The sequence below is a fragment of the Flavobacterium sp. T12S277 genome (assembly GCF_048514875.1).
In the GTDB taxonomy this organism is placed as follows: Bacteria; Bacteroidota; Bacteroidia; order Flavobacteriales; family Flavobacteriaceae; genus Flavobacterium.
Window position 1 is genome coordinate 1 of the sequence record NZ_JBLYEG010000018.1, and the last position, 57671, is coordinate 57671.

General features: G+C 36.8%; 31 protein-coding genes (1 of these 31 running past the window's edge). All 31 read right to left on the reverse strand.

The genetic code is table 11. From position 1 onward, the window contains the following. Positions 1 to 96: 96 nt before the first annotated feature. Positions 97 to 2250 carry a hypothetical protein gene (locus tag ACN1CN_RS20300; RefSeq protein ID WP_419137192.1) on the reverse strand — a complete coding sequence of 718 codons (2154 nt, stop codon included), beginning with the start codon at positions 2248 to 2250 and terminating at the stop codon, positions 97 to 99. A gap of 352 nt (positions 2251 to 2602) precedes the next feature. Then, positions 2603 to 3259: a GNAT family N-acetyltransferase gene (locus tag ACN1CN_RS20305; RefSeq protein ID WP_419137193.1), complete on the reverse strand. Its 657-nt coding sequence runs from the start codon at positions 3257 to 3259 to the stop codon at positions 2603 to 2605. A 315-nt stretch (positions 3260 to 3574) separates the two neighbouring features. Continuing rightward, a complete protein-coding gene (locus tag ACN1CN_RS20310; protein ID WP_419137195.1) occupies positions 3575 to 3721 on the reverse strand; it encodes a hypothetical protein in 147 nt (48 codons plus the stop codon). A 391-nt stretch (positions 3722 to 4112) separates the two neighbouring features. Then, a complete protein-coding gene (locus ACN1CN_RS20315) occupies positions 4113 to 4403 on the reverse strand; it encodes a hypothetical protein (protein WP_419137197.1) in 291 nt (96 codons plus the stop codon). Positions 4404 to 4440: 37 nt separating this feature from the next. Then, positions 4441 to 5796, reverse strand: a complete 1356-nt coding sequence (locus ACN1CN_RS20320) for a S41 family peptidase (protein WP_419137198.1) — start codon at positions 5794 to 5796, stop codon at positions 4441 to 4443. Positions 5797 to 5851: 55 nt separating this feature from the next. Continuing rightward, positions 5852 to 6640, reverse strand: coding sequence for a hypothetical protein (locus ACN1CN_RS20325; protein ID WP_419137200.1), 789 nt, complete (start codon positions 6638 to 6640; stop codon positions 5852 to 5854). 58 nt (positions 6641 to 6698) lie between these two features. Next, positions 6699 to 7562: a T9SS type A sorting domain-containing protein gene (locus ACN1CN_RS20330; protein ID WP_419137202.1), complete on the reverse strand. Its 864-nt coding sequence runs from the start codon at positions 7560 to 7562 to the stop codon at positions 6699 to 6701. Positions 7563 to 7627: 65 nt separating this feature from the next. Further along, positions 7628 to 8935 (reverse strand): hypothetical protein, encoded by a 1308-nt coding sequence (locus tag ACN1CN_RS20335; RefSeq protein ID WP_291286641.1) that lies wholly within the window; start codon positions 8933 to 8935, stop codon positions 7628 to 7630. A gap of 441 nt (positions 8936 to 9376) precedes the next feature. After that, entirely contained in the window at positions 9377 to 12610 is a 3234-nt protein-coding gene (locus ACN1CN_RS20340) for a TonB-dependent receptor domain-containing protein (RefSeq protein WP_419137204.1), read from the reverse strand. A 147-nt stretch (positions 12611 to 12757) separates the two neighbouring features. Beyond that, positions 12758 to 13606 (reverse strand): FecR family protein, encoded by an 849-nt coding sequence (locus ACN1CN_RS20345; protein ID WP_419137206.1) that lies wholly within the window; start codon positions 13604 to 13606, stop codon positions 12758 to 12760. Positions 13607 to 13788: 182 nt separating this feature from the next. Then, positions 13789 to 14367: an RNA polymerase sigma factor gene (locus ACN1CN_RS20350; RefSeq protein WP_291286637.1), complete on the reverse strand. Its 579-nt coding sequence runs from the start codon at positions 14365 to 14367 to the stop codon at positions 13789 to 13791. A 294-nt stretch (positions 14368 to 14661) separates the two neighbouring features. Next, positions 14662 to 15714 (reverse strand): serine hydrolase domain-containing protein, encoded by a 1053-nt coding sequence (locus ACN1CN_RS20355; RefSeq protein ID WP_419137209.1) that lies wholly within the window; start codon positions 15712 to 15714, stop codon positions 14662 to 14664. A 209-nt stretch (positions 15715 to 15923) separates the two neighbouring features. Next, on the reverse strand, positions 15924 to 17057 hold the full coding sequence (locus tag ACN1CN_RS20360; protein WP_419137211.1) for a nuclear transport factor 2 family protein: 1134 nt from the start codon (positions 17055 to 17057) through the stop codon (positions 15924 to 15926). Between the two features lie 26 nt (positions 17058 to 17083). After that, positions 17084 to 17551: a nuclear transport factor 2 family protein gene (locus tag ACN1CN_RS20365; RefSeq protein WP_419137212.1), complete on the reverse strand. Its 468-nt coding sequence runs from the start codon at positions 17549 to 17551 to the stop codon at positions 17084 to 17086. 104 nt (positions 17552 to 17655) lie between these two features. Further along, on the reverse strand, positions 17656 to 18687 hold the full coding sequence (locus ACN1CN_RS20370) for a helix-turn-helix domain-containing protein (RefSeq protein WP_419137214.1): 1032 nt from the start codon (positions 18685 to 18687) through the stop codon (positions 17656 to 17658). 307 nt (positions 18688 to 18994) lie between these two features. Next, positions 18995 to 20245 carry a crotonyl-CoA carboxylase/reductase gene (ccrA, locus tag ACN1CN_RS20375; RefSeq protein WP_419137216.1) on the reverse strand — a complete coding sequence of 417 codons (1251 nt, stop codon included), beginning with the start codon at positions 20243 to 20245 and terminating at the stop codon, positions 18995 to 18997. A 132-nt stretch (positions 20246 to 20377) separates the two neighbouring features. Beyond that, entirely contained in the window at positions 20378 to 21076 is a 699-nt protein-coding gene (locus ACN1CN_RS20380; RefSeq protein ID WP_264523085.1) for a 4'-phosphopantetheinyl transferase family protein, read from the reverse strand. Between the two features lie 306 nt (positions 21077 to 21382). Beyond that, positions 21383 to 21541: a hypothetical protein gene (locus ACN1CN_RS20385; RefSeq protein ID WP_264523084.1), complete on the reverse strand. Its 159-nt coding sequence runs from the start codon at positions 21539 to 21541 to the stop codon at positions 21383 to 21385. A 234-nt stretch (positions 21542 to 21775) separates the two neighbouring features. Further along, the gene (locus tag ACN1CN_RS20390; protein WP_419137218.1) at positions 21776 to 22147 is read right to left on the reverse strand and encodes a hypothetical protein; all 372 of its coding nucleotides are present in this window, start codon (positions 22145 to 22147) and stop codon (positions 21776 to 21778) included. Next, the gene (locus ACN1CN_RS20395; protein WP_419137220.1) at positions 22147 to 24522 is read right to left on the reverse strand and encodes a penicillin acylase family protein; all 2376 of its coding nucleotides are present in this window, start codon (positions 24520 to 24522) and stop codon (positions 22147 to 22149) included. The genes ACN1CN_RS20390 and ACN1CN_RS20395 overlap by 1 nt, the downstream gene beginning before the upstream one ends. Positions 24523 to 24691: 169 nt before the next feature. Then, entirely contained in the window at positions 24692 to 26344 is a 1653-nt protein-coding gene (locus ACN1CN_RS20400; RefSeq protein ID WP_291286630.1) for a cyclic peptide export ABC transporter, read from the reverse strand. Positions 26345 to 26517: 173 nt separating this feature from the next. Beyond that, complete coding sequence (locus ACN1CN_RS20405; RefSeq protein WP_291286629.1) at positions 26518 to 27240, reverse strand: thioesterase II family protein; 723 nt, start codon at positions 27238 to 27240, stop codon at positions 26518 to 26520. Between the two features lie 27 nt (positions 27241 to 27267). Next, complete coding sequence (locus ACN1CN_RS20410; RefSeq protein WP_419137222.1) at positions 27268 to 29637, reverse strand: TonB-dependent receptor domain-containing protein; 2370 nt, start codon at positions 29635 to 29637, stop codon at positions 27268 to 27270. Positions 29638 to 29705: 68 nt separating this feature from the next. Next, positions 29706 to 31331 carry an MBL fold metallo-hydrolase gene (locus tag ACN1CN_RS20415; RefSeq protein ID WP_291286627.1) on the reverse strand — a complete coding sequence of 542 codons (1626 nt, stop codon included), beginning with the start codon at positions 31329 to 31331 and terminating at the stop codon, positions 29706 to 29708. Positions 31332 to 31497: 166 nt separating this feature from the next. After that, on the reverse strand, positions 31498 to 37443 hold the full coding sequence (locus ACN1CN_RS20420) for an amino acid adenylation domain-containing protein (protein ID WP_419137225.1): 5946 nt from the start codon (positions 37441 to 37443) through the stop codon (positions 31498 to 31500). 102 nt (positions 37444 to 37545) lie between these two features. Continuing rightward, complete coding sequence (locus ACN1CN_RS20425; RefSeq protein ID WP_419137227.1) at positions 37546 to 40611, reverse strand: beta-ketoacyl synthase N-terminal-like domain-containing protein; 3066 nt, start codon at positions 40609 to 40611, stop codon at positions 37546 to 37548. Positions 40612 to 40631: 20 nt separating this feature from the next. Then, positions 40632 to 46922 carry an amino acid adenylation domain-containing protein gene (locus ACN1CN_RS20430; RefSeq protein ID WP_419137229.1) on the reverse strand — a complete coding sequence of 2097 codons (6291 nt, stop codon included), beginning with the start codon at positions 46920 to 46922 and terminating at the stop codon, positions 40632 to 40634. An 86-nt stretch (positions 46923 to 47008) separates the two neighbouring features. Next, positions 47009 to 48001: a TauD/TfdA family dioxygenase gene (locus ACN1CN_RS20435; RefSeq protein ID WP_419137231.1), complete on the reverse strand. Its 993-nt coding sequence runs from the start codon at positions 47999 to 48001 to the stop codon at positions 47009 to 47011. 79 nt (positions 48002 to 48080) lie between these two features. Beyond that, positions 48081 to 52865: an amino acid adenylation domain-containing protein gene (locus ACN1CN_RS20440; protein ID WP_419137233.1), complete on the reverse strand. Its 4785-nt coding sequence runs from the start codon at positions 52863 to 52865 to the stop codon at positions 48081 to 48083. Positions 52866 to 52921: 56 nt separating this feature from the next. Continuing rightward, a complete protein-coding gene (locus ACN1CN_RS20445) occupies positions 52922 to 54187 on the reverse strand; it encodes a condensation domain-containing protein (RefSeq protein ID WP_419137235.1) in 1266 nt (421 codons plus the stop codon). 52 nt (positions 54188 to 54239) lie between these two features. After that, on the reverse strand, positions 54240 to 57671 hold the end of the coding sequence (locus ACN1CN_RS20450) for an amino acid adenylation domain-containing protein (protein WP_419137237.1). The gene runs 7686 nt beyond the window's last position; only the last 3432 of its 11118 coding nucleotides appear in the window; its start codon lies beyond the right edge, outside the window — the gene reads right to left on this strand; the stop codon is at positions 54240 to 54242.

A 57671-nucleotide genomic window follows, 5' to 3' on the forward strand; every position in this document is an offset into this window, starting at 1 on the left:
TTTTAATCGTTAATTAACCACAAAACCTGGTGGTCAATTTGCTCCGGAATCAGGTGGTCAGTTTGCTCCGGAACGGGTGGTCAATTTACTCCGGAATTAGGTGGTCAAATTGACCGGTTTTTCCAGTTTACCCCTATTCCAATCGTAATCTGGATTTTGTGGAAAAGGAAAATTATTTGGAAATAAATGATTCTGAACATAATAGGATTTTAATTTTTCATAGAAAGGAATATTGCCATCACCAGCTTTAAAAGGAAGACCCAACCATCTTATAGCAGTTGGTTTGTAAAGACCATATTCAACATCCTCATTATCTTCAATCATTCCTGGTGCACTATATTCATAAACAGTTTTTCCAAGACCACTTACATATTCTGTCACTCTTTTGTATCCTACATGACTCCCATTAGTTGTCCCTAGCTTAGATTGGCTAATACTGGATAAATGTTTAAATACACCTTGCGCTAAAATATTATTAAAAACTGGCATCGCAGTTACCACTCCGCTTGACTTTCCATCTGAACCTAAATAACTGTAATTCTTAGATGTGAGAGGAGTTGTAGAATTTCCCTTTTCAAACGTTTTAATATTATTTACTCGTAATCCACCACCCGTTTGTAAGCACCCACCGTATAAAAACTCATTAGATTCATACGTATATTCTGCTCGCCCACCTGTGGGGTATATTACACTTGTTAGTATAGCTGCCTGGGCAAAAACAGGGTTTGCATTTCTATTTGCTCCCGGCTCTATATAATGATCAGTAAAAGCATATGTATAGCATAGAGGGTTTAATTGATATTTATAATTCCCAATTAATGAAGGATAAACATAAATTTGTGGTATCATTCTTGTCGGAGAGCCTGCTCCAACGTTACTATACTCTGGTTCTTGATTGTTATTAAAATACCCCAAAAAATCTTGTCGTGGTGACCTCTTATTTGGTAATGCTATATTATTATATCCAAAAGAATATGTTTTATTTTTTGAAGTTGTATAATATTCTTTTACATAATTTAACTTTAATCGATAAAAATCTGATGGATCAGGTGTTATTACCCCTGCCTGAGGACTTACAAAATAACCAAATCCTAGCTCATATTTTTTTATTAATTGAGAAAATTTATTATTAACAACTATAGAAGATATCGCTTTTTGTGGATTGGTCAAACCGGTTAGCGTTGATACATCTGACCTTGTGACTGCGTTAAATTCTATTATTTCATTGTTTGTTGTTATTTTACTTATTCGTTTAACGGAACTAGATTCCGTTACAGAATAACTCCAGGAAGGGTTCATAACAAATTCCTTTGGGGAATCGAAATCTCGTGGAGGAGATGACCTAATTTTTGTATTTGCCTGACCAGTTTGTTGCCAGAGATAGAACTGCTCATTCACATACTCAAAATTTACTTCCTGTTTATTTCTAGTCTTTATTTTAGATAGATACCAACTAGAATTATATTCTGAAGATGTCATCTGCAATCCATACATTTCATCTTCACTATACTGCCCTTCCTTAATTCTTTCAACATCTTCAAAAAAATACTGAGTTCCATCCTCATCAGTAATAGTAAAAGCAATTATTTCACCATTAATATCTAATGTATGTGAAACTCGTATATCTTCATAAGGAATTAATTCGACACTTTGATTATTTCCATTTATATCAAAGACAAATTTTCCTGACTTGTTTCCAAAACTGTAATAAAAAACATCTGGCTCTGAATCATTATCCCCCGCAAACGAATATGACATAGCAGGATGGTTTCTTATAATTTGACCAAATTGATTTTCAACATAAGTATCATCCGGGCTTTCTAAGTTAATATTTTTTAGAACATCATATTTTCCAGTCCAAAATCTTCCTATTTTTGGATACTCACTATTTTCGTCATGAAATTTCCCACTTTTCCCATAATCATCAGGGCATTTTCCTTTTACCGCTCTTGTTATCACACCTCCTGCATTTAGAGCCCAACCTAACCCTACATTAGATACTGTTTCTTGTACTTTTATCCCTCCAGAATGGTATTTCAATTCGACAGGTAATGTAAAATCATTTAGTTTTATTTCCCATATAGGAATCTGAATACTCGGAATGCCCGTATAAGGGCTAACAGGTTGGTCTACAAATTTTGCTAACGCTGATGGACTTGGACTTGGAGACATTACTTGTGGTAGTACCGCACTTTGTTGAGAAAAAATTAGTGATACATTAAGCAATAATAAAAAGTAACTATACTTCATATCTAGTTTGAGGTAAAAGGTTGTTGTTGTTGTTTTGATTTATCAGAAAATAAAGAAGATTTTATACTATTATTTAAATCCTACTTTATCAATCTTTATAATAAAAACAAAATAAATAATTATGATTGAAATCTTTTTTCTTGATTAAAAAGCACTTATATCTGCTATTTTAACGAGGTTTTTAAGATTCAATATTAATCTATTTTATTGTTGTTACCAAAAAATTAAACAACCATTTTTAAACTATTCATAATTAATCTAATTAAAAACAAAATCAACTGATTGATTTAAAAATAATTAAACAACATATTTCAACAATAAAAAAAATGCAAATAACATTATTCTTTTCTAATCAAATAACCCCTCCATTTTTCTTTGGATCATATAACATAGCCGTGCACAAACAGTTTTTCCTGTCCTTATTTATCAAAATCGGGCAGTTTACACATGATTTACAATTTTCCCAGAATGTCTCGTCTGAAGTCAGTTCGGAGTAAGTGACGGGTTTAAAACCGAGTTCATGGTTCATTTTCATTACAGCAAGACCAGTGGTTAGGCTGAATATACGAGCATCGGGATATTTCTGTCGGCTGAGCTCAAAAATTTTTCTTTTAATTCTTTTGGCAAGTCCGGTATGTCGGAATTCTGGAGCTACAATTAATCCGGAATTAGAGACATAGCTACCATTTTCCCAGGAAGAGATAAAAGAAAAACCTGCCCATCTCCCATCTGATGCAAAAGCGATGACAGCTTCTCCTTTTTTCATTTTTGTTTCCAGCAGCTCAGGAGAGCGTCCGGAAATTCCAGTTCCGCGAGCTATGGCTGATGCAAGTGTTACTTCACAAATTTGTTTTATCCAAAAGGTATGAATAGGTCGGGCTTTTTCAATAATAAAATCACCAGATCCCTCAGCCTCTTTTAGCGGTAAAAATACTGTTTGGGTTGGTAAGGGGTTCGAAAGCATAAAGTTTCTCTCCGTTGGGCCTATTTTACATGCTATGGTTCTCATATGATTCAGGGTAGATCCAATTTTATTAATGTGTTTATCGTCTAAGCAATGGAAATACGATCTAGTTTATTCAAATTACATACCAATAGATTTTTACTATATCTAAACCGCAACAATACCAATAACAATCAATGCATTACACTTAAAACAGCAATCTTAACTGTAAAAAAAACGTCTCAAAATGATATGATTTTATCATTTTGAGACTGCCTTTCGAAGAGTATGATCCTCGCCATTTTTATGTAAAAACAAAAGAAGTAAAACTCATCGTTGCCGAGAGTTTTACTTCTTTTAATATCTTAATTTAAATATGTTTTATACGATTTGCGAAATCATCAAAAGTGCAATAAAGAATACTATAGAAAACACCATTACGTTGATGACTCTGTCTTTTTGTTTGATGCCTTTGTTTGATATCCCCAGTTTTTCGATGTTCTTCTTTCTTATTTTATCTGCTTTCATCTCTTTTATTTTACAGTGTTTTACATTTGTCTATACTATTCTGAGCAAATCCGGAAAACTCTTTTCGTTTTCCAACTTAATCTTATGGTGATGATTTATACCTTAAAATTATAGTCTCGATTTCCCCTTTAGATGCAATTGGTGTGCCAAAACAACTCAACACAAAACAAAACACTAAAAACCAATAAGTTAAAATTTACATTTAATTTTCAACTTGCTAATCCCTATCAAAATGATAAGATCAGCCATGCAAAATGAAAGGGATAATTGCTTTTAGATCAAAGCCAATAGAAGTTTAAAAAAAATCAAAAGCCTTTAAACATCAGAGTTTAAAGACTTTTTTTATATCCTTTTACTTGCGTCCCATTTCTATCTTCAATACAATTATGATTTAACGGGGCAAATCCTTATTGTTTTGTGCGATTGGAATTAATTTCCGAACGCTTCTGTTTAGGAGGCTTCTTGTCGATTTTTTCTTGATCTCATAAGCTTTGGTGCATTTTTCAAGCTCAGTATATAATAATCGAAATTTATCATATAGAGCATCCAGTTCTTCCATAGCTTTTCGCGTTCTGGCATCTTCGGCCTCTTCAATCTTATTTTTATAAACAGTAGAAAGATGTTCGAATTTATGAAAAGCGGTCAGCAAGATCCGATGCTCTTTAGAATTTATTCCTTGCATAATAACATTACTATTTGACTAAAATTTAAAAAAAATATTAAGGGTTAAAACGTAATAATGGGTCCGAATCGGTATAGATTTTAGGCAGCGTCAGTAATCGTAATTCTGTGGCTTTCATTTTACCGGTGTTTCCTGAGATGTTTGTCAATGCTGCACTTAACAGAATTTCTGAACGATTGCCTAAAGGAAAAACTTCTAATCCCTGGAGTTCATCTGTATAAATATTGGGATCTATTCCTTTAGAATAGCCTCCTTCATGTCTGGAATTAAATAATTTATAAATAGACGGATACAATACCCAGCCTTTACTTCCGGGAATCCGATCATCTTCTATTGGAAATCCAGCCACATCTTTTCCAAAGGTTTTCCCGCCTAAAGCAATTACATTCATGTACGGTTTCAGATTATTAATTATAAGCTCTGATGCAGATGCGGTGCGGCTTCCACACAATATGTATACTCTGTTTATTGACGGATGAGCACTGCGCAAAGCATCAAAAGTTATTTTTGCTTCATTACTTTTTAAGGCTTGCTCAAATGATTGATCGACATTGCCCCCGTTAGCATTTCCTTCAAATTTTATAAAAAGGTCCGTTGCTTTAATATTTGGAGCCAGAATAATGCTCAGCGCAGTCGCAGAGGCAATATCTCCTCCTCCATTGTATCTTAAATCCAAGACAAGTTCAGTAATCGATTTGTTTTTTAGTTCCTGAAAGATTTGTAAAAATTGCTGCGCCTGACCGACATCAAAATGTGGAATTTCAACATAACCAATCTTGGTATTTTTATCCGAAATAACTTGATATGGAATGGGCTGAGAAAAACTAAATCCCTGCAATACTGAAATTTCTTTTGGATTCGAAAAACCGGATTTCGCAGAAAATGAAGTGGTCTCTAAATTTAATTTTGCTGCACCTACCATATTTTTATACAATTGCTCATAGTTTCCTGAGTTCACAACTGTTCCATCGATTTTAGTGATCAACTGACCTCTTTGCAAACCACTGTTTTTGGCCGGAGAACCTGCCAATGTATATAGTATTACACCATAATATTTTCCTTCAAATTCGACAAAAGACACATCAAACCCAAAGCTCCGTCTGAGACTTTGTGGCGCAGTTTCAGGCAATGCAGGATGAATCGCATATGAATAGACATCTTCTTTTTGCAATAGATTTTTAAAATACTCCTTAGGATTTAAGGATAAATTGCCCTGAGCCGGCATTGATGCATTCCAACGGTAATACTTTTTCATTTGATCGTACATCCATTCATTTACATATTCGTTAGAATCTTTATTGTAAATTATTGGTGCATCATCACTTTCACAGGAAAGGATTAAAAAAGAAAGCAAAAGAAAAATAAATATTCGACTGTAATATGAGTATTTCATTTTTTAATTTTTAATTCCAAAAAATATTGACTCTTCCATCCGGCCCGTTCGCTCCTTAAAAAGTAAAGTAATCGGCTAAATTGATGACGCCTCCCACACCGGAGAATTTACCATTTACATCTTGTTCTTCTTCAAGAATAATTAGTTTTGATTTATTGTTTGTCATGGTCATCGCCACAATAACTTTTTGACCTGTAATATAAGATTCCTTTGTGTCGTGTTTTACAAGTTCCATTTTTATGGCCGCCGGCGTACTGAATGGAAATTCGATAAAATCACTTGGAGTATCTTTGCTGATATTTTTTACAATCCCTAAAACCTGACCATTGCTTTTGGTAATAATACCATCCAAGGCGCCTTTATAGGTACTGCCTGAATATTTATTGAGTGATGGAAATATAAACTTAAAACCCGCATAACCGGTTTGACTTAATGTACCTGGTTTTAAAAAGGAAACATCATCTATCCATAAATTTTCTTTAGCGTAGAAATATAGAGAACTAACAGGAGTCCGGTTTGTAAAAAGGTAAGTTCCCAAGATCTGACTCGTTTTTTTATTGGTGATTACCAACGTTTTTACCTCATCATTAAAAAAAACAAAATCATGCTCTTTTTCTATTTTTTTTACGAAAGCTGTATTGTTTTTTTCGTTTCCTATTTCAATCAATTTGCCATTTACGGTCATTTGAATGGAATCGCTTAAAGCGTTATAACCGTGTATAACGATTTTACCAATTTCTCTTTTTCTCTGATCGTAATAAGGCGTTAGCTCATCATTAGCACAGGCACCCAAAAGTGCGAGTACAACAGAAAGGAAAAATGCTTTTGCAATCTTATTTTTCATATGCTAATTTTTAGTAAGGCAGCAATTTTAATACAGGAATAAAACCTACTGCCCTTTTTTACTTTTTAATAAATTTTATTGTTTGTGAATTTGTATCGTTGGTTACTAACAAAAAATAGAAGCCCTGAGGTAAATCGGCTACAGAAATATTTTGGTTATTGTAATTTACTTCCTTAACCAGATTACCTGCTGCATTATAAATTTTCAATGCGGTTTTATGGTCTTTAAATTGATCTGCCAATTGCAATTCTAAATTTTCTCTAACAGGGTTTTCTGCAAGAAATGAACGGTTTTTATCCAATATATGGTCCCCTATTCCTAAATTTCCTCCTGCTACAATTGAAACTTTATCGATTTCAAAACCTATGAAATTCAGATTTTCGTCTGCTACATTGGATACGGCTAAGTATACCACCGATTCGCCGGCGTATTGAGAAATATCCACACTGTAGTCCTTAAATTCTGCTTCAAGTTCTGTTTGTCTTTGTAATTTAAGGGTACTCAAAAGTGTAAATGTATCAGGGTCTTTTGAAGTAGATCCGTATACTAATAGATCCTGATTAGTATCATAAATACTGGTTTGTGCATTTAGAACCACCTGTATTTTTTTGCCGGAATGTTGTGCTAAACTTATTGCTGGTGTAATAGCCCAGTTCTCCACTAAACGAACTACGGTGCTTAAATCATCCAGATTCATTAGGTAATTTCCTAAAATACTGTGTTCTCCATCTACTATCGCGCTTCCGCTTTCATCAAGGTTTATATTTTTTCTGGCAATCCAGTTTATTCCATCTTCATCCCTGTCCAGTAATGTCCAGCCAGCTAAATCTGCATCATCAAAATTATCTTCCCAAACCGTAACCTGAGCTGATGAAACTACAGAAACAAAAGCAAGCACAAATAAAAGTATAGTTTTTTTCATTTTTTTATGTATTAAAAACATGGGCAGAAATATTCTGCCCATGTAAAATTTTAATTAACCTCTTATTAAAAATTTGTAAACTTAGTCCATGTGTTAGTCCACGCAGCTTCTGTTTTAAATGCTCCTGTAGCTCCACTAAGGTTTAACGCACCATCATTAAAGAATGGTTGTGTTAAAGCCCATTTTGTAGCTGGGTTCACCGTAGAAGTTGCAGTACCAATTCCTGTAAAAGTTGTTCCTACAGGCAATGCTACATTGTCAAAACCGTGAATAGAAACTTTAGAGTAAGTTGAACCACCTGGCAATGAAGGAGACTCAAAATTAACTCCTCTGTTGTATCCTGTAACAGTAACATCAGTAAGGCTTATGTTACCTGCTCTGCGCACGTGAATAGCATTTTCGTATAAATCAGCTACTACAGTTGAGCTTACACCAATAATTGATAATTGGTTGATTACCGGACGTGTGATCAATGCTGTAACTGTTCCTGTAGCATTGTTGTCTAACTCAATACCATTAGAATCCGGATTTCCTCCGCTTAAACTATGTGTAGAATTACTGTCAGCAATTGCAATAGCTTTTGTGATTGTTCCTGTATAACCAAGATCAAAATCAAAGTTATCATCGTCTGGTGCAAAAGAAACTAAATGTCCTGCATTTACAGTTCCTCCAAAAAATTCAAATGAATCGTCTCTTCCGTAAGATACCTGAACGTGATCGATCACAGTACCAGAACCTACACCTCCTAAAGTTAATCCGTTGATTTCAACTCCTGTTGCAGCATCTAAAATACGTCCGGCAAATTCGATACGAACATAGTTTAAGATTCCACCGTTATGAGCATTGTTTGAACCTCCATAATAAAAATCAGAAACCGTTGGCTGATCTCCTAATCCTTCGATTATGTTAGTAACTGAACCGTTATTTACCTGAGCATCACCCAAAATAACTACTCCTGCAAAATCTCCCGGAGTAGCTCCTGTAGCTGCGTTGCCATCTAATAAATTGTAACTTGTAAAAATAATTGGCGCTGTTTCAGTTCCCTGAGCATCGATCTTACCTGTTTTAGTAATTACAAGAACTCCTGAGGCAACTCCAGCTGCTAATGGTTTAGCTTTAATAAATGTACCTGGCTGTATGGTTAATGTAGCCCCTGATTTTACACGTACTACTCCTTCAATTTCCCAAACTTTATCACTAGTCCAAGTAGTGTTTGTTGTAATATCACCACTTACAGTTTGTACTGTTGCCGGATATCCTGTGTAATCAGCACCAGAAGCTTTCATTGAAAAAGAAGAATCAGCAGATGAATCATCATTTTGGCAAGAGCCCAGAGCCAGAGCTATCATTGCACATAGAAAAATTTTTTTCATAATAATTTTATTAATGCTATATTTGCTGCTATTACAAATTAGGCCTTTGGAGAGAGCAGCAAAATATCTCTCCTTAGGTCTTTCTCTTTTTTTTGGTAAAGAATTTTTTCAATAAACGATCCCGCTTTACCATCGGGGTTTATACCTATTATTCCGTCTTTTTACTCATAGGTTTTTTTTAACGCAGTAAAAGGTTTACTTTCCATTCTTTTAAAACCTTATCTTATAATGAAGAACTTTGTATTTTTAAAAGAACATCTTAAAGTTCATTTTTACATCTTTGTTTAATGCACTAAACAAAAAAGAAATCTGATACTTACAACTACATACATTAGCTTTTGAAAAACCAAAATATCATGTCTTTTTTTATTGTTAACGGTTTCTTAATACATCCCGCTATATCAGTTAAACTTGAAGTAAAAGAGCCGCTAAAAACCCATTTTAGAACGAATAATTAATTGATACACTTATGGTTCTTCCGTTTTTAGCTTTAAATACTTCTCTGTCGATATCCTGATCAAATTTTGTAGTAGCACCGGCTCCCAGACTGAATCTCGCTCTTGGATTTGTTCCGTCGGGAACATTCTCAATTTTACTGTAACTGTTGGCGTTGTTATAGGTTTCGATACCGGCATCAAACATGTTTTTCATACTGCATTTTAGTTCCAGATTTCTTTCTTTGAAAAATTTGTAACTCACCTGAGCATCTGTTACCGCATAAGGTTTGCGGATTTCCTCAGCGAAATACTCAAAACCTACCAGTATATATTGATCGCCAATTGCATTGTGTCTAAGGCTAAATCCTAAACGTTCCCCTACATAATCTAAACCTAAATTGTAGGTGTAAGGCGATTGCCCGTAAAGTGGTCTGTTGGCTTCATAAAGTCCGCCTGTTCCATCTAAATTAACATAGGATGTCACTTTTGTATCGTTTACCGAAGCGTTCCCGTAAACAAATAAATCTTTTAAAATTTCGCCATCACCCAAAAAAGAAAGGCTTTTGTAAAACTCTAATTCTACCCCCCATAGTTTGGCATTATTTGAATTGATATTATAGATATCCCTAACTCCTGACGGATTCAAATAACCAACAGCTTCAATCGGATCATCGATCTTTTTGTGGTATACTCCAAAAGATAAAATCTCGCCGCCTGAAGGAAACCATTCGAATTTTAAATCATAATTATTGGCAATACTGGAAACTAATCCTCCTGTGTAGTTATAAATTTTAGCAGAACGGATTGGGTCGTAATACGGAATTGTCAAACGCTCTGCAAATTGAGGACGCAAAACCGATTTATTGTAACCGAATCTTACATTCGTTTTATTCGTAGGGCTTATAATTAAACTCGCTGATGGGAGAAATTGCCAAACTTTATCGTCTCCCTGAATCTCTGAAAATCCATCCGGCGTTTCAGACTGACTCTCGATTTGTGTATAAATATAACTTTCGGCTCTTACTCCCCAAACCAATCTTGCAAAGCGGCTTATTTTATCATCAAGCATTAAAAATGGGGAATGTATTTTTACATCTCCAACATATTTGTTGCCATAAATTCCAAAATCCTGCCAGCCAAAACCACCGTAGTAATAATTAGATCCGTCTAAAAATTTTGTCAAAGGATCGTAAATTTTTGCTCTGTCGGAAGTTTGACCTACGGTAACTAATTTTGCCGATTCCTGTTGGTTGGTTGCTTTTTTATAAGTTCCGAAATAGCCTGCCTTTATATCGTTTGTAAAAGAATCGCTAAAGTCAAAAGAGTATTTGAAATTTATAGCAGCATTGTAATCGATCTCGTCATTCGTAAAATTACTTCTGCTGAAAGGAAATCTTGCTCCGGCATTGTAAACATCATAATAAAGTAACTCATCGTCTCCTACTTTTTGTTTCATGATTTCTAAAAATGTCGCGTCTTTGGTATCTTTTGTTACGTTTCCGTAAGCGCCATACCAATTGATTTCCAGTTTGTCGAATTTGTGATTTCCTTCAATTTTATTCTGAATAAAAGTGGTGTAAACCGGATAATTAGATTCGGTTACAGATCCCAGATCGTTACCGCTTACAATATCCGAAGTGCTTTCACCAATGTCCCAGCCTGCAATTTGATTCAATTGATTGTTGTAAATGTGCATTACGGTATTACGGCTTGTAATTTTATGGTCTCCCAATTGTATTGCCGCATTGAACATTCCGCCTAAAGTGGAATTGTAATTGTAATTTGCTCCTGAATTCTTGAACCCATATTTGGTAAAAGTGGAATAAGGAGTCTTTTTCGTTTCTGCCAAAAACTCTGAATTACTTTTGTAATTCCCTCTTTCTGTATGTTCAATATCTAATTTTTCCTGTGTATTCTTAAAGATTAAGGAACCTACAAATCCCCACTTGTTATCGTCTTTCAATTTATACGTTCGTCCAATACCAAATTGAAGCGTTGTTCCTGGAGCACCATAGGTTTTATAAGTACTAAAATTATCCTGCGTAAATTGTTTGGACTGCGCCATAAAAGGACCTGATTCAGCTGCTGTCTTTGGTATTTCCAATGCCGTCAGATTTCGGGGATAATCGCGTCTTCCATCATCAAAACCCAGGTAATCATGATCCCCTTCTTTTTTGGTTAGTCTTTCTTTAAAAGTACTTTCACTATTATAAGAAGTCCCAATAGAGAAATTGGTAAAGTTTTCCTTCGGAATATCCATGGTTTTTACCTCCACATATCCTCCGGCAAAATTGGCATACATATCAGGCGTTGCAGATTTACTCACGACAATGCTTTCAACAATAGCAGTCGGAATTATATCAAAAGAAAAGTTTTGCTGATAAGCGTCTGTACTTGGCAGCGTGATTCCGTCCATAACAGCCTGATTCCATCGTTCTGCCATAGAACGCACCACCACGTATTTATCTCCCACTGTTGTTACCCCTGTTATACGTTTTAGCGCACTTCCCACATCTTTATCCGGAGTTCTTGCAATTTGTTCTGAGGAGATTCCGTCAGAGAATTGAGCTGCTTTTTTTTGCTGTAACAGCATTCCCTGAACCGATGCTGTTGCCTTTTTATAGTCTTGGATGATAATTACTTCGTTAAGCGATTGCGCATCTTCTTTTAGAGAAACTACTAAAGGTGTTTCCGCCCCTTCGTTTACTTTAACTCCTGTAATTCTTTGCGTTTGAAACGATATAATACTAATCTCAATCGTATATTCACCAGGTTCCAATTCTAAAGTATAATTACCATCTATGTCCGATTGTGTTCCTAAACCCATTCCGGTAACATTAATATTGGCACCGGGTAATGAAAGTCCGTTGACATCTACTACTTTACCTGTGATTTTTCCTTTCTTTTTTTTTTTAGCCGATTCTTTACTGTTTACGGCTATATTATTTTCATTTCTTCTGAAATTTAAGTTTGTCAGCGTTTGTAAATCACTTAAAATTTCATCTATTGAAACATTTTCTTTTTTAAGGGTAATAAGAGGTAAACTTAAATCGAGATCCTTTTGATAGACAAATTGATAAGGCGTGCGGGATTTTAAGTTATCGATAACTTTTTGAGGTGATGAATTTTTAAAATCAACCGATACTGTTCCGGTTTGTGCGTAAATTGTGTTTATTCCGAGAAAAAAACCAAAAAATAAAATCCAAAAGGCAAATTGCCTGGAAATGCAATTGTTCATAATTGATGATTGTTAGTTTGTGTAATTAATTTAATTTGTATTTTAGGGTAATGTTGCTGTAGAAATTCAGCAGGCATCCTGTCGCTAAAATGTAAGTTTGGAATACTTGTTTGAGCGACAATCGTTTTTCAATAAATTTGTGTTGGCTTATTTGCTGACTAAGTAAGTATTATTGCCCGTCGATCTGATTTTAATTTCGAGGGCAAAAGCAATGGTTTGAAGCATCTCATACAAACCTTGTCGGGTATCAAGAGTTCCTTTAATTGTCAGGTTTTTTAAATCCGCTGTGAGATAGTTTACCTCAAATTGGTGATCTGTCTTTAGTTTGGTTAAAACTTCTTCCAAGGTCAATCCATCCACATATATCAAGACCTTTTTCCATTCCGGTTCTAATACGTTCGTTTTTTGTTTCTGAAGTAACAAATTATCGGGTCTGTAAACTGCCTTATCGCCTCTTTCGAGTAAAACTGTATTTTTCAGACTTTCAACCTGTACTTTACCGGTTCTCACATTTACTTCCGGTTTGTTCTCATCGTATGCTTTTACATTAAATGATGTTCCTAAAACAGTGGTTTTTATTGTTCCTGATGTGATAATAAATGGTCGGGAAGGATCGCGTTTGACTTCAAAAAAAGCCTCTCCTTTTAAAGTTACTAACCTTTCATTTTTTGCAAATTGAACGGGATATCCAATTTCTGAATTTTCATTAAGCCATACTCTCGTTCCGTCTGACAAGCATAAAAGGCGGATATCGTCATTGAATGTTTTGGTAACGGCAACTTCAATCTTATTTTTATTGACTTGCGTGAATATCTGATAACTTGTAATAGAAAAAATAAATACAATACAGGCAACTGCTGTCCAATTATAAAAGCTTTTATATCGATCAATTGTTGCAATACGTATGTTATCCCACATACGCGATTTAGTTTCGTTTGGAAGAATTCCTCTGTTAGGTATTGCATTCCACTCTTCTCTTAATTTTCTGGATTTCATTTTACAATTAACATTTAATGTTTAAAAATCAGGTATGAATTTTATCGATTCAACTACATTAGATTTTCAATCTATTAAATATCACGGGACAACATTACTGTTAACCTTTTCTTAATCCAACAGAAGATTATCGTTGCTTTAGTTTTGAGGGAAATTAAGATCTAAAAGGGGAAAAGACAGCATTAAGAAACCAATTCTGACTGGCTTATAAAAAATAATGCAAACCAATAGAGTTCATGGTTTTTCACAGTATTTTTTCTAAGAAACTGTAATGTCTTTGAAATTTGGTTGGCAACGGCACTTTGGGACATGTCCATTTCTACAGCAATTTCCTTATAGCTGCGGTCTTCAAATTTGTGAAGGCTAAAAATTTTTCTTCTTTTTGCCGGTATTTGGTTTAAAAGATGTTCTATTTCCTCCAATTTTGAAGTAATATCATCCTCTGTTTCAGATACAATATCAAGCTCTTTGATTAACTGATCGTTTTCTACCGAAAAAATTCTGTTTTGCTTTTTGTACCATTTCGAAATCTCCTGCTTAGAACTTTTAAACAAAATGGCTTCTAAATCTACAGCAGGATCTACTTTGTTTCTGTATTTCCAAAGATGGATAAATACATTTTGCGTCACATCTTCGGCATCGGCGAGTTGTGACGTATATTTTTTTACAAAACAAAATACTTTATAGTGATACAGATCATAGATTTCTTTAAAGCTGGAATCATCACCAGCACGTAAACAAATTAGCAAATTAGAACTCATAACGTAATTTTAAACTGTTAAAGAAGACCCTTACAAAAGTATAATAAACCTTATATCGATATTTTTATCAGCGGGTCATTTAATAATTTATTAATATTGAGATGTCGTTTTAATTTTTATAATTGATTAAAAAAAGTATCCTGTATCCATTTCTATTCTAACACTTTAAGGCCTTTTATTTACTCTAATTGTTTTTTACGGAGGTGTAAGTCTGCAGTTTGGTTTAATGTTAAGGTTAAACTAAGTAAGTTTGAGATTGTAGCACTTCATGCTGTGTGTATTGTAATGATTTACTTATTCAGCTGCAATACGGGCAATATTATTTACAACTTCGTTTATTCCGTTTAATTGATTTGTGGGGATAAACATTCCATTTGCCAGAAGAATTATGGTCAGTTTTTTGTTGGTGAATTTTCTAAAAGCTGTTGATACACCGCCTGAAAAACCATACGATACTTCCCCGTTAAACTTGATCAAATCCAGCCCATAGGTAAAGTCTCGCTTTACTTCATACTGAAATGGTGTCAATAATTGCCTTTTTGTTTGCTCCGAGATAAGCTCGTTATCATCGAATTTCCTGTTCCATTCTATAAACGAATCCAATGTTAAATTGAGTGCCGCAGCGCCATATTCGTACTCAGGAAAATTCCAATTTCTTTTCAAAACGGGATTCCCATTTGTTGTATTTACATAACCATAGGTTAAGTTTTCGACTACTTTTAAATTATTGCCTTCAAAAACAACGTCCTTTTGTGCGAATGGAAACTGTATTTCCATAATATATTCGCTTAATTTTTTTCCAATTACTTTCTGAAATATTCGGTTTAAAAGCCAATAATTGGTTTGGTTGTAATCAAATTGTTTTCCCGGGCTGAACTTTATGGTATCGCAATATACTTTTTGTTTTGCATCCTCTTCTTTACTGTCCGTGTACTCGACGATATCCGGCAATCCTGATGAATGTATTAGGAGATTTTTAATTTTCACCTTCTTCCAACGATCCGGTAAATCATCCAAAAAATCTGAAATGTTATTCTCTAATGAAAGTTTGTTTTGCTCGATTAACTGATAGACCGCCACAACCGACATTACTTTTGTGGTTGAAAATAAAGGGAATAACGTTTTGTCTGTTACCGGAACTCCCATTTCAATATTAGCCAGTCCGTAATTTTTTCTGTGAATGATTTTTCCCTCCTTGATTACTACTACGGCCAGACCGGGAATATGATACTGCTTCTTAATTTCTACGATATAATCATCAATTCTTTTTTTGTGATGGTTTTGCGCTTTTGTATTTATTGCCGCTAACGCGCATAGAACGATAGCAAATATGAATTGTTTTCTCATGGAATGCGATGGTTGTTTTGATTTGTTTTTTTAAATAGAAATTTCGGATCTGCTATTTCTATTAGCACCAACAGTTAACAGCCTGGCCAAATATGCCCTTTCAACATCTTTAACTTTTAAATTTACCCCAAGTATTTAATCGAAAAAAACTAATCTTTTTCATTGTATTGGCCACCTGATCAGACTGCTGTTAGCGGATGTTTTTAAGGTTATTCTTTTTTTGGTGTGGCCAGCCAGCTGTAACTTTTATGTATTATTTTCCAGGTTCCTTCATATTTTAGCAGTATAAAATAATCTGTAAAAGTGCGCCAGTTTGGTACTTTTATTTCTGCTTTTGCGATTGCCGCATCTTTTTCGATATCGACGGCAATAATGCGTCCGATTCGATTTGATTTTTGGCCGACTTTTATATCAGCGATATATTTTTGGCCCGAACGGATCCACAAAGTATCATTGGCAACGCTGTACAAATTAAAATTGGGATGAAAGACTTTTCGCAAACGCTCCGGCTGACCGTTTGCAGTACCCTCAATATAATCCAGAAGCGTCTCCCTGATTTGATCTGAATCGCTTTTTGTAGCGGTACCATTGGGTTCTTTAAAGTTTTTACTGAGTAATGTTACTACCTCATTAGCCACTTTTGTGGCAGAACTTGGGTCCTGCCCTGTTACAAATCTTCCGTCGACACTATAAAAGCCATCTCCGCCTTTGTCTGAATAAACAAAACTGCCTTTGTTGGCTGTAATGGCTTTATCAATTGCAAAGGGGAATGTTTTGTAGTATTCCGCCTCTTTACGTTCAAATCTATCCGGATAACCTGTGATCTTTTTTCCCGCATAAAGTGATACTCCATTTTCATCCCTTAAGTAGGCGATGCCTGCTGTACCGTGGCAAATTGTCGAGATAACTCCATTTTTGCCATAGATTTCTCTTGCTATTTTTTGAATCGTTTGGTCTTCGGCGACACCAAACATTGCTGCTCCTCCACCACTATAAAATATTGCAGCATAATCGTTGGCCGTAACCTCATCCGGTTTTCTGGTGTGTGCTAATTTGCTCATAAACCAGCTGTCGTACAAATACTTTTTTTGAATACTATCCGACGCATTGATATATCCGATAGGGATTGCTCCTCCCTTTGGACTTATAAAATCAACTTTGTAACCTGCTTTTGTGAAGACATCATAAGGAACTACTATTTCTTCAAAGTGATTGGCGGTGCTAATTTTTGTAGGTCCATAATAATCCTGATTGGAGGTAACAAATAGGATATTTTTCTGTGCATAAAAACTTTGTGAATACAGGCCTGTAAAAACCAGTATTAAAACTATTAATTTGTTCATTTTTCTGGAAATTATAGGGTCTTAGTTTATGATTTCTCCTTTGGTTTTACCTCTGTTTCAACCGTTTTGTGAGGGGTACGGGTTGAAATTTTGTCTACAATAAACCAACCCTGATCGGTCTTCAGCAGATTGAAATAATCTACAAATAATAGTTTTGCAGTACTAATCTCTACTTTTGCACTGGCCGCGTTATTTGTAAAGTCAACAGAAACGACTCTCCCCGACCAATTAGCTGGTTTAGTATCGCGTTTTTTATACCCTACCAGATATTTCGATTTGGGTACTACTATAAATTCTTTTTCTCTGAAACCTTTCAGCTGCCACGAACTGTGGAATGCCCGACCTACCATAACTGAATCGCCGGTGGCCTGACCATCGATGTAGAGATTTAGCGTTTTATGAATCAGACTCCAATCGTCATCAGTGTTCTGACTCTGAGCATTTGATTTAAAAAACAATAAACTTAATCCGATAAACAAAAGCACTTTTTTCATTTTTAAAATTGTTAGGTTATTAATAATGAATGCAAATGTCCGGGATAGTCTTACTTTACAGGGTTTAGATTATAAAACTGAAGTATGATTCTATAAATTAGAACTCATTTGGAGTGCTGTTTTTGGTATTCGGTGGGGGTTAAACCGGTTTGTTTTTTAAATGCAGTAAAAAAAGTTGATTTCGAATTAAAACCGCTATCATACCCTAAACTTTCAATGGTATAGTTTTTTTCGGTTTCTAACAAACTTTTAGCTTTTTCAATTCGGTATTCTTTAATCAGGTTTGAAAAGGATTTACCCAATACTTCGTTTACATATTGCGATAAGGTATGCTTGGTTACTTTCAGTTCTTTTGCCGCTTCTTCAAGAGTGAAATTAGGATTTAAAAACAGCTCTTTTTCGACTATAATCGTCATTTTTTGACGGATCAGATCTAGTGTTTCCTGATCAATGGTTTTATTTTTATATCGCTCTTTTTCCTGAAAAAAAACAGTTTCCTGACTGTTTCTGAACACTAAAAGTAAAATGATCAGGTACAAAATAAAGGTGAAAGACAAAGCCCCGACGATATAAGAGGTATAAGCAGCAAAGGTGTAGGCAAACCATACAAAGGCGACTCCAAAATAGATGCTTAAAAACCAAACTTCCAGCTTTTTTAAACTTTCTTTCTCTCTGATTTTTTGAAGGATTGGCTGAATGTATTTGAAAGATAAAACGATGTAGAGGAACCATTGAAAATAGATGACTCTTACAATGCCTCTGCTCCAAATTGCCTGATGTTCGACATAAGGGTAAAAGGTTCCTAAAACAGTCATTATACCCAAATAAGGTACTACATGTTTGACCCAATTGGGTTTATCATTTTGGGCGTAGGATTTGAGGTATAAAAAAAGAAACGGACCAATCAGTATGCAGGCCGAAAGTCCGATTTGAATAAAGGTATTGGATAAGTGAGGATTAAAATAGAAGAATACCGATTTAATGATTCGGATACTTAAAACCAGTAACAACAAGGATAAAAAATAGTTGGTAAAAATTTTCTTTTTGGCATTGATTGCAAAATATAATGAAAGTAAAAAACCATTAAATGCCCCTAAGGCACTAAAAAAAAATAATAGTTCATTTGGTGATCGCATCTTTATCTCTCTTTTTTTGGTATATCCTTTTTACCCGCTGATTCTCCCTAGACCATGTAACGAACAGGTCTGCAGCAACAGGTTCTATTTTCACTACCAAGGTAATTTTTTTTCAGGAAGAAAAAATACAATTGTTGTAAAACCCAATAATTTGAGTAAACAAATCATGCCCAATAGTGATTATTGGGCATAAAAAAACCTCCAGAATCACAAAGATTTTGGAGGTTACGTTTTAGTATTTTTTTATTTTAGTGAATCTGATTTTTTACTGTTTTTGGTAGGTGTAAAATAATCTTATGGTGTTTTATTAGGAAGCGAGGTTGATGACCACATTTCCATATTCAATACTGTTGTCCAGCATTTTTTGGTGTGCCAATGGCAATTCGTCCCAGCTAAACTCGCCGGATATAACAGGGTGGAACTTTTTCTGTAAAATAAGCTGATTGGCCTGATGCAATTCAAAGAGTGATGAAAAGTGAGATCCCTGAATTCTTTTTTGTCGCATCCAGACAAATGAGGCGTCAAATGACATATTAAATCCTGAGGTAGCGCCACAAAAAACGACCATTCCTCCTGATTTCACCACGTAGGTACTTACCGGAAGTGTTTGTGAACCAATATGGTCGATTATAATATCCGGATTGACTCTTTTACCCAGTATGTCCCAAATGGCACTTCCAAATTTCCTAACTTCTTTTAGATATTCTTTGTATTCTTCTTTGTTGTTAATGTTGGGCAAAGTTCCCCAGCAATTGAATTTTTTTCGATTAATATAACCAACAGCTCCAAGTTCCAGACATTTTTCTCCACGCTCATCGCTTGAAGTAACAGCAACTGCATTTGCTCCTGCCAGTTTAATCAATTGAATCGCTGTCGCTCCCAAACCACCACTTCCTCCCCATACCAATACGTTGGTTCCGGGTTTCAAATCGTTTGGCGCAAATCCGTAAAGCATTCTCCATACCGTTGCATAAGTCAGCATATATCCTCCTGCTTCTGCCCATGTTAAGTGTTTTGGTTTTTGTAGTAACTGTTGTGCACGAACTTTGGTGTACTGTGCAAAGGAACCATAAGGCGTTTCGTAGCCCCATATTTTTTGTGATTCACACATCATAGGGTTACCTCCGTTGCATTCCTGACATATCCCGCAGGTTTGACCACAATGAACAATGACTTCATCACCAATTTTAAATTTAAATTCAGGATTGTTTTTTAAGCCTTCACCAACCTCCCAGATTATGCCGGATGCATCGCTTCCTGCTATGTGAAAATCTTTACCATGAAAGGCAGTTGGGGAAGCCGGTTCTCCTAATCCGGCCCAAAGCCCATTGTAATTTACTCCTGCGGCCATAACTTTGACCAACACTTCATTAAATCCTAACTTAGGGGTTGCAATAATTTCCTGCTGGAACGCCTGATCCGGAGCTCCGTGGTTTTCCGGTCGTATGACATAGGCATGCATTAGAGCCGGAGTGTGCCCTATTGGTGGACATTCATCCATTTCATATAGGTCTTTGAGAATTGTATCACTCTCAAGTTCAAGTAATAATTTTTCCATAATTTAATTTTTCGTTTTTTATTTTTAATTATTTTCTTGCTGTGGAAGTTGTTTTGGCCAGTTCTGCCTTCTGCGATACCTACAATTGTCCGCTATCATAGTTCGCAGAAGGTGAATGCTGTATGCCAATTTTTAAAAAATGACCTGTGTTTCCTGTGCTCTTATCTGATCACGCTTTGTCGTAATCGAGCAGTACTTGTTGTCAATTTTAAAGCTTTTTGTGTACCAGGTGTCACCACCATAGGTTGTATAGCCTCTGTTGATTTCGATTTCTGTAAGCGGAATAGACATTCCCTTTCCAATGGCCTTGATGACAGATTCTTTTCTGGTCCAGAATTCGTAAAATTTATCCAGTCCGTCACGATTGATTTCTGCAAATTCCCCGGAGGAAAAAACATTTTCAAACAAGGAGTAATCTATCTCATGGATTTCTTCGATGTCAACGCCTATTTCCTGCTTGCTGAAAACACATACAACTGTATTCCCGCTATGGGAAATATTAAAATTGAAGTTGCTGCCTAACAGGTATGGTTTCCCATAATGGTCTTTCACAATTTTCTCAAATTCAAACGAAGGGTTTCCCAGTATATGAGATCCCATACACACCATTAGTTTTCCAAACAAGCAATTGAATCTGTCATCCCATCTTCTGTATTTAAGTACTTCCTGCCTAAATTTTTGCGGCAAAAATTGCAGGTAATATTCCAGAATACCCTGATCGAAATTACAATCACTTGAATACTGAAATAAATAGTATTCATCTTCTTTCAAATCTATTTTCGGAATAGATTCAAAATCACTAAAGGCTAAGTAATGTGTCGAATTTTGCATAATACTATTAAGATGTATAAAAAATGTACAATGAGTTTTTTCACTATATATTTTGCATTAGACTTTACCAATATTTTATATTTTTTGATTTCAATGATACGGTAGGTATGATTGAATAATGTTCTCAGTATTCCTTGTCATCTTCTGGTTACGTTTTGTAACGATGACGTTATTTTTTTAACTGTTTCATATTCTCACAGAATATCTACGGATCTGATCTAAATCCAGCTTCCTAAAACTATAAAAGGCTAGTTGTGGCTGATTTATTTACCTTGAAAGACCTTTTTTAGAGGTTCCTATTACAGTTTAGGAAACATTACTAAACAGGGCTGCTTTTAAAGGACAAGCGATCTTGTTTTTCGCAGCAGTGTCAGCTACAGACGCTCCTTGTTTGTTTAAACTTAGTTTAAGCGCGCACACTACGCCATTTTTAGCGCAATTGCATTTCGGCTTATTATCTTTCATCTTTTTAGCGTTTTACGTTATCAATAGTTTTTTTAAAGAATAAGAGGATGGCTTTGTACGAACAGACTAAATCTGCGAGATCTGAAGACTCACCCTCCTGTATCTGGTCGTTGCTTTTAGAAAGAAACGACCAGTATCTATAGGATGGCAATCATAAATAAAAACGGTCTGGAGTTGTGGTTCTCTTCAAACCATTGTCCGGGCTGTCCAGATTGAGCAAGTTTCTTTGAAAACCTATGCCTGACTAGCTCTTGCCAGTTTTCTTTCTAAAACCAACCTACCCGTTTTATAACCGATAAAGAAGAGAATTGCCGTATTTAAAGCACTAAACAATGGAAAAAGTACGTATATAAAAAGACCCGGTAACCCGATATTAACAAGAAGGTCTTTTACATATTCTACTCGCGATTCGTAGATAAGAAATACGATGGTAAAGGCTACCAATCCTACTAAAAAGCTCTTTAAAAAGACTCTTTTGTTTTCAATTTTAAAAGCGGCAACAAAGCCTGTTAAAATGGTAAGGATCACGATAATGTTGTAGTTGTTTATAAAAAATTGCGCTAGCAATACAACTATATAAGGCAGGTAATTCAGTATATTTTTCATTAGTTAAATTTTATAGTGTTTATAATTCTTTCCAGTTTAGCAGGGTTTGAAACAAACTGGCTCTTTTTGTACTGGCCTTTACTCCAGGATTCAATCTGATCTTTGTAGTGTACCGAGTTTATTAAACCACTCTGACCTCCGGCCAAAATGGTATGTGCCTGTATGTTACCGTCTTTTACTTCATATACTGCACGGAAAACCGGATGAAACTTATCTGAATTGATGTTAATCGTATTCACGTTACCTCCAATATTATCCACTTTTTCTCCTAGTCCGGGAATGAAGAGCATGTTGTTGATGTTAAATTTAGACATCTTTTTATAAGCCACTTTTTTCCATTGTTCTCCATAAGTTTGGGTTAAGGTTTCCTGTGTTCTTTCAAAAATGGCGTCTACTATTTTTTGCTTGTTATCACCGCCCGGAAGGGTGTATTTTTTATCATTTAAGTATTTTAAGAAATTCTGTAAGGAAGGTTCTTGTTTTACCTGTAGTCGGGTCTTTGCAAATTCTTTGGCTTCTTCTAATGAGGCTTTTCGCAGCATTTCAAAAACCAATCCCTGGTTTCCTTCACCACTCATATTTCCATCCCAGTTTTTCAGTTCTTTTACAATACCGCTGTATTTCTGTTTTACCGGATAGTTATTTAGTAATGTTTTAAAATCGTTTAAGGAAATGTCAACGACATCACTTTGCATTTTCTGAATTTCAGGAACTGACCAGTCTTTCTTTCCTTCTAATACAGAATAGATGCGTTTGGCTCTGTAATCGTCTTTGGAACCGTGTGCTCCGAAGTAAACATTGTTTTGAATTGGCTGCTGATTTGCTGAAAACAAAAATCCTTTATCCGGATTATAGGCTGACCAAAAGGCATCTAAAGCTTTTACCGGAGTGTATTTTTTACTACCATCTAATACCTGACCTATATAATCGCTGTTTCTTGCCGGCAGTTCACCCGCGCATACAATTCCGATATTATTGTTTACATCACTGTAAGCAAAGTTTTGCGGAGGATAGCTATAGTCTTTTAAAGCGGTTGAAAAACCATCCCAATTTTGACTTTTCATGACTTCGTACATTGCTTTTACAGAGTTGCTTTTTTCAGCAGCATACCAGTGTTGTGCATAGTATTGTCCATTTTCTTCCTTGATCACTTTACCTTGTACGGTGCTTCTGTATTTCTCTATGTAGTCTGCTTTTCCTTTAACTTTAATGGTATAGTTTTTAATCTGAAAAGGAATCCATTTTCCTTCATAAAGATACAGGCTGTCATTCTTAACCTGAAGTTTGTATCGGTCAACCAAATCCCATTCTCCATTTGTGATTCCCCAAGAAATTTTATCATTATGACCGCTTACTACTACCGGAACTCCTGGTATTGTAAAACCATATGCTTTAAAACTTCCTGTTACAATGTGTGCTTCATAAAAAGCTTCCGGAAGGGTTAAATACAAGTGTGGATCGTTTGCCAAAATGTTGTTTTTACTCTTTGTTCTGGTATTGTTTACCACCCAGTTGTTACTTCCTACACCCTGATTGAATTTATGTTTTGTCATTAATTTAGCTCCTAAATCAAATAATGATGATTCTTCCGGACTGTTATCTACTGAAGCTGTTCCCAAAGTATGAGCGCCTATGTTAGGAAGGTTAGTACTTGAAGGTATTAAACCGGAAGGTAAGATGGTGTTTATTCCTTTTGGCTGTAGCGGATAAAAATAAGTTATCTCCTGTCCCGGTAGCTTTTCAAGAATTTCCTGTTGTTCGATATGGTGATCAAAATAAGTCAGCGTATAACTCATGTACCAAGTGAACAACAATGAATACTCTGTTTTCCATTTTCTTGGTGTTGCTCCTAAAGCTTTGTACAAAGGGTCTGTATTCTCATTATTATCTAAGTAAGCATTTACTCCATCAGAATAAGCTTGTAAGTAAGCGTAAAATTCCGGGTTTTCTTTTTTATAGCTCGCCAGTATTTCTTCTGATTTTTGTTCAAACTCATACGGTTTCCAGAATTTATCCGATTTTAAGGTTCCGGCCCATAAAAACTCTGACAGTCTTCCCTGTACAATTCTGGAAATCATTTCCATTTGGAAATACCTGTCTTTTGCGTGCATGTATCCCAGCCCGTAAGCTGCTGCACTTTTTGTACCACTGTAGATATGCGGAATTCCAACATTATCTACATAAATGTCTAATTTTTGATCACTATGGATCTTTTGAATTCCATCACTCTGCAAAGGCACTGATAACAATCCTGTTTTATAGGTCGTTAATTTACCTAAAGAACCAAATGGCCCCAGGTTAAAAGTGATGATAAATATCCAGCCCAGAGATAACAGGACGAAGAGTACTATTCGAATTGTTTTATTTCTTTTCATTTTGTTGAGATTATATCTTTAAATAATAGCATTTATAGGTTTAAGCAGGTCTGTTGCCTAATTTCTTCATTTTATAAGGCATATAGGGCCCCACTCTTTTTACCCGGGAGTAAAAAGAAATTTGCGCAGGACCAATAAAATAAAGCATTAAGGTGTTTTCTGAGCGGTTTTAAAAGATTTCGGCGAGCTCAGAAATGTTTGTTTTTTCTAATTTACCATACTCCATTTTGAGTAAGGTATCTGCGGTATTGTAATATTTGTCATCGTGCGTGATCGCAATGATTGTTTTATCCTCATCGCGAACTAAGGTTGCGATAATTTCGGTGTAAAACTTATGTCTGAAATGCGGATCCTGATCGGCAGCCCACTCATCCAATACAATAATTGGTCGGTCTTCTAAAAGGGTATTGATCAAAGCGATTCGTTTGCGCTGTCCTGTAGACAGGTGGGTGGTTGAAAAATAGCCGTCTTTGATGTGCACTTTCCCCTCCAACTCAAACAATTTCAAATATTTATTTATTTTATCATAATCAACATTGGTTATTCCGTAGAATTCATCAAACAAATAAAAGTCACTAAAAACAGGTGAGAAAAGGTTTTTTATTTTTTCCAGTTCTTTTAACGGAACTAATTCCCCGTCGATATAAGCTTCTCCGTTATCCAGATTGTAAAGGTTTAAAACGGTATTAATAAATGTGGTTTTCCCTTCTCCGTTACCGCCATAAACATAAACGATCTCATTTCTTTTAATGTCAAAATTAATCGGGCCTACTGAAAATTGATTTTCTCCAAAAGAGAACGCATAGTTGCGTATTTTTAAATCTGAAAAATCTTTGTACTGTTCTTTATTAACTACCTCTTTTATCTTTTCAAGTTCGGTAAGTTCTTTTTTAAGTTTTTCCATTTTCTTAAGCGATATTAATGCTCTGGTCATTACCGGAATAATCGACATTACGCTTACAATAGGTCCCATCAGATACAATAAAACAAAGATGAAATTTACTTTAACTGCCGGAGGAGTCTGAAATACTGATCCTGCAAACACTAAGATAAATGTAATCAGACCATAAAACAACAACTGGCTTATAAGCTCGCTATTCAGATATTTTAAAAGCGACGTTACGTATTTAGTTTCTCCGGTTGTCGCAATTTTCATGATCTTCTGATCGTAAATCTGAGTTCCTTTGTCGGCGTTGATATTAATTTCTTTGGCTCCGTTAAGGATACTGTTAAAGATTCCGACAAATACTTTTTCTAATTCTCTTACTTCTTTTATTTGTTTGTTACTGGTCTTTGATCTGACCGCATATATGATTACGCCCACCGCAATAACCGAAATACTAACCGCGAATAATTTTAAGGATAAAAAAGCCATATATCCTAAACAGGCCAGTATCAGAATAATCGAAGAAAAAAAAGTAATAATCATTAAGGAGGCATTTGAAATATGGTTTACGTCGGTAACTAATGTCGTATATACTTCCTCTTTGTACTCCTGAAGTTTTCGGTAAGGTGCCTTCAGTATCAATTTTATAACATCTTTTCTAATGTCCCAATAGATTTTTTGAGACAATCGGATGATTCCTTCTGCCAGCCATCTACGTGAAACAAAAAAGACAATAATAGTGCCTACAAACAGGTACAGATAGTTTTGCATCGGTACGGTTTCGGTAGAAGTGATGGAATTGCTTATAATTTTATTGATTATTGTTATAAATGCAAATCCCGACAATCCTGAAACTATAGCCAATAAAGAGTATCCGATTAAGGGTCTTATTGGTATAAGTTTAGAGTCGCTAATTCCTGATATATTATTTTCCATATCTTTTTAAATAAAATTGCAAATAGTACCCCAGCCCCACGACGCAGGGGTAGCTATTTACCTGATTTAGTTTCCGGTGGGGGTAATCGCTTTTGCGAAAGCCTGACAAGACGCTTGTATTTTCTAACAAAAAACTATAAGTACATCCCTCTTTTTATCACTTCTACCTGATGCTATAGGCTTACTAATGAATAGGCCGCACAGTCGTTGATAATTTTTGCCAGTTTTTTTACCTGACGGTGAATAAAGAAATGATTTCCGGGCAGTACCTTATAATCAAATTTTCCACTGGTATACAGTTGCCAGTTTTCAATGTCTTTAACCGTTTCTTCCTGATCTCCCATGACAGCAAAAATGGGGGTTTCTATGACAAGACCTACTTCTGAAAGTTTATGTTTTTCTAAAATTTCAAAATCTGCTCTTAAAATGGGACTGAAATAGTTGTACAAATCCTCATCTTCGAGGACTTCTTGGGGCACACCTCCCAGGGATTTCAATTCTTCTTTAAATTCAGAATCGCTTAAGGCGTGTCTTATTTTATCATTGTAGGAAGCACCGGGTCCCGGATTACCCGAAACAATTAATATGTTGGGCGGGTCAAGCTGCTCTTCCATTTTTTTTGTTACCGATAACCCTAAGGTTGCCCCCATACTATGACCGTAGATAATATAGGGTTGATTGTAACTTCTCAATTTTTTAATTTGAGTCACATAATCAAGTACAGCATCTGTTTTTTTATAAAGATGTGATTCCTGATTTCTTTTGCCTCTCCCCGGAAGTTCTAAGGCATGACATTCGAAATCATTGTGAATATCATTTTTTAGAAAATCAAAAGAGTAACAACTTCCTCCTGCAAAATGCAGTAAAAATATTTGTGTTTTTTGATTTGAATACATAGTTATTTTTTTTAGCTGTAGCACTAATTATTCACGGTTGCTTTGATGCTCTTTTCTATTTTTACCTTTATTGAATCTGTAGTTAAAATTAAGATTCCATCGGGCTGCATTAAAATTAGTCATCTGGTTTACAACAAAATCGTTACCAGTAGTGGTTTCTCTTGTTTTTCGGGTATTAAAAATGTTACTTACCCCAAGTGTTAAAGAGCCATTATTTTTGAACAATGATTTTCCTAAAGCCATATTCAAATAATAGAATGATTTTGTATGAGTCTGAGCATCACTCTCCGCTGCCTGGTATTCAAATTTAGTTTGAAGTGTAAAGTTTTTAGGAAACTTAGCCTGACCTAATAAAGTTGCCGTCCAGGTTTCATTAGAATAGTCCAGATTTGTTGTACCAACATTTCCTTTTTGATCAAAACTATACGCATTAATTACTGCATTTAAAGACAGCCATTTTGTCGGAGCATACTGAGCCGAGATTTCCAGTCCAAAGCGTGTTTCTTCGTCAAGATTTACTAAAACCGCTTCAAAAACATCCTGGTCATTTTGTGACGTGAAGTATTGAAAATTGTTTTTTGTTCTTGAATAGTACAGCGAAGGGTTCAGTACCAATCCTTTTACTTTGCTCAAAATGCCTAACTCTATACCGTCTGTTAAAGAAGGCAGCAAATTGATGTTACCAAAAATACGGGAGTTAAAATCCTGAAGCTCCGGAAATGGGTTCAACTGAAATAAATTAGGTCTGTTGATACGCTGGCTGTAATTTAACTGAGCCGTTGTTTTTTCGGTCAAAGCATAATTCAAATTTACAGATGGAAACAATCTTGTATAGGTACTGTCTCTCAAAACATTTCTGGTGTTTTGATCTTTAATCTGAATAGTGGTGTACTCTGTTCTTAATCCCAATTGATAACTGAATTTGTTTATCTTATCTCCATATTGTACATAACCACCAAAAATCTGCTCTCTGTAATCTAACCCATTGTTAAAACCAGGTATTGGCTGCAAAACTCCATTCACATCTTCATTTGCAGCAAAGTCGGTAGAAACTATTCTGTGTTCCACTTTTACTCCTGTCTCAAAATTTGAAGTCTTGCTTAACGGGGTTACAAAATCAGCCTGAATCACAACGTCGTCATTTCCTCTGTTCGATTTTGTATTTATGATCGACTGGTCTCCGTTATTGGGTGTAATTGTTCTTCGTTGAATGTTAAAATATTTTGTACTGTCCCAAAAATCATACTGACCGTCTATGGTGAATTTTTGACCCGGCTTTTTGAAAGTTCTGGTATAGTTAAATTCCAATTGATTGTAACTTCTTTTTTCTTCTGAATCGGCTATGGTTCGAATATGCCTGTTATCTGCTCCCGAAAATTCGTAATTAAAGGTATTTGTATCTTTATCTTTTGTCTGATTTCTATAAAATGCCGTTGTAATTGAATTATTATCATCGATAGCATAATCAAGTCCCAAATACACTAGCCCTCCATCATCATGTCGGTCCTGATCTTCTCTCTGCGTCAGGAAAAGAGGATTTCCATTGGTTGTAGTAACCTGATCTCTTGTATTAAGTCCTACGTAATCAGAATAGCGAACTCCAAAATTGGAAAACAAATTAAATTTTCCTTTTTTATAGTTGATGCTTCCCAATATTCGGTGATCAGCAGGTATTCCGGTTGACAAGGTCATACTACCGCTCAGGTCTTGTTTAGTATTCTTTTTCAGAACAATGTTTATGATTCCGGCTGAACCCGATGCATCGTAACGTGATGAAGGATTGGTAATTAACTCGATCGATTTTATTGTTTCTGCCGGAATTTGTTCTAATCCCTGAATCGACGTTAATCCCGATTTTCTCCCGTTAATCAGAATAAGTACATTACTATTGCCTCTTAAACTTACGCTACCGGAAGGGTCTACTCTAACCGAAGGTACATTGTCCAGTACTTGTGTTGCAGATCCTCCTTTTGAGATCAGATCTTTTCCAACATCAAATACCTTTTTATCCAGTTTTAAGGCCAGTTGAGAGGTTTCGGCTGTAACAACGACTTCATTCAGTGAGGTTACATTCGATTTTAACTTAGTGGTTCCAAGATTAATATTGGATTTAGAACCGTCTACATCTAACGCAACAGTTGCGTTTTCGAAGCTTAAAAATTGAAATTCGACCGTGTACTTTCCTGTTTTGATCCCTTCAATTTTGAACTCTCCTTTATCATTCGTAATCACCGTTTCTACCACCAACGCATCCTGCCTGACAATAACCGAAGCATAAGCCAGCTTTTCATTTGGATCTTCTCCGGTTAGTGTTCCTGAAACCTGAGTCAGTGATTGGGCGGATAGGCTAGAGATACATAAAAAGACTAGTGCATGTATGAATATTGATTTTATCATGATATTAATTATTAACATTTATTTATTTGCGGACATAAGAGCTTTTACGCTACTGCTTTTTAAAGTCTTTAACTAAGGACAAGACTATTTTTGTATTCGACGATTTTTTCTCCGAAAAGCCTTTCCGGTTCAATACCATTTGCTAAACAATACGCTAACAATTTGTTTGACTCTACGATTGGAATGGACTCGTCTGTATATTTTATCGAGCTAATGTATTTCAACCAAGGCTCCATACCCATAGCGTATACAAAAACTTCACTTGGTCTGAAAACATCTACAAGTGCTTTGGCCTGTTCAAAATTACATCCGGCTAATCTTCTGGATTCGTCTTTGTCTCTGGCTAAAGTTTCTGGCATTAAGGGTCCGTACAACCACGATAATGGTGCTCCTTCACATTCCATTCCCAGGAAGATGATGTTGATGTCTCCCATTACTTTATGAATGCGCTCGTATAATTTTGGAGATACGTTACAAGAATCTGCTGCAAACAATACTTTTAATCCGTCTTTGTAAGATACATGGTGGCATAATTTACTTCTTACGTCCAAATCACAATGTTCTCCAACAAATGGCAATCCTGTAATCGAACAATCTTCAAAATGAATGGTCTCCATCTCTCCCAGTTCGATAATGTTTTTAAATCCAATTCGCTCAAACATTAGTTTCAGGTTTGGATCCTGAAGGAAACCTCCATTACTTTTAGGAACAATAATGTTTTTGATCTTACGTCTCAAACGTAATAAAGTCTCGAAAAGAATATGGTCCTGGTGGTTGTGTGTTACCAAAACGTAATCGATAGATTCCGGTAAGTCGTCATAAGAATATCGGGATATATCCGACTCATAGCCATAACTAACTAAAGGATCTGCCAATATGGTTGTGTTTTTGGTCTCCGTAAGAATACAGGCATGTCCGAAATATCTTGTCAGAACGCCGTCTCCGGTATAACGCTCGTATTTCTTCGATTTTTCTGTTGTGAAAAAGGATTTAAACAAAGGAATGTCTTCTGCCTCGATCTCAAATATTTCTGCAATTTCTCTGAAGGTTTTCGGATGGTCTTCCATTTCAAAAAGCTGATCAATTTTTTCGCTTTTTAAAGGTAAGTTTACTCTCAAAATATCCTCTCCCGGCAGTTTTGGCGTACTCAATACAAATGATCTTGAATCGTCGTCGTGTACTAAAAACAAATTGAAACTTTGAAGCGACTCTTTGTAAAACTCTGTTTCGTATAGTAATGACTCAAAAATACGGAACGAAGGATTGTTGTTGATGTCGTATACCAATTCTACAAGACCTTGTAAACTCTCCGGTATTTTGTTGTATAAGTCAATAAGTGAGTATCCTTTGGCTTCTTTTTTAAGTATATCGTTAAGCGCAAATACATCTTCTCTCAATTGTAAAAGATCAGCACATTGCTCTTTTGTATTTTCGATAAGTCCTTTTATTTCATCTACTCTTTTTCCATCATAATCAATAAAAGGGCCTCCTAACATTTTTGGCGTTTTTACTGCCGCAGCGTGAATCATAGGGTTTTGAACATATGATGTCATAATTTTCAAATGTCGGTCTTTAATATTCATTGCTGCTGTAGCTGGTGATATTAAGTGTGGCCAAGCATACCAATTGTCTACCAGAGGTTCAATTGCTAAATTCTTTTTAATGTATACTAAATCATCATTTTGGATTTCCATTTTTTCTTTGGTTTTATTTAATTAATATTTTTATTATCGGATTCAAAAATTGGGTTAAAAATTGGCATAAGGGGTCCCGGGAATAGTATAAAGACAGCCCTGATTTTTAGGCGTTCTTTATATATTCCTGTTGGCAAAAAATACGGTTCGGGTTTTCTAAATCGCCTTAGATTAGTTCCTGAGCAAGTTCAAATAAGTACTTTTTCAAGTCAAAATCTTCCGGAAATAAGGCATTGTATTTTTCCAAAGAGCAGGACATACTTACCTCAATTGCATTGGAGTAGCTGTTACAAACGATATCTAAACCTTCTGTAAAGTCGTTTTTAGAATGGGTTTTCTGATTTTCTTTTGCCGAATTCTCAAACGATTTTTCGCCTTCATTGCTAATAAAATTCAGAAGTCCTCCTATTTCACTTTTTACCGAAACCTTGTAGGCTTGCTCCATATCGTCGCATATCACTTCGTAAGGAATTTGCTGATGCATCAGTGCTTCCATATAAACGCCATACACTTCTTTTACATACTCGCTTTTTGCACTATTAGAAGGATTTAAAACCGGCAAAGGCAACAGATTGTTGACAACGCCCAATACTTTGTGACTCTCAATCTCTTTAGCGCCTAACTCTCGTCCCTGAACTAAAACCAGCTGCAATGACTTGTCTCCTTGTTTGAAAAGGATTAACTGATGCAAGGCTGTGAAAAATGCTGAAGGAGTCAAACCGGTAGTGCTGATTAGTTTTGAAAAATCTTTAAAAGTGGCACCAGCAATCACAGCGGTTTGCTGTACACAAGCTTGCAATTCAACCGGAATCCCCTCTTTTTTGTCTTTTTTCACAACATCCTTTAAGGTCTCCAACCAGTGCTTTCTATGTTTGTTTCCTTCTGCCGACTGTAGGAATGAACGCTGCCATGCTGCAAAGTCAAAATAAGGTACATAGTTCGTTTCGATCGCTTGTCCATTAAAATAGGCTCTTAAATTTTTGAGCAGGATTGTATTTGTAAACGCATCTGTAAGTGCATGATGGATACTTATGTAGACATACGCATTTTGATCTGCCTGGTTGTTTACATCCTGAATAAGCAGTACTTTCACCAATGCTCCTTCAATTACATTAAAAGGTTCTGATAGTAATGACGCTAGTTTCTCCTGGTTTATTTGTGCTTCCTGATGTACTTCAATTTGAACTTCTGAAGCAGGCAGTGTACGTTGTTTCACCAATTCATTTTCTTTATAAAACTGCGCTCTTAAAATTGGGAACGCCTCTGTAAAGGTTCTGAATTTGGTTAGGAAATCCTCTTTTGAAGCAAACTTAGGAGCGACTATTGGTCCTATAATTCCCTGAGACATCGTCTTACTCACTATAAAATTCTGATTAGGAGTTACCTGAAAATCAGCTGCCGTATTACTTTCAGGAGCATCACTTTGCTGTGCCTGACTTTGGCTTAGCTGAGTAAGGTGGTTGACCAGTGTAATCAAATGATTTTTAAAAGCATTTGCTAATTCAGTCATGGTTTCCTTTTCAAATAGTAAAGAAGAGTACCCCAGACTCATTTTAAGTTGGCCTGATGAAATCATTCCTACCACACTAAACCCTAAGTTATTATAGTTTTCTGCGCTTGAATTTCCTCCTATGCTCTCGGCGGCATAACTAAAGATGGAGTCTTTTTTTGAAGAAACATCATATCCAAAATCTCCCAGATAATTGTATTCCAAATCAAAGCCTGTCTCTAAGTGTACATCATCGTTTAAAAATTTCAGTGCACTGAAGCCAATCCCTCTGTTAGGAATTTTCAATAGATCTTCTTTTACGGTTAGTAAATTTTCTACTCCTTCCTTTTTTGACACATTTAATACAAATGGGTAAAATGAGGTAAAGTATCCTACCGTACGGCTTATATCTACAGTATCGATCACCTCTTCTCTTCCGTGACCTTCCATTTGAATGGTTACCTGATCTCTGTGCAAGGTGTCTTTAATCGCAAGTCCCAAACAAGTCAGAATTACATCGTCTATCTTGGTGTTGTGCAAGATATGTGCTGAGGTTTGCAAAAGATTTGTGCTTTCCTTATCTAAAGCCATGATTGTTGTTGAATCACAGTTTAGTTTGTACAATTCATTTTCTTCCAATGGACGTAAAGGGTTAGCCTGTTGTGCACATACTTGTTTCCAATAAGAGAGTTCTTCTGTGTTTTTCAGATCCTGCCCATATGTTTTTAACTCGCTTGCCCAGGTTTGGTAAGAACTTGTTTTATAAGGAAGTTTGATTTTATTTCCGGCTTTAATCTGCACATATAAATCGTCAAAATCCTGCAATAAAATTCTCCATGAAACACCGTCTATCACTAAGTGATGAATAATTAAAGCGATACGGTCACCCTCTTTTAGTCTAAAATGGCCTACTCGTACCAAAGGTCCCTTATCCAGATCAAAGGATGACTGCAGTTCAATACCGATCTTTTTGATGGTTTTCACAGGATCATCGTCTTCTCTTAAATCATGAAAATGTATGGTGAAGTTCTCTTCCTTGCTGCTTTTGTTGTACTGTTTTCTCTTACCTTCTTCAACAGGAAATACCATTCGAAGTACATCATGATGTTTAACCAGTTCTTCAACACATCTTTTTAAAACCTCAGCATCTACTTTTTCTTCGGTTTGAAGCAATACGGTATGGTTATAATAATGAGGCGCATTAAAAATTTTCTTTTTGACCTTACTGAAGAAAAATTCCTGAATAGGAGTAAAAACTACTGCTCCTTCTACTTCAGACTGATCGACAATCTGATCGTTCTTTTGCAGCAAGGGTACTAGATCTTCTAATTTCGGTTTTGATATGATATCACCTGCTTTAAGTACGTATCCGTGTTGTTTTAAAAGTGAAACAATCTGAATGGATTTGATAGAGTCACCTCCTATACTGAAGAAGTTATCTTTGATCCCAATTCGTTCTTTCTTTAAAACTTCTTGCCAAACGCTTACTAACAATTTTTCTTCAAAACTCGTTGCCTCCACAAATACATTGTCGTCTTCTACTACGGTACCGCTATTCAATGCAGCTAATGCTTTTTTATCAACCTTTCCATTAACGGTATGAGGCATTTCCTCTAATTGCACATACTTTTGCGGAAGCATATATTCCGGAAGAATCTTGGACAAGAAGGATCTTAAATTTCCGGCGTTAATAGGTTCAGCTGCTACGATGTAGGCAACAAGCTCTTTTACTTCGTCGTGTGCTTTATCTACACAAACCACAGCTTCCAAAACGTCCTCGTTAGTCAGTAATTGCTGCTCTATTGCCGAAAGTTCGATACGGTATCCTCTTATCTTTACCTGTTCGTCATTACGTCCTTCATAAATGATGTTGCCTTCTGAAGTCCATTTTCCTAAATCTCCTGTTCGGTATAATTTTCCAGCTGCTTCAAACGGATTTTTAATAAACTTTTGATTGGTTAATTCTTCTCTGTTCAGATATCCTCTGCCGACTCCTGTACCTCCGATACATATTTCTCCTACGACGCCTGTTGGAACAAGGTTGTCGTATTTATCGAGAATATAAATTTTGGCATTGGATAAAGGTTTTCCAATCGGAATATTGCGATACGCCTCTGAATTTTCTTTTGGCATCTTAAAAATAGTACCGCAAACACTGGCCTCAGTTGGTCCGTAGGCATTGTAATAGGTACCATACTTAAAAAATGGCTTTATAATTTCATAGTCCGGCACTTCACCTCCGGTAACTAATATATCTAATCCTTTTAGGTCATCAATATTAACCAAGGCCAAATAAGAAGGAGGCAATGCGGCAATGTTGATGTTGCTGTCCTTAATAAAAGTGGTCAGTATGTTTACGTCCTTACGCTGTTCTTCGCTTGCTATGAAAAGACTTCCACCTGATAACAACATCAAAAAGGTTTCCCAAACAGAAGCATCAAAAGAAAAAGGAGCAAATTGCAAACCTCTGCTGTTTTTATCCAATTGGAAGTAATCAATTTGAGAATATATGGTGTTTATAATCTGACCGTGTTCGATCAAGCCTCCTTTCGGAAGTCCTGTTGATCCGGAAGTATAAATAACATAAGCTAAATCAGTAGGCGTTACCTCAACAGTGATCGGATCGCAGTCGCTGGCATCAAAAACAATATCAACAGCTATTAATGCTCCGGTATAAAACTCGACATCAAACATATAAGACGTTGTGGTAATCAGCAGTTCTAACTGGGTATCGTTAAAAATATGCTCTTTTACCTGTGTTGGCATTTCAGGAGCAATAGGAACATAAGCGCAACCCGATTTTAAAACGGCAAGTATGGATATGATATTCCACTCATCACGTTCCAATTGCAGTCCAATAAGTTTTCCTTTTTGTATTTGATAGTGTTTGTTGATATAACGCGCCAGGTCGCTTGAGACCTTGTCTAACTCTGCATAGGTAAATTCTTTATTACCGGCAAAAAGAGCAAGATTATCAGGGCCTTGTTTTACTTGTTTTTCAAACAGGGATAACAAGGTTTCTTTAGGATCATATTGTAATGTTTTACTATTAAAATCCAATAACAACTCTTTCTTTTCCTTTGCCGATAAGTAGTCGATATCTTTGATAAGGGTATCAGGCTGCAAAACAATCTGCTCCAGTAATTGTTTAAAATGAGTCAATAATCCTGTAATATACTCCGCTTCAAAAACGTCTGTGTTGTATACAAAATGACAGGCTAAGTAATCTCCTTCTTCGATAAAATTGATATCAAAATCGGCTAGTGCTGAGGTTTCTCCTAATGGTTTTATCTCTTTTATCTGAGTTTCATCCAGCGTGTATTGCTGGTGATTGTCTATTGCATTTTGCAGCAAAAGCATCACATCAAACAGCGGAGATCTTGACATGTCCTTGGTATAATCAATCAGTTTTAATAAATGATCAAAAGGATAAAACTGACAATCTAAGGCCGATAAGGTATTTTCTTTTACAGTATCAAAAAAGGAGTTGAAGGATTGCTCCGGATCAAGTTGATTACGCAAGGGCAATGAGTTGATGTAACATCCAATTTGCTCTTTCAAATCAGCATGATCACGTCCTCCAACCGGAGTACCAATAATGATGTCGGTACTGTTGGTATACTTGTAAAGAAGTACATTCCACACCGCAACCAATCCCATAAAAACACTTCCTTTTTTATCAGAACAAAACTTTCTGAAAAGAGCAGTAGTTTCTTTAGAAAAATAGGCTTTAAGTGCAAATCCATTAACGGTTCTGACAGCTGGTCTTTTCTTGTTATTTGTGAAATTAAGTACGGGTAATTCTCCGGCAAATGTTTCTTTAAAATAGGCTTCTTCGTTTTTAAAAAGTCCCTTCGCAAGCTGGTCATTTTGCCAGGCTGCATAATCTTTGTACTGGATGTTTAATTCCGGAAGTTCAACCGGAGCACCCGATTCAAAAGAAGTATAAAACGCAAAAATGTCTTTGAATAAAATATCAAGAGACCAAGAATCGCTTACTACGTGATGTATGTTGCAGTAAAAAATAAATTCGCGATCGTTTAACTGAAACAAATTCACTCTAAACAAAGGCCCTTGTCCTATATCAAATGGTTTTTCTACATCTTCTCTCGTAATAGTCTTTACCTCTTCTTCTCTTTTATCTAAAGTTCTAAGGTCAAAAAAGTCTATTGTGAAATTTAAATCTTCTTTTGCTATAATATGCTGTCTTATTTGCCCTTCTTCATTAAGTCTAAAAACAGTACGCAAAGACTCATGTCGCTCTACGGTACTATTTACCGCACGTTTAAAATTTGCAACATTAATATCCTGTTTGATACGAATCGAATTAGGCACGGCGTAGTTGAACCCTTTCTCCTCTGAATCTACAAATATGGAAGACAACATTCTCAACTGACTTGAGGATACCTCATAACTTTCCTGAGGTTCTACTTTGGGTATGTTATTGTAGTTGTTTGCAGCGCTATACTTGGTAAGGTACGACACAATTTCCTGCTTGTTTTCTTTTATTTTTGAGATAAGTGCCTCATCGATAATATCGTCTTTAAAACCAAGTTTAAGATCCGTACCATCTAATGATATCGTAATATTACTCTCGTATATTTCATTTAATAAATTGACCATTGTATTTCGTTTTTGGTTTGTGTAACAGTTTGTCTATAAGTAATAAATTGTGTTGTTATTTTCTGTCGCTTTGAGCAGATAAAGAAATAAAGACCATACTGTCTAGATCGTCATTACTGATTTATAGCTGCTTTCTTCTTCAAGTTTTGTAACAAATTTTAATCTCATATCGATCTCTGAAGCCAGTTCCTTGATGGTAGATTTTTGATAGAAATCTTTAATTTTTATGTCGATATCAAATACTTTCTGAATCAGTTTAAGCATGGTCACTCCTTTTAAAGAGTTGCCTCCTAAAGCAAAAAAGTCATGCAGAATTCCGATCTCCTCTTTGCTGAAAAAGGTTTGCCACATTTCGATCAATTTTTTTTCTGTTTCATTGGTTGGTGCCACATAATTGATAAAAGAGATTGCATTCTCCTCCGGATCTTCCTGAAATGCTTCACTATCGTCAAAATGTTCCAGTGCAAAAGGAATTGCTGCTGCTGCCGACGTTTCAGCTCCTGAGAAATTAAGGAACTCAAACGGGTTTACTTTTACAGGAAGCTTTGTTTTATTGAAGGCATAACCCGGCATTGAAACTTTATACGGTTTTTGTTCTCCGTAGTATGCTTCCCAATCGATATCGATACCATTGGTCCATAGTTCTCCTATTTTTTTCAGCAGATGTTCCTGGTCGTTGATTTCCTGTTTTGGATGTCTGATCAGGTTTACTGCTGTATTGTTAGAAGTCGGATCGTGTTTTTGCTGCTGGAAAAGGGTTGTTAATGTATTTCCCGGACCTACTTCGATAAAAACAGTGTTCGGCTCTTTTAACAAGGTGCTTAAACCATCTGAAAATCGTACTGTGCTTCGCAAATGATCGATCCAATATTGAGAAGACATGGCTTCTTCGGGCGTTATTAAGGCTCCTGTTAAGTTGGATACAAAAGGAATTTTAAGCGTCGAGAATTCTACCTTTTTCAGTTCCTCTCTAAATTCCTCCAGTACCGGATCCATTAAAAACGAATGCCCTCCTAAGGAAATTTTTAATTTAGAACATAAAATTTCTTCGGCTTCAAATATTTCGATAAGGGTCTCTATTGCATCTACGGTACCTGATAAAACACAAGATTCCGGAGAGTTAACCACTGCCAAAGCAATATTGCTGTTTAAATATTTTTTTACTTTTTCTTCCGAAAGCGATACGCTCAACATGCTTCCCTCAGAAGATTTATTCATCAATAAAGCACGTTTTGCAACCAGCCTCAATCCTGTTTCAAAAGAAAAAACACCACTTAAACAGGCCGCAACAAATTCGCCCGTACTATGTCCAATCAGTTTGTCTGGCTGTATGCCCCAACGCATTAATTGTTTGGCTAAAGCGTATTCAAAAACAAATACAATAGGTTGTGTAAATTCATTTTTATTCACATCAAAACCTCCTGTGGCTGTAGCTTCTTTGTACAAAACCTTTTTAACATCTACCCCAGTCAGTTCGTTAATAATTGAAAAACCTTCATCCATAAGCTGTTTAAAATAAGGCTCGTTTTCATAAAGGTCTTTTCCCATGTTAAGGTACTGCGCTCCTGAACCGGTACACATAAAAACTATTTTACGCTTTTGATCTAGTTTTGCCGAATAAAGTGCCGTGCTTAAAGGATCTTTTAAAATTTCCAAAGCACTTTCTTTAGAATTGCTCACTAAAAATCGGTTATACTTAAATTGGCTTCTGCCCGTTTGAAGGGTATAGGCCATATCTCTAAGATTACCGCTCTTCTCATTTTCCAGAGCCGAGATTAATTTTTCCTGATAAGCATTTAAAGATCCTACTGACTGTGCCGAAAAACGCAATAGTTGATACGAATTATCCGCTATCGTTTCTGCTTTTTCAGGAGCTTCTTCTAAAATGACATGGGCATTATTTCCTCCGATACCGAAACTGCTTACTCCTGCTCTTAAAGGTTGATTGTTAACCGAATTCCAGGCTGCTAACTCGGTTTGTACTTTAAAAGGCCCTGATTTAAAATTAATTTCAGGATTTGGATTTTTAAAATGCAAGGACGGCGGAATCATTTTATTTTTTAATGCTAATGTGGCCTTCAAAAATCCTGTAATTCCCGCCGCAGCGTCAAGATGTCCAATATTGGTTTTAACCGATCCTAAAGCACAGTGATGATTGGCGTTGTATCCAAACGATTTGTTTAGTGCCTCTACTTCAATAGGATCTCCTAATTTTGTTCCTGTACCATGTGCTTCGATATAGGTGATCGACTCCGGGGTAACTTCTGCAATTTGATGGGCTTGTTTGATACACTCGTATTGTCCGTTTATACTTGGAGCGGTGTAACCTACTTTTCTGTTTCCATCGTTATTTACCACTGAAGAACGAATTACGGCGTAGATTTGATCGTTATCGGCTATAGCATCTTCTAATCTTTTTAAAATGACTACTCCTGCGCCTTCTCCGGATACAATTCCCGATGAGTCTTCATCAAAAGCTTTACAATGACCGTCTTTAGAGTTGGTCATGCCTTCCTGATAAGAATGTCCTCGGTAGGGTTTTGAATAGATTCGTATACCTCCTGCTATTGCTATAGAACATTCTCTCATTAATAAAGAACGACAAGCCTGATGTACTGCTACTAACGAACTTGAACAGGCTGTATCTACATAATAACTTGGCCCTCTCAGGTTTAGATTATAAGAAATCAGTGTACTGATAAAGTTTTTGTTAGAGATCTGATTCAGGAAAAATGAGTTGACATTGTCATTGTTGGCAATCATGGTGTAGGCTCTCCAGTTCATATTATCGGATGCCGATAAGTACAAGCCTATTTTGTCTTTGTAAGTTCTCGGATTGTAACCTGCATCTTCCAATCCCAGCCAAACCTGTTCGTGCATCAAACGTATTTGAGGATCCATTGAGATCGCTTCTTGTTTGGTGTATCCAAAAAAAGAATAATCAAAACTATTAGGATCATCCAGAGAAGCTTGTGCTTTTATTAAACTTGGGTTTGCCAGGTCTTTTTCGCTTACCCCAACAGCTCTTAATTCATCATCGGTATAAAAATGGACTAGTTCTTCGCCGTTTTTTAAATTTTCCCAAAACGCATTAATAGTATCTGATTTAGGATATTTACCTGAAACTCCAACAATAGCAATATCCTTTTTTCTAATTTTATTTTCCATAGTAATTAAATTGTATTGTATTACATTAAGCTTATAAATTCATCAAAAGCCTCTGATATATCTTCCGGCTCTTCCAGATTGTTTTTTTCCTGAGAATCGATAGTATCTAAATACTGAACAAACTCTTCTATATTCGGGTTTTCAAACAGTGCTACCACTTTAATATCAGTTCCTAACTGCCTGTTAATTTCATTGAGCATTTTGACCATTTTTATGGAATTTGCTCCCAGATCAAAGAAGTTATCCTGAATACTCACCACGCTGGCTTCTTTTCCTAATACTTCGGCTATGATTTGTATGATCACTCTCTCCTTTTCCGTTTCGGGTGCTACATATTGTCTTTCACTGGCTATTCTGGTTCCCGGTGTATTGGCCAATTCTTTTTTGTCAATCTTTCCGTTTATGGTAATCGGCAATTGTTCTAAGGCTATAAACTCGGAAGGAATACTATAGTTCGGAATTAAGTTTTTAAGAAATGCTCTTAACTGTTCCAACGACAATGTGGTATCGGATACAACTATATAGGCAATCAGACTTTTAATGTTAAACTGATTGATCTCGACAACCACAACCGCTTCGTTAATTAGCGCATGGCTCAGCAAGGCTTGTTCTACTTCTCCGGGTTCAATTCGGTATCCTGAAATTTTAACCTGGTCGTCTTTTCTTCCCAGAAATTCGATATTACCGTCAGGAAGCCATTTTCCTAAATCGCCCGTTTTGTAAAGACGTTCGTTTGTTTTATACGGATGTTCGATGAACTTTTCTGCTGTAAGCTCCGGTCGGTTTAAATAGCCTTTGGCCAATCCTGCTCCTCCTACACATATTTCTCCAATTACTCCAACAGGTACAATCTTCTGATCTTTGTCGAGAATAAAGGTTTGTGTATTGGCAATCGGTTTTCCTACCGGTATATTTCCTGCCGGCAAATCTGCTCCTTTAAGCAGGCCGTACATGGCTGAACAAATACTGGTTTCTGTAGGACCATAGGCATTGTAATAATTACCCAGCTTCAGATATTCTTTTACTTTACTATATACAGGAGGCTCTCCGGCAGTAATTAAAGTTTTAAGTCTGCTTAAGGTTTTGATGTCCATCAAACTCATATAAGAAGGCGGTATCGTGGCTATATCTATTTTTTTCTCCACAATATATTTTTCCAGCATTTTAGGATCTTCGCGGTGTTCTCTGTCTATAACACACAAACAGGCTCCTGAAAAAAGAGCGGTAAATATTTCGGAGATCGAAGCATCAAATGAGAAGGAAGCAAACTGTAATCCATTATTGTCTGCCGTGATGTCAAAAAGATCAATTTGTGCAAAAATGGTGTTTACAATTCCCTTATGTTCAATCATTACTCCTTTAGGATTTCCGGTTGAACCCGAGGTGTAAATGATGTAAGCCAAATCGTCCGGTGTTAGACTAACATCATTTAATTCTTCACTATAATTAAAAGGTTTAAAATCGGTTACAATGTCAAACAGAGTGCCTTTAAAATCAGTACCGGCCGTTATATGAGATCGGTCTGTAATTAATAATTTGATTTTGGTATCGTCATAGATGTATGCTTTTCGCGCATCGGGATAGGCTGTATCGATCGGAATGTAAACCGCCCCCGCTTTCATAATTCCTAAAATAGCAATAATGACCGTTGCGTCTCTTTCTAACTCTACTCCTATAAAATCTCCTTTTACAATCGAATGATCATCTCTTAAAGCGCGGGCCAATCGGCTGGAAAGGCTGTCCAGTTCCTGATACGTATAATTTTGATTCTTAAAGGATAACGCTTTGTTGTCAGGAGTTTTAGCTACCTGAAGCGCAAACAAATCCATTAATGTACCAGTAGGATAGGCTATCGAATTGGCATTAAAATCAACAATAAGTTGCTGTTTTTCTTCTTTAGAAATGTAGTCTATGTTTTTGATTTGTTGCGTCGGATTTTCTAAAAGTACTTCCAATAATTGTTTGTAATGCTCCATGATACGGCTTGCCGCTTCTTTCGAATACAGGTCGGTATTGTAGGTAACATTAAAGGAGAGATAATCTCCCTGCTCCTGAAAAGCAATATCCATATCAAACTTAGATACTTTGTAACCTTGGTCTTCTATCGTACTAAAGGCCGACTGCTTCAATTTTTTGTTTTCGGCAACCTCTCTCATGTTCTGCAACATCAGCATAACATCAAATATGGCACTTCTTCCGGTATCGTTTCGAATATCAAGATCGTCTACCAGGTGATCAAAAGGATACATTTGGTGTTCGTAAGAGCGAAGTGTGTTTTCTTTTGCCGTATGGTAAAAAGATTCAAAACTCTCCTCGGGACCTATTGTATTTCGTAAGGCCAGTGTATTGATATAAAAACCAATCTGATCGCTTAAATCGGCATGATCTCTACCCGCCACCGGTGTCCCGATAATGATGTCCTTTTCAGAAGTATATTTGTGAAACAAGATATTCCAGGCGGCTAACAATCCTATAAATAAACTTCCACCCTGCTGTTGTCCGTATTTTTTAAGTCGGTTCGTAATCTCCGGCGTAATGTATGTTTTAAGGCTGTTACCGGCATAGGTTTTAACCGTTGGTCTTACTTTTTGGTAAGGCAAATCTAAAGCCGGAAGTTCTCCTGCCAGTGTTTTTAACCAATACTCTTTATGGATGTTATTTTGTTCCTGCTTCAATTGTTCCTCTTGCCAAACCGCATAATCTCTATATTGGATTTTTAGTAGTGGTAATACCGGTTCTTTTCCTTCCAAAAGCTGTTCGTACAACGCAAATACATCTTTTGCAAGAACATCCATCGACCAGCCATCGCTAATAATATGATGCAGATTGTAGCAAAATATATATTCGTCATCTGAAAGCTGTAGTATACTGGCTCTTACTAAGGGGCCATCGGTGAGATCAAAGGCTGCATAGGCATCTTCTTTGATGTATAAAGCTACGTTGGTATCCTGATGTAAATCGGTGGTATAATCGATATGATTTACGGTAAAACCCAACTCTGCTGTTGTTTTTACCAGCTGTCTCACTTCTCCTTCATCATTGACTTTAAAGACCGTTCGTAAAGCTTCGTGTCGGTCTACAGCCAGTTCGATTGCTTTTGAAAAACAGCCTAGATCGTAGGTTCCTTTTAAAGTCTGGCGAAAAGGCATGTTGTAAACTCCGGTACTTCCTGCAAATTGGCTTAAAATCCATAATCGGCGTTGTCCGGCTGAAACCGGGTAATCTTCGGCATCCTGAATTTTTTGTATGGAAGTATGTTTTTTAACTTCTGAGTTTTCAATCAAAGCAGCATGTGCTTTTATGGTCGTACTGGCAAATATTTCTTTCAATCCCAATTTTACTTCAAAAGCTTTGTGATAGTGATTGATAAGCTGTGTGGCTTTCAAACTGTGACCTCCCAATTCAAAAAAGTCATCTTCCGTTCCGATGGTATCCAAATGAAGTACTTCCTGCCAAATGGCTGCAATTTGCTCTTCAAGCGCATTGGAAGGTGCCACATAAACTGCGCTTGATGCTCTTCCTTTGTTTAGCGTAAGCAAATATTTTTTATCGACTTTACCATTTACGGTTAAAGGGATGGTATCTACTTCGACAACAACAGCAGGAATCATGTATTCCGGTAATTGGCGCTCGAGGTATCTTTTTATTTCTTTTGAATCTGTTTTTTGAGAAGAAACTATAAAAGCAACAATTTCTTTTTCGTCCTGATTTCTGATATCTACCAAAACAACAGCCTGACTGATGTTGGGATGAAGGATAAGCTGTTGTTCGATTTCGCTTAGTTCAATTCTGTAGCCTCTTACTTTTACCTGATCGTCTTTTCGTTCTTTGTAAATTATTTCTCCGTTGTCCATCCATCTTGCGATATCTCCGGTTCTATAAGCCGGCATTCCATTTTCTGCCGTTACAAATCGTTCTTTGTTCAGTTCAGGACGGTTTAGATATCCTTTGGCAACTCCGGCTCCCGCTATGATGATTTCTCCGTATACTCCAACATCGCAAGGGTTGCCCTGAGGGTCTGCAATGGTGATCATGGTATTGGCAATAGGTTTTCCGATACGTACCTGATACTGTGCTGCCGTCATTTCCTGTACAATACAGCCTACGGTGGTTTCGGTAGGTCCGTATTCATTAATTATGCGGATGTCAGGATTAATCTCCCATACATTTTGCAATTGATTTTGCGTAAGCTGCTCGCCTCCGCAAATGATTATTTTTACGTTTGTTTTTGCAATCGCCAGCTCTTTCAATAAGGCCAGGTGTGATGGTGTTAGTTTTAAGGTATCGATTTCCGGATTGGTGAAGGCCTCTGTAAGCAATTCGTTAATCGCTTTTGCGTCAGATCCGATCCATAATTTTTTTCCTCTGGTTAAACTTGTAAAAAGTGCCGTAATCGTCAAATCAAACGAAACTGAAGTAATTAAGCCCCAGTTACCTGTTTCGGCATCGGTAAAATAGTACTCATTCGACCATTGTATGTAGTTTAAAAGGTTGGCATGCGTGATCAGACAGCCTTTAGGATTTCCGGTAGATCCTGAGGTGTAGATGCAATACGCGATATCTTCCTTGTTTATTTCATTGAAATTGGATGGGTTTGCATCAGATTGGTATATCTCTTCTTTAGACGGATCAAGAACGGTTACGGTAGAAAAATCTCCTTCGGCTGTAATGGCCGGCGTACTTACTAAAACGGTACAGGCAGCGTCTTCCAGAATAAATTGTACCCTGTCTTTTGGATACGCGGTATCCATCGGAATGTAATAGGCTCCTGTTTTAAGGATTCCCAAAACGCTAATCATAAAGTACGGAGAACGGTCTAACAAAACCGCCACCGGCTCTCCTTTTTGAATACCGCACTGGTGAATTAAATGGTGCGCAAATTGATTGGCTTTTTCATTTAATTCGGCATACGAAATAGTGACATCCTCATAACACAATGCTGTTTTATTGGCGTGTAATTGTACCTGTTGCTCAAAAATTGCTGTAACGGTATTAAAGGATTCAAATTGTTGTGCAGTGTTGTTGGAAGCTTCTATAATGGCCTGACCAGCTAATGCCTTTTTTTGATCGGTAAAGGCAGCCTGAAGCTGGGCAGCGATTAAAGTTATTGCCTGATCGGTATAACGCGCAGTATCATAATATAAATCGAGTACCAGCCTGTCTCCGTGATCGATTGCACTTATTTTAAGTTCAAAAGCATCGGTAACGCTGTAGATATCTCTTATTTTTAAAACATCCGCTGTCTCCTTTTTATTTAGCGCTACATATTCAAATACATATTTAAAGATGGTAGCCTCACTCGCTTCTTTGTCGTGAATTCTGTTTACATAAAAATAGTCTGACCATGTTCCGATTTCATCTACTGATTTTTTAAGAAATGAAACAGCTTCATTTTCTGGCAATGAGGACAGTCCTTCTAACTGAACCGGAAGTGTTTTGGCTACTAAACCAAAGGTGTTTTCCAATTCATTGTAATACCTGTTGTAAGGCAAATAACCAAGTGTAAAAGAATCTTCATCGAATTTTGATAAATAAGCCGCATAACGCGCTAAAAGCAAATGTTCTACGGAGCAGTCTTCCTGTACCGATTTTGCTTTTAATTGGTTGTAAGCATCACTTTCGATCACGCAAAGCGATTTTCTTTGTGGCGCAAATACAGCGTTTGTTTTGGTTTTAAACGGTACAATATCTTTGGTTAAATCGATGGTATAGTTTTTCCAGAAATTGCTGCCTTCTTCTTCAGGCTCGCTAAACAATTGCTGCTGCCAGGCCGAAAAGTCCTGATATTCTACCACTTCTCTTTCTTCTTTTTCATACGAAGTCTCATCCAGCAAAGCTTTTGACAATTCGCTGCACAAAAAAGCAGTGGTATAACTGTCTGCCCATAACGCATACAAACGTACAACCAGTACCTGATTTCCGTTCGGATCTTTCAGTAAACAAATACGTATCGCGTTATCTTCTAAAGGATTGTAACCGTACCCCAAACATTCCTGAGCTACTGCCAAAACACTGGTTTCTTCCAGCGTTTGAACGGTTCGTTCTGCTATTTCAGTTTCTTTTACCTCAGCTACTATCTGAACTGGAAAAACAGCACCTGAAACTACACTTATTTTAAACAATAAAGTTTCATTTTTACGTATTACATGCGCTAATCCGCGTTGTAACTTCTCTGTAGTTACTTCTCTACCCAAATCAATAACCACCTGATTGTAATAATCCTGGATGTTTTTTTGGGCTACACTCCATAAGTTCATTTGATTTATAGAAAGTTGATAGGCTTCAACATTGTTTATTGCTTCTTTTTCCATTATGTTAGTATCTGATTAATTAGGTATTTAACTGTTCGAACATAGCATGAACAGTGCTCTGGTTTTTGGTGGATAGGTGTTTCCTTTTAAAATAATGATGCTATGATTTGTCTACTGCCTTCATAAGGGCTTCTGCCGTGAGACATGAGCATATTGTCTAAGAACAGTACATCTCCTTTTTCCCATGGAAATAATACAGTTGCTTTTAGATAAGCTGCTCTTATTTCTTCTATTTCTTCTTTAGAAATTTCGCTTCCATCACCATAGAAGGTGTTATTAGGCAGCTGATCTTCTGAATTTACCAGATCAAAGAACGAGGCCTCCAATGCATATTTGTTAAAGAAGTAAGCATGATTAAACCATACCTGAACTCCGGTAGCAGGATGCTCCCAGATTGCTTTTTTGACCCAGGTTAAGACTAAGTTGGTGTCGCTTTTCCACTCATAAGAAATGCCCTGTTTGTCACAGGTTTTTTCTACCTCTTTTTTATCTTCGGTCTGAAAAACTTCTTTCCAGGACAAACCATAAGCTTCGTTGAGGTTTCTAACGTATTTCACTCCTTTTTCAAAAAACTTGGTTCTTGTTTGTTCACTTAAGTACTCTAATACTTTTTTGTTATCGGCAATAGGAGTTTCCCCTTGTTTGTCTGCCGGATCGATGCAGCAAAAAACAATATTGCTGGGATGCGCAGGAGCATAAGAGCTTTCGCTATGCATTTCGATCGAATATTCTTTAGGGTAAGTTGTGGTATGATAAACGTTTTTTCCAACAGCATATCGCGGTGATGATCTTAAGTTGTATTCAAGAGGTGTATCGGCATACAACCTGCTGAAGTCTTCAAATTTCTCCACGGTGTTGATATGAAATCCTCTAAAAAGCAACGCCCCGTAGGTGTTTACTTTTTCCTGAAATTCGGGTCTGTTTTGAGCAACCCAGTCGTTTAGCTGCATTCCTACTGTTGAAGGCTTTACCACTAAAGGAAAACCTGCACCGCCAGGCCATACTGAATATTCTACTTTTACTTCGGCTGTTACTTTCTCAGCCTTAATATTTTTTAATTTTTGTATGCTATTGATCATGATCTTATTTTTTAAAATACAGCTTTAAAACTGTCTGGGTTAGCACTTTTTTTAAATGAAAGATGTGTCGGGAACCGGTTTATTTTTTAACCAGCTTAAATTTATTGACGTTTAGATTTCTCAGGTTTTCCTTTGTCTCTTTCTGGAAATCGACATCACTAATTTTTTCCTGACTATTCACCAGTAACTGTGACAATAAGTTTTTGAAATTTTGCATCAAACCTTTAATACAGCTTTGATTGTAAACGTCTGTATTGTAGTTAATATCAAAATACAAATAGCTGCCAATCTCTTTAAAATTAATCAGCATATCCAGTTTTGCACCTCTTTCGTCCTGAACCACAATCTGATCGATTTCCTCCTTTGTAAACTGATAGTTGGTGTTGTTGTCTATCGTGTTATGGTAAGAAAGCATGACATCGTAAAGCGGATTACGGCTCGTATCGCCTTTTATCTTTAAGTCATCCTGCAAATTGTCAAACGGATACATCTGATGTTTTGTGTTTTCAAACATAACGTCTCTTACTTTGCTGAAAGTCTCATCGAAATTCTCTTCGGGATTCACCTGGTTGCGAACGACCATATTGTTGAAATAAAGTCCAATTTGATTTTCCAGATCTACATGATCTCTTCCGGCAATTGGTGCTCCTATCAGGATGTCCTTTTGATTGGTATATCGGTAAAATAATATATTCCAAACGGCCAATACTCCTGTAAATAAGGTTCCGTTATTGGCTTTACAATAGGCGGCAAATTTAGCAGTGTCGGTATCCGAAATTAAGGTTCGTAAGGTCTGACCGTTGTTGGTCTTTACTTTTGGTCTTGCTTTCTGAGTCGGCAAGTCTAATAAAGCTCTGTCTCCGGACAAGGTTTGCAGCCAATATTGTTTGTGAGGCTCAAAAGCACCATTTTCCAATTGTTGTTTTTGCCAAACCGCAAAATCTTTGTACTGAATGTCTAAAACAGGAAGTGACACCACCGTATCATTTTTAAAGCCATTATAGAAGGCTAAAACATCTCGTTTTAAGATATATTTTGAAACACCGTCTCCAATAATATGATGCATATTGTAATAGAAAATATGATCGGTATCTGAAATTTGTAAGAGTGCAATTCGTAACAAAGGTCCCTGATCAAGACGGAAAGGCTGTAAGGCATCCTCCTTCATATAAGCTGCTACCGCTTTCTCGATATTTTCTTCTGCTCTGAAATCAAGTTCCGTAATGGCAAAGTCAATTGCCGAAGGAGCGCAGATCCATTGTCTTACTTCCGAATTTTCGTCTTCCTTAAATACCGTACGCAAGGTTTCGTGACGTTCTATAACCGCATCAATGGCTTTCTTTAAAAAAGGAATATTATATCCTTCTAAAGTAAGATGTGCCGGCATATTGTATGAAATATTACTTTCTTCAGAAGACTGGCTCAAAACCCACATGCAATACTGACCGCTGGAAAGTGGGTAATTAGACTGTTGCGCTACTGGCTCTATTTTTTCTACTTTAGTTTCGACAGCGGCACCAAATAACAGGGTACAATGCTCTTCAATAGTTTTATTGATGAATAAATCTCTCAATTCTAATTTTACGCCATACTCTTTATGGTATCTTGTAATCAGTCTTGTAAGTTTAAGACTGTGTCCGCCAAACTCAAAAAAGTTGTCTAAAACTCCTATGCGTTCCCTGTCCAGAATTTCTTTCCAGATGGTTACCAGCTGCTCTTCGTTGTTATTACGAGGTGCAACATAACCGTTAGCCGTTGTTCCTTGTGTGGCTACTTTTGGCAACGCTTTTTTGTTTACTTTTCCATTAGAAGTAAGCGGCATTTCATCCAGTTCAATGCATATCGTAGGCACCATGTAGGCAGGTAAACTTTCGGAAAGATATTCTTTAAAATTATCTAAGGTATATCCTTCTTTAACCACTACATACGCTACTAATTCTTTAGAATAGTATTGATCTTCGTGTACAATAACGGCGGCATGATTTGCATACGGACACACATTTAAGGCTGCCTCTACTTCTCCAAGTTCGATTCTGAATCCTCTAATTTTAATTTGCTTATCGTTTCTTCCCAAATACTCGATATCTCCGCTGGTTAGTCTTTTTGCGACATCTCCTGTTTTGTACAAACGCTCTCCGGGATTAAACGGATTGGTCATAAAACGTTCTTTTGAAAGTTCCGGACGGTTTAAATAACCTCTTGAAACTCCTGCACCGGAAACATATAACTCACCGGTAACGCCCATAGGTACTAAATCAAAATTTTCATCGAGTATGTAACAACCCATTGTTGGAATCGGTCTTCCTATATCGCTAATGTTAAGATCGATTTCGCGGGCTCCAATTTCCTTGAAGGTTACGTGTACTGTGGTTTCTGTGATCCCGTACATGTTGATAAGGGAACAATCCGGATATTGAGCTGCCCAGGGTTTAAGAACTCCGGGAGTAAGTGCCTCACCTCCAAATATAACATAACGCACATTCAGGGATTGCTTTTTATCGATTACCTCCTCTTGTAAAGCATTAAATGCTGAAGGTGTCTGGTTCAAAACGGTTACTTTTTCCTCCTCTAACAGCTGTGCAAAAGCTTTAGTATCTTTTGCGACAAGCTCCGGAACAATTACCAATCGGCCTCCATACAATAAGGCTCCGAATATTTCCCAAACCGAGAAATCAAAAGAATAGGAATGGAATACACACCATACATCTTTTTCATCAAAATCAAACAAAGGCTGATCGGTAAAGAAAAGTCGCACCACATTGCCATGCTCGATCATTACTCCTTTTGGAACTCCTGTTGTTCCTGAGGTATAGATTACGTAAGCAAGATTGGATAAGGGTAAATCTAACTCAAGATTGCTTGTGGCATAGCCTGAAAAGAGCGTATCGGCCTGATCTAAATTGACCAGCTGAATATGATCTTCCAGTTTTAGTACTTCACTGCTCTTTGTGCTTACCAATACAATTTTTGAATCGATATCATTCAGAATAAAGTTAATACGCTCCGTAGGATATTGCGGATCAATAGGTACATAGGCTCCGCCTGCTTTTAAGATTCCGAAAATTCCGACAATCATTTCAAAAGAGCGGTTGATGCACATTCCTACCATGCTTTCCGGACCTACTCCCTGTTCTTTTAAATATCCTGCCAGCTGGTTGGCTTTTTCATTTAATACTTTATAGGTCATTCCTTCCCCATCAAGTGTCAGAGCAATAGCATCGGGCGTTGCGGCTACTTTTTCTTCAAAAATCTCTACCATATTCTGATCTGCCGGATATCCGGTTTCAGAAGCGTTGTAGGTTTTGGTAAGTGCTATTATTTCGTCTTCGCCCAGCATATCAAAATCGCCAATGGTCGTAAATTTCTCTTCTGCCATATTGCATATTGCAGTTCTGAAATGTTCGGTAATCATTTGAACAAAAGCCCTGTCCATAATCGAACTGTTGAACGTAAAATCAATCGCAAGTTTGTCTTTCAGCATCGGCTGAATAGAAAGCAGATAGTTGTTGTTTTCTTTTACATTCACATTGTCTATTTCTAAAACAGCTTTACGGGAATTATCGCCGCTTTTAGACGGATAGTTGGTAAACGATAGTAAAGAGTCAAAGCAATCTCCTTTAATTTCATTCCATTGCTGGATTTTACTAAGGGAGGTGTGCTGAAAATTTCTTGCTCCTACAGACGTTTTTTGAAGCATGTCTAAAAAAGCTGCAATAGTCTGACTGTTGTCTATTTTGGCTCTTAAAGGGATGGTGTTGATGTACAATCCCACTTTGTTGTCATAGTTTAAATCTGCCGGACGTCCGGAAACCGTCACTCCGTACACGATGTCTTTTAGGCCTGTGTATTTTGACAATAAAATAGCCCATACCGCTTGTGTCAGTGTATTTGGTGTAACGTGATTTGATTTTGAAAAGTCGTTGATTTTTTGTGTCAATGCTTCATCAAAATCAATACTGATACGTTCGTATTTTCCTTTTCCTTTATTACGTTCGTGCGCTGCTTTACAAAATGGCAGTAAAGAAGGCTCACTAAAGTCTTTCATATAAGACTGCCAGAATGCTTTTTCTTCAAAAGCATCTATCGATTTGATGTAGTTGATAAAATCTTCGTATTTATCTTCTACCTGCGCCTCGATCGGGGTACCATACATTAGGTTGGTGTACGCTCGTATTACTTCCTGAATAATTACCTGTCCGGACCATCCATCCCATAATACGTGGTGTTTTGTCCAGATCATTTTATAAGCGTCCTCTCCAAACTTAGCAATAGTGATACGCATTAACGGCGGATTGGTAAAGCTGAAATCCTCAAATCGGTCTTCATTTTTAAGGGCGAGGAACTTTGCTTCTTTTTCCTGATCGGTATCGTTTGTTAAATCGATGAAACGCAACGGAACTTCTACTTCTTTATTGACAAACTGGATTGGAATATTTACTTTATCATAAATAAATCCGGTTCTAAGGATGGTGTGGTTATTGATTACATTTTGCCAGGCCTTTTTAAAGAGGTCTACATTTAATTTTGAAGAAAAACTAACATCAAACTGCGTGTGGTAAGTTGTGTTTTCCTTAGATTCTGTATTGTACAAATAGGTACTGTGAAACAGGATACCTTCTTGTACAGGGCTCAGTCCATACATCGAAGAGATGTTTTTTCTGTCCAGCTTAAAATCTTCTTTCTTTAAATATGTAATGATATCTGCTTTATTTTCTTTAATAAAAGAAGTAACATCAGGGCGTTCTGTAATGATTTTAATATCAGAAGGAGTCAGTTTTCCTTCTTTTCCTAATAAGATTAAATCCTGGCCATCAATTTTAAGTTCGAATCCAAGGCTTTTTAATTGTTTTATGAATTTTTCCATGATTTTAAAATGTATTTTCTAGTAGTAGCGTAATCAATCTTTTGTGTAAGTTGTAATTAGAACAATGCGATACCTCGTAACTCTTCTTGGTGTACTGCAGCGGTTTCGAGAATATTTTCCATACTTTCTAAAAATGCCGCAATGGTTCCCGGTTGAAAATAGAGGTCGTTATAGGTGAGTATAAAATCAAAAGTGGTCTCTTTTTCCTGTACCAAAAGGTTAAGATCATATTTTCCTAATCCTTGATTTTTATACTCAAATGGTTCGTCCTGATCTTCGGTAACAGCGTTATGCTGATCGTAGAGGTATAAAACATCAAATAGTGCAGTTCTGCTCATATCTTTTTTAGGATTGATCTCTACCACCAGCTTATCAAAAGGAATTCCCTTGTTAAGATCTGCCGTATTCCAGGTATTGGCCACAACGGTACAAGCCTCAGCTAATGTTGTGTTTTCTTCCAAAACAGATTGTAAGACTACCAGATTTTCGATAGCGCCTACGGTCGATGCGGTAAGATGATTGCGCATGTCCATAAGGGTTCCGATCACGATTTCAGAAAGTCCTGAAAATTTGGCTAAGGCCATTTTGTAAACCGCCAGCGTTACTATTTGTGATGTCGTTCCATTGATGGCGGCAAAAGATTGCAAACGGTCTTTGCTAAACGAAAAAGCAGTTGTGGCGGCCTTATAAATATGTACCGGTACTCGTTCTGTATCTGTCGGAATGTACAATACCTGCAAATTGGATAATCGTTTTCTCCAATGCGCAACCAATGTTTCGGTTTCGTAAGGATCAACGGCCTGTTCCCATTCTGAAAAATCTTTGTACTGCATGGTGAATCCTAATGAATCTTCCGGATGCGCTATAAAACTTAAAAAATCTTCCTTAAGAATACCAAGACTGTAGCGGTCAACAATAGCGTGATGAAAGACAAACAGTATTCGGGTATGATTTTCCAATCGTTCAAAGAAGGCTTTTACCAGTAATTCATTTTCAAAATTGAAAAATCCTTTGCGTAATGTTTCCTGATTTTCTTTGAGATCAGGCTGCTCTGTAAGCAAATTTTCTATGTTAATTTCTCCCGGCGTTTTAATGGATTGAAAAATCTGATCACCCTCTTTTATTATGGTCGTTCTTAAAATATCATGGCGGTTGATTAATTGTGCAAAAGCCTGATAAATTTCGTTGGTGGTCACCTCTTTTTTAAGGGTTAAACTCAAAGGGATATTGTGATAAACAGGTCCTCCTTCATACAGATAATCTCTCTCAAAATGATCGATAAACCACATCCTTTGCTGGTGATAAGAAACAGGTAATTTCATATGTTTTGGTGTTAGGTAATTAATAGTAAATAAGGTTCGTACAAAACAGCGCTTAGAATCTCAGGATACTTTCGCTTTCTGAATCTACCTCAGCTTCTGATTCAAATAAAGCGTCGAATTCTTTAAAATCTAAGGTGTCACTCAATCCAAAATCTGAAGGAGTCACTTCGCTCACTTTTTTATTGATACAGTGTTTGATCAGCTGCGTTAAATTTTCGACATAAGTACGAGCCAAATTCTGAACGGTCTCTGAACGATATTGTTCTTCCGAATAGTCCCAGGAAATTCTAAGTTCGTTGGCAACAATAATTGCTTTGATGATAAATTTCTCTTCTAATATGGAAGTTGGGCTAATATGGTCTCCCGAAAATTCTGAGGCTCCTGAAAAAATGGCGCTTTGATTCAGCACATTATCGATCTGTCCCAAATAATTGAACACTACATCCCATCCGCAATCTTTTAACGAACTGCGTATTTCATCAGAAGAGTGCAAGTAACGCAGACATCCATACCCCATTCCTTTGGTCGGAATTTTGCGCAACGCTTCTTTTACCGATTTTACCGTATCGCCTTCGGTTTTTGCATCGCCTTTAGACAGGATCACAGGATATTTATTGGTAAACCATCCTATAGTACCGCTTACATCTATGTCTTTCAGTACATTTTCTCTTCCGTGACCTTCAAAACCTAATGCCAATCGTTTTGTTCCGAAAACATCTTCAAAAGTCATTTGAAGTGCGCTTAACATCAAATCATTGATTTCAGTATTGTAGGCTGTATTGGCCTCTTTTAATAGCTGTTTGGTGTATTCCTCGCTCAAGACTCCTACCTGAGTTTTCTTGGTTTGTCGGGTTGGTTTGTTGGCCGAAAAATCAGTTGGAAGCGGGTTATAATCGGTATTAATTTGCTGCCAGTACTCTAACTGAGATTCTATTTCTTCGGTTTCTGCAAAGTTTTTCAGCTTGTTGATCCAATCTCTGAAAGAGTTGTTTTTATTGGCTAAGTACAAGGCTTCATCCAGTGTTTCTTCTGCTAAAAGAGTTTCGAGATCATCAATGATAAATCGCCACGAAACTCCGTCTACTGCCAGGTGATGAGAGACCATAAAAAGTCGGTTGTACTGCTCAGCATCCGGTGTTTCAATCAGAACAAAACGTGCTAAATCTCCTTTTTCGATATCCAGTGATTCCTGGTATTTTACACAAACGGCTGTAACAGCTTCGGCTATGTTCGTTCCTGCTTCGATCGTTTCGGTACGATACAAATTGGCAGGTTGTCCATAAAACTGTTTCCATTCGGTCTGCCCGTCCGTGCTCTCTTTTTGATAGCTGCATCTCAGCGAGTCGTGACGTTTGGTAATTAAGGCTACTGTTTCTTCTAATTTTTCTTTGACAATCTTTTTATCGATACTTAATAAAACGCCCTGATTAAAATGTGAAAACACGTCTTCGTTTCTTTCAAAAAACCATTGCTGAATTGGAGATAAAGGCACCTCTCCTTCTAAGATTCCCTGTTCGGCCGTGCTTAGCTCTTTACTATTTTGTTCAGCAGCAACCGCCAGCTCAGCTATCGTTTGATAGTCGAACAAATCTTGTACCTGAATTTGATATCCTTTTTTCTTCGCTCTGCTCACTACCTGAATGACAATGATAGAATCGCCTCCCAATTCAAAGAAGTTATCCGTTACCCCTACTTCTTCTACATTAAGCAGATTTTGCCAGATGGTAACCAAATCCTCTTCTACTTTTGTAGTTGGTGCAACATAGTCGCGTCCTGCTGTAATGGTAGGGTCCGGTAATGCTTTTCGGTCGATCTTTCCGTTTGAAGTTAACGGCATCTGATCTAAGGCTACAAATACCTGAGGAACCATATAATCCGGAACTATTCCTAAAAGATAAGATTTCAAATCAGTCTCTGAATAACCTTCTTCGGCCACCAGATAACTCACCAAACGTTTAACGCCTGTGCTGTCTTCTTTAAATAAAACCTCGCTTTGTATAATTCCGGAATACCCCTGAATCACTCGGCTGATTTCTTTTAATTCGACACGATAGCCACGAATTTTAACCTGATCGTCTACACGTCCTAAAAATTCAATTTCTCCCAAAGCATTTCTGCGTACCAAATCTCCGGTTCGGTATAAAACCGCACTCTTAGCTCCCGCAAATGGATTGGCGATGAATTTCTCCTGGGTTAAATCTTCACGATTCAAATATCCTTTTGAGATTCCTGCTCCTCCTAATAGTAGTTCTCCAGAAACACCAATTGGGCATAACGACATGTCGCTGCTTACAATATAAGCCTCACTGTTGGAGAATAATTTTCCAACCGGGATGGTCACATAATCAAAATCAGGATCTACTTTGTGCAATAATTTTCCAATGGTACTTTCGGTTGGACCGTAATGGTTCACGATGGTTACGTTTGGATCTTGTGCTGCGATTTCTTTTACATGTGATACCGGCAATACGTCTCCTCCAAATATGATGGTGCGTGCTGGCAATAACAAATCGGTATCGATACGTAAGGCTTGCCAGTGGCTTGGTACTATTTTGATACAATCAATTGTGTTGGCATTAAAATACGCTTGTAATTTTACCCCATCCATTAAAGATTCTTTGTTGAACAAATGCAGACAGCCTCCGCTTAGTAAAGAACCATACAATACGGTATTTCCTAAATCGGCAGAAAGCGAAGACATTAATCCAAAGCTTTTGTTGGTGCTAATTGAAATTTTAGCCTCTAATCCTTCGTAATAATCTACCAGATTCTTGTGACTTACCTGAACGCCTTTTGGCTGACCTGTTGTTCCTGAAGTGTACACGACATAAGCGGTAGTTTCTTCGGTAGCTAATGTTGAAAAAGTAACCTCCTGTGGCAGTGCTGCTACATCGGCATACTGAATATCAAGTGAAAATACCGGAACCGAAAAGTCGATTACATCAAACAAACTGCTTGATTCGATCAACAACGCTTTTATATTGGCTTCCTGTACCATGTACAACTGACGCTCTTTTGGTAAAGCAGCATCGATTGGCACATAACCTGCTCCTGATTTTAGGATCGACAAGATTCCCAATAAAGACCAGTTCGAAGTATCCATCATGATCCCCATCAGATCATTCTGCTGTAACTCATACGTCTGTTGGTAATGATACGCCAATTTGGTAGCTGCTTCGTCCAGCTCTTTGTACGTCATGCGACTATCGTTGTACACAAAAGCAACTGCATCTGGAGTTTTAGCAACCTGCGCCTCAAAAAGCGACAATACAGTTCCTTCTCCTGATAAAGTATAGTCAGCAGTATTGTAACCTACTGTTAATGCCTGCTCTTCTTCCGGGCTAAGCATTGCCAGATTTCCTATGGATGTACCTCCATCTGCCAAAATAGTAGTCAGCAGGTTTTCGTAATGTGATAGTAATCCTGCTACTGTAGCCGAACTGAAAAGATCGGTGCAATAGTTGAAGGAGAACGAAATTCCTTC

What these genes read in the sequence shown, in the direction of transcription:
- ACN1CN_RS20300 (WP_419137192.1), bottom strand. Translation starts at nt 2,250, where the DNA reads ATGAAGTATAGTTACTTTTTATTATTGCTTAATGTATCACTAATTTTT.
- ACN1CN_RS20305 (WP_419137193.1), bottom strand. Translation starts at nt 3,259, where the DNA reads ATGAGAACCATAGCATGTAAAATAGGCCCAACGGAGAGAAACTTTATG.
- ACN1CN_RS20310 (WP_419137195.1), bottom strand. Translation starts at nt 3,721, where the DNA reads ATGAAAGCAGATAAAATAAGAAAGAAGAACATCGAAAAACTGGGGATA.
- ACN1CN_RS20315 (WP_419137197.1), bottom strand. Translation starts at nt 4,403, where the DNA reads ATGCAAGGAATAAATTCTAAAGAGCATCGGATCTTGCTGACCGCTTTT.
- ACN1CN_RS20320 (WP_419137198.1), bottom strand. Translation starts at nt 5,796, where the DNA reads ATGAAATACTCATATTACAGTCGAATATTTATTTTTCTTTTGCTTTCT.
- ACN1CN_RS20325 (WP_419137200.1), bottom strand. Translation starts at nt 6,640, where the DNA reads ATGAAAAATAAGATTGCAAAAGCATTTTTCCTTTCTGTTGTACTCGCA.
- ACN1CN_RS20330 (WP_419137202.1), bottom strand. Translation starts at nt 7,562, where the DNA reads ATGAAAAAAACTATACTTTTATTTGTGCTTGCTTTTGTTTCTGTAGTT.
- ACN1CN_RS20335 (WP_291286641.1), bottom strand. Translation starts at nt 8,935, where the DNA reads ATGAAAAAAATTTTTCTATGTGCAATGATAGCTCTGGCTCTGGGCTCT.
- ACN1CN_RS20340 (WP_419137204.1), bottom strand. Translation starts at nt 12,610, where the DNA reads ATGAACAATTGCATTTCCAGGCAATTTGCCTTTTGGATTTTATTTTTT.
- ACN1CN_RS20345 (WP_419137206.1), bottom strand. Translation starts at nt 13,606, where the DNA reads ATGAAATCCAGAAAATTAAGAGAAGAGTGGAATGCAATACCTAACAGA.
- ACN1CN_RS20350 (WP_291286637.1), bottom strand. Translation starts at nt 14,367, where the DNA reads ATGAGTTCTAATTTGCTAATTTGTTTACGTGCTGGTGATGATTCCAGC.
- ACN1CN_RS20355 (WP_419137209.1), bottom strand. Translation starts at nt 15,714, where the DNA reads ATGAGAAAACAATTCATATTTGCTATCGTTCTATGCGCGTTAGCGGCA.
- ACN1CN_RS20360 (WP_419137211.1), bottom strand. Translation starts at nt 17,057, where the DNA reads ATGAACAAATTAATAGTTTTAATACTGGTTTTTACAGGCCTGTATTCA.
- ACN1CN_RS20365 (WP_419137212.1), bottom strand. Translation starts at nt 17,551, where the DNA reads ATGAAAAAAGTGCTTTTGTTTATCGGATTAAGTTTATTGTTTTTTAAA.
- ACN1CN_RS20370 (WP_419137214.1), bottom strand. Translation starts at nt 18,687, where the DNA reads ATGCGATCACCAAATGAACTATTATTTTTTTTTAGTGCCTTAGGGGCA.
- ccrA (WP_419137216.1), bottom strand. Translation starts at nt 20,245, where the DNA reads ATGGAAAAATTATTACTTGAACTTGAGAGTGATACAATTCTCAAAGAC.
- ACN1CN_RS20380 (WP_264523085.1), bottom strand. Translation starts at nt 21,076, where the DNA reads ATGCAAAATTCGACACATTACTTAGCCTTTAGTGATTTTGAATCTATT.
- ACN1CN_RS20385 (WP_264523084.1), bottom strand. Translation starts at nt 21,541, where the DNA reads ATGAAAGATAATAAGCCGAAATGCAATTGCGCTAAAAATGGCGTAGTG.
- ACN1CN_RS20390 (WP_419137218.1), bottom strand. Translation starts at nt 22,147, where the DNA reads ATGAAAAATATACTGAATTACCTGCCTTATATAGTTGTATTGCTAGCG.
- ACN1CN_RS20395 (WP_419137220.1), bottom strand. Translation starts at nt 24,522, where the DNA reads ATGAAAAGAAATAAAACAATTCGAATAGTACTCTTCGTCCTGTTATCT.
- ACN1CN_RS20400 (WP_291286630.1), bottom strand. Translation starts at nt 26,344, where the DNA reads ATGGAAAATAATATATCAGGAATTAGCGACTCTAAACTTATACCAATA.
- ACN1CN_RS20405 (WP_291286629.1), bottom strand. Translation starts at nt 27,240, where the DNA reads ATGTATTCAAATCAAAAAACACAAATATTTTTACTGCATTTTGCAGGA.
- ACN1CN_RS20410 (WP_419137222.1), bottom strand. Translation starts at nt 29,637, where the DNA reads ATGATAAAATCAATATTCATACATGCACTAGTCTTTTTATGTATCTCT.
- ACN1CN_RS20415 (WP_291286627.1), bottom strand. Translation starts at nt 31,331, where the DNA reads ATGGAAATCCAAAATGATGATTTAGTATACATTAAAAAGAATTTAGCA.
- ACN1CN_RS20420 (WP_419137225.1), bottom strand. Translation starts at nt 37,443, where the DNA reads ATGGTCAATTTATTAAATGAAATATACGAGAGTAATATTACGATATCA.
- ACN1CN_RS20425 (WP_419137227.1), bottom strand. Translation starts at nt 40,611, where the DNA reads ATGGAAAATAAAATTAGAAAAAAGGATATTGCTATTGTTGGAGTTTCA.
- ACN1CN_RS20430 (WP_419137229.1), bottom strand. Translation starts at nt 46,922, where the DNA reads ATGGAAAAAGAAGCAATAAACAATGTTGAAGCCTATCAACTTTCTATA.
- ACN1CN_RS20435 (WP_419137231.1), bottom strand. Translation starts at nt 48,001, where the DNA reads ATGATCAATAGCATACAAAAATTAAAAAATATTAAGGCTGAGAAAGTA.
- ACN1CN_RS20440 (WP_419137233.1), bottom strand. Translation starts at nt 52,865, where the DNA reads ATGGAAAAATTCATAAAACAATTAAAAAGCCTTGGATTCGAACTTAAA.
- ACN1CN_RS20445 (WP_419137235.1), bottom strand. Translation starts at nt 54,187, where the DNA reads ATGAAATTACCTGTTTCTTATCACCAGCAAAGGATGTGGTTTATCGAT.